The 57671-nt window shown below is 45.5% G+C and carries 42 protein-coding genes and 1 riboswitch (2 of these 43 only partly in view); of the genes, 34 read left to right on the plus strand and 8 right to left on the minus strand.

The genetic code is table 11. The annotated features are described in order from the left end of the window. Positions 1–195, minus strand: the start of a protein-coding gene (locus ACNFVB_RS01515) for an alpha/beta fold hydrolase (RefSeq protein ID WP_192993388.1). 696 nt of this gene lie to the left of the window's left edge; 195 of the gene's 891 nt are visible here — the first part of the coding sequence; its start codon is at positions 193–195; its stop codon lies off the left edge, out of view. Positions 196–239: 44 nt separating this feature from the next. After that, complete coding sequence (locus ACNFVB_RS01520; protein ID WP_430737855.1) at positions 240–2165, minus strand: ABC transporter ATP-binding protein; 1926 nt, start codon at positions 2163–2165, stop codon at positions 240–242. Between the two features lie 302 nt (positions 2166–2467). Between ACNFVB_RS01520 and ACNFVB_RS01525 the strand changes: the two genes are divergently transcribed. Continuing rightward, positions 2468–3334, plus strand: a complete 867-nt coding sequence (locus tag ACNFVB_RS01525; RefSeq protein WP_430737856.1) for an EamA/RhaT family transporter — start codon at positions 2468–2470, stop codon at positions 3332–3334. A gap of 375 nt (positions 3335–3709) precedes the next feature. Then, positions 3710–4600 carry a fructose bisphosphate aldolase gene (locus ACNFVB_RS01530; RefSeq protein ID WP_274631610.1) on the plus strand — a complete coding sequence of 297 codons (891 nt, stop codon included), beginning with the start codon at positions 3710–3712 and terminating at the stop codon, positions 4598–4600. Positions 4601–4714: 114 nt separating this feature from the next. Here the strand turns inward: ACNFVB_RS01530 and thiC are convergent, their stop codons facing one another. Continuing rightward, a complete protein-coding gene (thiC, locus tag ACNFVB_RS01535) occupies positions 4715–6700 on the minus strand; it encodes a phosphomethylpyrimidine synthase ThiC (RefSeq protein WP_430737857.1) in 1986 nt (661 codons plus the stop codon). A 289-nt stretch (positions 6701–6989) separates the two neighbouring features. Continuing rightward, positions 6990–7106: riboswitch (TPP riboswitch) on the minus strand. A gap of 271 nt (positions 7107–7377) precedes the next feature. Between thiC and pstS the strand changes: the two genes are divergently transcribed. The 5 genes from pstS (at position 7378) to phoU (ending at position 12730) form a co-directional block, all read left to right on the plus strand. Beyond that, positions 7378–8544 carry a phosphate ABC transporter substrate-binding protein PstS gene (gene pstS / locus ACNFVB_RS01540; protein WP_430737858.1) on the plus strand — a complete coding sequence of 389 codons (1167 nt, stop codon included), beginning with the start codon at positions 7378–7380 and terminating at the stop codon, positions 8542–8544. Between the two features lie 209 nt (positions 8545–8753). Next, positions 8754–9707 (plus strand): phosphate ABC transporter permease subunit PstC, encoded by a 954-nt coding sequence (gene pstC / locus ACNFVB_RS01545; protein WP_192993400.1) that lies wholly within the window; start codon positions 8754–8756, stop codon positions 9705–9707. Positions 9708–9777: 70 nt separating this feature from the next. After that, positions 9778–10680, plus strand: coding sequence for a phosphate ABC transporter permease PstA (gene pstA / locus ACNFVB_RS01550; protein WP_430737859.1), 903 nt, complete (start codon positions 9778–9780; stop codon positions 10678–10680). 251 nt (positions 10681–10931) lie between these two features. Next, positions 10932–11690, plus strand: coding sequence for a phosphate ABC transporter ATP-binding protein PstB (gene pstB / locus ACNFVB_RS01555; protein ID WP_227526468.1), 759 nt, complete (start codon positions 10932–10934; stop codon positions 11688–11690). A 242-nt stretch (positions 11691–11932) separates the two neighbouring features. Then, entirely contained in the window at positions 11933–12730 is a 798-nt protein-coding gene (gene phoU, locus ACNFVB_RS01560) for a phosphate signaling complex protein PhoU (RefSeq protein WP_430737860.1), read from the plus strand. An 84-nt stretch (positions 12731–12814) separates the two neighbouring features. On the opposite strand, the gene ACNFVB_RS01565 is transcribed toward phoU, so the two are convergent. Both ACNFVB_RS01565 and argH read right to left on the minus strand, forming a co-directional pair. Further along, positions 12815–13105, minus strand: a complete 291-nt coding sequence (locus ACNFVB_RS01565) for an oxidative damage protection protein (protein WP_075101388.1) — start codon at positions 13103–13105, stop codon at positions 12815–12817. Positions 13106–13411: 306 nt separating this feature from the next. Then, positions 13412–14785: an argininosuccinate lyase gene (argH, locus tag ACNFVB_RS01570; RefSeq protein ID WP_198336189.1), complete on the minus strand. Its 1374-nt coding sequence runs from the start codon at positions 14783–14785 to the stop codon at positions 13412–13414. Between the two features lie 113 nt (positions 14786–14898). On the opposite strand from argH, the gene ACNFVB_RS01575 reads away from it, so the two are divergent. The 6 genes from ACNFVB_RS01575 (at position 14899) to ACNFVB_RS01600 (ending at position 21194) form a co-directional block, all read left to right on the plus strand. Beyond that, entirely contained in the window at positions 14899–16050 is a 1152-nt protein-coding gene (locus ACNFVB_RS01575; RefSeq protein WP_430737861.1) for a histidine kinase, read from the plus strand. 324 nt (positions 16051–16374) lie between these two features. Beyond that, positions 16375–17112 carry a LytR/AlgR family response regulator transcription factor gene (locus ACNFVB_RS01580; protein WP_334221718.1) on the plus strand — a complete coding sequence of 246 codons (738 nt, stop codon included), beginning with the start codon at positions 16375–16377 and terminating at the stop codon, positions 17110–17112. Positions 17113–17318: 206 nt separating this feature from the next. Then, positions 17319–18353, plus strand: coding sequence for a hydroxymethylbilane synthase (gene hemC / locus ACNFVB_RS01585; protein WP_430737862.1), 1035 nt, complete (start codon positions 17319–17321; stop codon positions 18351–18353). A 90-nt stretch (positions 18354–18443) separates the two neighbouring features. Next, positions 18444–19592, plus strand: coding sequence for a uroporphyrinogen-III synthase (locus ACNFVB_RS01590; protein WP_430737863.1), 1149 nt, complete (start codon positions 18444–18446; stop codon positions 19590–19592). 99 nt (positions 19593–19691) lie between these two features. Then, positions 19692–20645, plus strand: a complete 954-nt coding sequence (locus tag ACNFVB_RS01595) for a hypothetical protein (RefSeq protein ID WP_430737864.1) — start codon at positions 19692–19694, stop codon at positions 20643–20645. 66 nt (positions 20646–20711) lie between these two features. Then, the gene (locus ACNFVB_RS01600) at positions 20712–21194 is read left to right on the plus strand and encodes an acyl-CoA thioesterase (RefSeq protein WP_288999111.1); all 483 of its coding nucleotides are present in this window, start codon (positions 20712–20714) and stop codon (positions 21192–21194) included. Positions 21195–21319: 125 nt separating this feature from the next. Here ACNFVB_RS01600 and ribBA read toward each other — a convergent pair whose 3' ends face one another. Together ribBA and ACNFVB_RS01610 are read right to left on the minus strand one after the other, a co-directional pair. Then, positions 21320–22432, minus strand: a complete 1113-nt coding sequence (gene ribBA, locus ACNFVB_RS01605) for a bifunctional 3,4-dihydroxy-2-butanone-4-phosphate synthase/GTP cyclohydrolase II (protein WP_430737865.1) — start codon at positions 22430–22432, stop codon at positions 21320–21322. A 306-nt stretch (positions 22433–22738) separates the two neighbouring features. Further along, positions 22739–24028, minus strand: a complete 1290-nt coding sequence (locus ACNFVB_RS01610; protein ID WP_430737866.1) for a replication-associated recombination protein A — start codon at positions 24026–24028, stop codon at positions 22739–22741. Between the two features lie 314 nt (positions 24029–24342). On the opposite strand from ACNFVB_RS01610, the gene ACNFVB_RS01615 reads away from it, so the two are divergent. Both ACNFVB_RS01615 and ACNFVB_RS01620 read left to right on the plus strand, forming a co-directional pair. Beyond that, complete coding sequence (locus ACNFVB_RS01615) at positions 24343–24846, plus strand: type IV secretion protein Rhs (RefSeq protein WP_274631599.1); 504 nt, start codon at positions 24343–24345, stop codon at positions 24844–24846. A gap of 254 nt (positions 24847–25100) precedes the next feature. Beyond that, complete coding sequence (locus ACNFVB_RS01620) at positions 25101–26015, plus strand: hypothetical protein (RefSeq protein WP_430737867.1); 915 nt, start codon at positions 25101–25103, stop codon at positions 26013–26015. A 125-nt stretch (positions 26016–26140) separates the two neighbouring features. On the opposite strand, the gene gltA is transcribed toward ACNFVB_RS01620, so the two are convergent. Then, entirely contained in the window at positions 26141–27421 is a 1281-nt protein-coding gene (gltA, locus tag ACNFVB_RS01625) for a citrate synthase (RefSeq protein WP_075101400.1), read from the minus strand. Between the two features lie 1087 nt (positions 27422–28508). Here gltA and sdhC point away from each other — a divergent pair. The 19 genes from sdhC to ACNFVB_RS01720 form a co-directional block, all read left to right on the plus strand. Continuing rightward, complete coding sequence (gene sdhC, locus ACNFVB_RS01630; protein ID WP_075101402.1) at positions 28509–28895, plus strand: succinate dehydrogenase, cytochrome b556 subunit; 387 nt, start codon at positions 28509–28511, stop codon at positions 28893–28895. Between the two features lie 2 nt (positions 28896–28897). Beyond that, complete coding sequence (gene sdhD / locus ACNFVB_RS01635; RefSeq protein ID WP_075101435.1) at positions 28898–29302, plus strand: succinate dehydrogenase, hydrophobic membrane anchor protein; 405 nt, start codon at positions 28898–28900, stop codon at positions 29300–29302. Positions 29303–29691: 389 nt separating this feature from the next. Beyond that, positions 29692–31542 carry a succinate dehydrogenase flavoprotein subunit gene (gene sdhA, locus ACNFVB_RS01640; RefSeq protein ID WP_075101403.1) on the plus strand — a complete coding sequence of 617 codons (1851 nt, stop codon included), beginning with the start codon at positions 29692–29694 and terminating at the stop codon, positions 31540–31542. Positions 31543–31728: 186 nt separating this feature from the next. Beyond that, positions 31729–32439: a succinate dehydrogenase iron-sulfur subunit gene (locus ACNFVB_RS01645; protein WP_105244551.1), complete on the plus strand. Its 711-nt coding sequence runs from the start codon at positions 31729–31731 to the stop codon at positions 32437–32439. 1098 nt (positions 32440–33537) lie between these two features. Beyond that, positions 33538–36420 (plus strand): 2-oxoglutarate dehydrogenase E1 component, encoded by a 2883-nt coding sequence (locus tag ACNFVB_RS01650; protein ID WP_430737868.1) that lies wholly within the window; start codon positions 33538–33540, stop codon positions 36418–36420. 163 nt (positions 36421–36583) lie between these two features. After that, positions 36584–37831 carry a 2-oxoglutarate dehydrogenase complex dihydrolipoyllysine-residue succinyltransferase gene (odhB, locus tag ACNFVB_RS01655; RefSeq protein WP_289055557.1) on the plus strand — a complete coding sequence of 416 codons (1248 nt, stop codon included), beginning with the start codon at positions 36584–36586 and terminating at the stop codon, positions 37829–37831. Between the two features lie 367 nt (positions 37832–38198). Then, on the plus strand, positions 38199–39653 hold the full coding sequence (lpdA, locus tag ACNFVB_RS01660; protein WP_430737869.1) for a dihydrolipoyl dehydrogenase: 1455 nt from the start codon (positions 38199–38201) through the stop codon (positions 39651–39653). Positions 39654–39838: 185 nt separating this feature from the next. Next, positions 39839–41005, plus strand: coding sequence for an ADP-forming succinate--CoA ligase subunit beta (sucC, locus tag ACNFVB_RS01665; protein ID WP_075101408.1), 1167 nt, complete (start codon positions 39839–39841; stop codon positions 41003–41005). 187 nt (positions 41006–41192) lie between these two features. Then, on the plus strand, positions 41193–42068 hold the full coding sequence (sucD, locus tag ACNFVB_RS01670) for a succinate--CoA ligase subunit alpha (RefSeq protein ID WP_075101409.1): 876 nt from the start codon (positions 41193–41195) through the stop codon (positions 42066–42068). 94 nt (positions 42069–42162) lie between these two features. After that, the gene (galE, locus tag ACNFVB_RS01675) at positions 42163–43200 is read left to right on the plus strand and encodes a UDP-glucose 4-epimerase GalE (protein ID WP_430737870.1); all 1038 of its coding nucleotides are present in this window, start codon (positions 42163–42165) and stop codon (positions 43198–43200) included. A 48-nt stretch (positions 43201–43248) separates the two neighbouring features. Then, positions 43249–44745, plus strand: coding sequence for a hypothetical protein (locus ACNFVB_RS01680; protein ID WP_430737871.1), 1497 nt, complete (start codon positions 43249–43251; stop codon positions 44743–44745). A gap of 97 nt (positions 44746–44842) precedes the next feature. Further along, positions 44843–48565 carry a glycosyltransferase gene (locus ACNFVB_RS01685; RefSeq protein WP_430737872.1) on the plus strand — a complete coding sequence of 1241 codons (3723 nt, stop codon included), beginning with the start codon at positions 44843–44845 and terminating at the stop codon, positions 48563–48565. Between the two features lie 93 nt (positions 48566–48658). Further along, positions 48659–50308: a hypothetical protein gene (locus ACNFVB_RS01690; RefSeq protein ID WP_430737873.1), complete on the plus strand. Its 1650-nt coding sequence runs from the start codon at positions 48659–48661 to the stop codon at positions 50306–50308. An 82-nt stretch (positions 50309–50390) separates the two neighbouring features. Beyond that, the gene (locus tag ACNFVB_RS01695; RefSeq protein ID WP_430737874.1) at positions 50391–51602 is read left to right on the plus strand and encodes an SGNH/GDSL hydrolase family protein; all 1212 of its coding nucleotides are present in this window, start codon (positions 50391–50393) and stop codon (positions 51600–51602) included. 29 nt (positions 51603–51631) lie between these two features. Beyond that, positions 51632–52801, plus strand: coding sequence for a nucleotide sugar dehydrogenase (locus ACNFVB_RS01700; RefSeq protein ID WP_430737875.1), 1170 nt, complete (start codon positions 51632–51634; stop codon positions 52799–52801). A 12-nt stretch (positions 52802–52813) separates the two neighbouring features. Further along, the gene (locus tag ACNFVB_RS01705) at positions 52814–54337 is read left to right on the plus strand and encodes a glycosyltransferase family 2 protein (protein WP_430737876.1); all 1524 of its coding nucleotides are present in this window, start codon (positions 52814–52816) and stop codon (positions 54335–54337) included. Between the two features lie 69 nt (positions 54338–54406). Continuing rightward, a complete protein-coding gene (locus ACNFVB_RS01710) occupies positions 54407–55291 on the plus strand; it encodes a UTP--glucose-1-phosphate uridylyltransferase (RefSeq protein WP_430737877.1) in 885 nt (294 codons plus the stop codon). Positions 55292–55294: 3 nt separating this feature from the next. Then, complete coding sequence (pgi, locus tag ACNFVB_RS01715; protein WP_430737878.1) at positions 55295–56959, plus strand: glucose-6-phosphate isomerase; 1665 nt, start codon at positions 55295–55297, stop codon at positions 56957–56959. A gap of 32 nt (positions 56960–56991) precedes the next feature. Further along, positions 56992–57671, plus strand: partial view of a UDP-glucose/GDP-mannose dehydrogenase family protein gene (locus tag ACNFVB_RS01720; protein WP_430737879.1) — the 5' portion only. It continues 721 nt past the right edge of the window; only the first 680 of its 1401 coding nucleotides appear in the window; its start codon is at positions 56992–56994; its stop codon lies off the right edge, out of view.

Genomic DNA, 57671 nt, shown 5'->3' on the forward strand with positions numbered 1-57671 from the left:
CGCACTGATATCAAACGTTGCTGCCAGCTCATGCAGCAGCGGCGTATAAGTACCGACCGTAAAGCTGTTGCCTCCATAAAAGTGCGCAGGCGCACGTTTGTTGTGCTCTGCTGCTACTGATGGGTTGAGACTGCCAAGGTCGTAGTAGCGTGCTTGTTTGCCGCTTAAATTGATACGATGGGTAAAGGCTTCCATAAACTGCCCACTTCCTCATGTTTTATTTTTATGATGATGGCGGTCTATGGGGTGTCTTCGCCCAAAAACCCGCCGCTTTGACGCTGCCACAAGCGCGCATAGACGCCGTCTTGTGCCAACAGCTCGTCATGGCTACCTTGCTCGATGATTCGACCTTTTTCCATCACCACCAGCCTATCGAGCGCAGCGATGGTAGAGAGGCGATGGGCAATGGCAATCACAGTTTTGCCGGTCATGATATCGTTGAGGCTCTCGGTAATGGCAAACTCAATCTCAGAGTCAAGGGCGCTGGTGGCCTCATCCAATAACAAGATCGGCGCGTTTTTTAGCATAACACGAGAGATGGCGATGCGCTGACGTTGACCGCCGGAGAGTTTGACGCCGCGTTCACCCACTTGGGTATCAAGACCTGTATTGCCTTTATCGTCATATAAGTCTTTGATAAAGTCCCATGCTTGAGCTTGTTTGGCGGCATGGATAATCTCTTCGTCAGAGGCGCCGGGACGGCCATAAGCGATGTTTTCACGTATGGTACGATGCAGCAGTGAGGTGTCTTGGGTCACCATACCGATCTGCTGACGCAGAGAGTCTTGTGTGACATCATCGATCGCTTGACCATCGATATATATCTTACCGCGATCGACATCAAAAAAGCGTAGCAGCAAGTTGACCAACGTGGATTTGCCCGCTCCTGAGCGCCCAACCAAGCCGATTTTTTCTCCTGGTTTGATATCCAAATAAAAGTCATCAAGCAGCTTGACCGAGTTGTCTTGCGCCATGTCAGTGGTCGCTACCGACGGTTTAAATGTTTTATCGGTGACGTGATAGTTATCTTGGTCTTCATTCTCATAGCTAAAGTCGACATGATCAAAGACGATATGCCCCTCGGTGACGCGTAGTTCAGCTGCGTCTGGCTTATCGACGATCGTCTGCGGCGCGGATAGCGTGCGCATGCCGTCTTGTACCGTGCCGATACTCTCAAAAAGGCTGGCGGTTTGCCACATGATCCAGCGCGTCAGACCATTGAGGCGTAGCGCCATCGCCGTCGCCGCGGCAATCGCCCCGACCCCGACCGCGCTTTGTTGCCATAGATACAGGCCAATCCCTGCGGTACTACTGACCAAAATCACACTGATAAGATGAGTGAAAATCTCTAAATAACTGACCCAGCGCATCTGCGCATGTACTGTTCCTAAAAACTGCCCCATGGCGTTTTTGGCATAACCAAGCTCACGGCGTGAGTGGCTAAACAGCTTGACAGTCATGATATTGGCATAGGCATCGGTGATGCGCCCCGTCATCAACGCGCGCGCATCTGCTTGTACGAGGGCGGTTTGTTTGAGCTTTGGAATAAAATACCATATCGCCAGCGCCACCAACCCAAACCAGAGGATAAAGGGAATCAATAACAAGCTGTCTAAATTAAATAAAATAAGGCCACTGGTCACAAAATATACGGTGACATACATAAACATATCTGTGACGGTCATCACCGTATCACGCACCGCAAGCGCAGTCTGCATGACCTTGGCCGAGACACGTCCAGAAAACTCGTCTTGATAAAACTGCATGGACTGCCCAAGCATACGCTGATGAAAACGCCAGCGCATCTGCATGGGAAACACGCCTTGCAAGGTCTGAAAATGAATAAACGAGGATAAGGCAATCCAAAACGGGCTGACAATCATCACCGCCAGCATCAGCAGCAGCATATCGCCTTTTTCTAGCCATAAGTTCTGCGGCGTATAGACGCCAAGCCAATCGACGATATCGCCAATCCATGCAAACAGCATTGCTTCATAAATGCCGATGCCTGCTGACAACACCATAAACAGCAGCAGCCAGCTGCGCAGCCCCTTTGTACAAGCCCACAAAAACTGCAGCATACCGTCACGAGGCGAGGGCAGCGGCATGGGGGTGTTGGGGAAGGCCGGTAAGCGGTTTTCAAAAAAGCGAAATAGAGCATTCATAGGCAGTGATAAAACATCAATAGCAGTACGCCAAAACAAGCGATGACGGTCGTTATTTTGAATCTTTACTTTGTGATTGGGAGTGCTGGCTATTTTAGCAAAATTTCCTGTCAGACCTGCAGGCTAATTGTAATTGCGTGCATATAGATGCCATGAGTATCAGCACAACAAAACACCAAAAAGCCATTGTTGTATTGGAAATATTTTGTTACATTCAGTGGTTTTATATTGTTTGCCATGGTTTTGTGTATTACTGACGTGCGGTGTTGCTCTGACATGAATCAAGGATAGAGGTAAGGATTATGATGTATTTGGTGATAGCAGTACTGTGCAGTGTGGCCGTCTCGGTACTGCTCAAAATCCTGCGGCAAAAAAATATCGATATTCGCCAGACCATCGTCGCAGGTTATCCCGTGGCTTTTTTGCTGACATGGTTTTTATTAACGCCAGATGTCAGCAGCATAAGCACGCTTGGCAACGCTTGGGGCATCATTCTGGCGCTTGGGATACTGCTGCCGACGGTTTTTATTATCTTGGGCCGTGCGATTGCATCGGTCGGCATGGTTGCAACCGATGCCGCCCAGCGCTTGTCGTTGATTATTCCCATTATCGCCGCTTTTTTATTATTTGGTGAGGTGCTGACGGGCACACGAGTGCTTGGTTTGGTCTTAGGGTTTTTGGCGTTGGGAGCTTTGGTTTACCGGCCCAAACATACCGGTGGAGGCGAGAACGCTAGTATGAGCCCGCCCGCCGCGCGTACCCCGCTATGGCTATTTGGCGTATGGGCAGGCTATGGCATCGTCGATATCTTATTTAAACAAGTCGCCAAACAAGGCACGGCCTTTCCACTGACGCTGTTTGTCAGCTTTGGCGTTGCAGGATTGTTATTGCTGATTTATTTGCTTGTGACACGCGTGCGTTGGCAGGGTAATGCCTTGGCAGCAGGGCTATTACTGGGCGCTCTAAACATGGGCAATATCTATGCGTATGTGCGCGCCCACCAAGTATTGTCCGACTCTCCTAGTATTGTCTTTACTGGGATGAACGTCGGGGTCATCGCCGTCGCGACGCTCATCGGTGTGGCTGTGTTTAAAGAGCGGCTCGGTCGTATCAATGTGCTAGGCTTGCTGCTGGCGATTGGCTGTGTGGCGGTACTGTTTTTGGCATAAAGTTTTGGCATAAGAGTTTGATGTAAGGCTTTGATGTACGTGGTTTGGCATAATATTCTTATACCTATAGTCGATGCACTCTAAAAGAGCATAGCGCTACTGGGATGCTATTTTTAAATGTAGGTTGCGCAGCCTCTGAGAACGCCGCACGTCAGTAAAATTTATATCAGTAGCGCGTTTAAGTTTATATAACCGTTTTATTTTCAACTGGCTATTTTTAACTGATCTATCATAAAAATTGGCGGCGCTGTCACGCATCCTATATAGGCAGATAAAGCATCCTATGGTAAGGTTGTCTACAAATAGCAAGGCTCATATAGATTGAGTCGATTGGTGATGTTTGGCTTTAATCAATAGAAATAGGATACTTTTTCAATGGAATACCAAAAACAACGACAGCGTATAAAGGATGGTTCAGGGTTTATCGCCGCGCTTGATCAAAGCGGCGGTAGCACACCAAAAGCCCTAGAAAACTACGGCATCAGCAGCGATGCTTATGACAATGATGACGCGATGTTTGATCTGGTCCACGAGATGCGCGCGCGTATCATGACTTGTGATGCCTTTGATAATGAGCGTGTCCTTGGCGCGATTTTATTTGAAGACACCATGGAGCGCGAGGTTAATGGCAAGCCAACGGCAAACTATCTGTGGGAAGATAAAAACATCGTGCCGTTTTTGAAGGTCGATAAGGGTTTGGCCGAGCAAATGAGCGGCGTACAAGTCATGCGCCCGATGCCAGACTTGGACGCGCTACTGGATAAAGCCAAAAACTATCCCGTGTTTGGTACCAAGATGCGCTCAGTCATTTATGAGCCAAGTGTCGATGGTATCGAAAAAGTAGTGCAGCAGCAGTTTGATGTGGCTAAGCAAATTCTCTCCAAAGGCTTTATGCCAATCGTTGAGCCTGAGGTTAGTATCGATAGCGCCCAAAAGCATGAGTGTGAAGTGATACTCAAAGCGGATATTTTGCGTAACCTTGAGCGTCTAAATGACGACCATCAAGTGATGCTCAAACTAACCTTGCCCACCGACGGCGGATTCTATCAAGAGCTGATTGATCATCCAAAAGTACTCAAAGTCGTGGCATTATCTGGCGGTTATAGTCGTCGTGAGGCATGCGAAAAGCTTAAGCAAAACCCCGGTATGATTGCCAGCTTCTCACGCGCGTTTACCGAAGGGTTGAGCAAACAACAAAGCGATAAAGAGTTTGCTGATACCATGAACGCCTCAATTGAAGAGATTTATCAGGCGTCAAATGTGTAAACGGCTCTTTGGCTAAGAAATACTTATCATAAAAAAAGCTCGCTTCTACAGACATAAGAAGCGAGCTTTTTGCTATATAAAGTAATTAAATATACAGCAGTCAAATCAGCGGATTTATACCTCTTTATACAGCTGTCGACCCTCGCTATGATATTTTTCAGTCATCTCTTTCATACCTTGCTCAATCTCAGCTGCACTCATCGTCTCTGTGTCTAAGCTTTCTGACGCATCCAAACCCTTGGCGTACTCGCGGACGTTTTGGGTGATTTTCATCGAGCAAAATTTCGGCCCACACATCGAGCAAAAGTGTGCCGATTTGTGCGCATCTTTTGGCAGCGTTTCATCATGGTATTCGCGGGCGGTATCAGGGTCGAGCGCCAGATTAAATTGATCATCCCAGCGGAACTCAAAGCGCGCTTTAGATAAGGCATTGTCACGAGCTTGCGCGCCTGGGTGGCCCTTAGCCAGATCAGCGGCATGCGCGGCGATTTTATAGGTGATGATACCGTCTTTCACATCCTTTTTATTCGGCAGTCCTAAGTGCTCTTTTGGTGTCACATAACAGAGCATGGCGGTGCCAAACCAGCCAATCATCGCCGCACCGATAGCACTGGTGATATGGTCATAACCGGGTGCTATATCGGTGGTCAGCGGCCCTAAAGTATAAAACGGCGCGTCGCTGCAAGTCTCTAGCTGTAAGTCCATATTTTCTTTGATGCGGTTCATCGCCACATGTCCGGGGCCTTCGATCATCACCTGTACATCGTGCTGCCATGCGATTTTCGTTAGCTCACCAAGCGTACGCAATTCGCCAAATTGCGCCTCGTCATTGGCATCTTGCAAGCAGCCAGGACGCAGACCATCACCTAAGCTAAAGGCCACATCGTACTGCTTCATAATCTCGCAAATCTCTTCAAAATGGGTGTATAAAAAGCTCTCTGTATGATGGGCAAGGCACCACTGCGCCATGATAGAGCCACCGCGAGAGACAATACCTGTGAGTCGGTTGGCCGTCAGTGGCACATAGCGCAGCAGCACGCCTGCGTGGATGGTGAAGTAATCAACGCCTTGTTCGGCTTGCTCGATAAGTGTATCGCGGAATATCTCCCACGTTAGGTCTTCGGCGATGCCGTCGACTTTTTCTAATGCTTGATAAATGGGTACCGTACCGATGGGCACAGGCGAGTTACGAATCAGCCATTCGCGGGTCTCGTGGATATGATTGCCTGTCGACAAATCCATGATGGTATCCGCGCCCCATCGTGTTGCCCATGTCATCTTCGACACTTCTTCATCGATAGACGAGCCAAGTGCTGAATTACCGATATTGGCGTTAATCTTTACCAAAAAATTACGCCCGATAATCATCGGCTCAGACTCAGGGTGATTGATATTATTTGGGATGATGGCGCGACCGGCCGCGACCTCGCTACGCACAAACTCAGGGGTGATGATTTTTGGCGTATTGGCACCAAAGCTCTCGCCGTCATGTTGGCGCATATCGGTCAGCTCATGCTGTTTTTGCGTCTCACGAATGGCGATATATTCCATCTCAGGGGTGATGATACCGCGGCGTGCATAGTGCATCTGGGTGACATTGCCTGCTTTACCATTGACTTTTTTGGCGCGGCGCGGCTTATCGATATGGGCAAACCGTAGATTGGCTGTGGTGATATCACGCGCACGCGCTTGCCCGTATGAGCTGGACAAACCGCTTAGCTGCTCTGTATCACCGCGCTCGGCTATCCAGCCCTCGCGCAGTTTGGGCAAGCCGCGGGTTAGGTCAATTTGGGCATCAGGGTCGGTATAGACGCCTGAGGTGTCGTAGACATAAAACGGCGGGTTTTGCTCCCAGTCGGACTCATCCACGCCCTGAATAGGCGTGGGATCTAGCGTGATCTTGCGCATCGGCACTTGAATATCAGGTCTTGAGCCTTGGATATAGACTTTTTGCGAGGCGGGGAGAATGCGGTGTAAGTCGCGCGCTTCTTCTTCAAAGCGCGTGTCTTTGGCGCTACGGTGCGCAGGGGTTTTTAGCGCGTCGGTTTTTTTGTCAGAAGCGTTTTTCTGGGTCTTTGGAGGTAGGGTTGAGGTTGTCATATGCTGTCCTAGCGTGTTGGTTTTTGAATAAAAGCAACACCGCCAGAAGCTGCGGGGGTAGCACTTATCATCTAGGCAGTTTTTGCTGCGTCGTCGTCACTGGCTGTCAAATCTATCATCGCAAAAATCTGCCTTCGCGGAGGATGTCATCAACCTGTAAGCGACGCTTGGTATCTCTCATCATTATTTGGCACTACTTAACCCTATAAAGCTTAGCACCACTAAGCGGGCATTTAGGCCAACAGTCATGAGGATAACAAGGCATTTCTGCCCGTCTTTGCCATACATAATAAAGTGCTGAAGACTTCCCTGCGTCGGTACTAACCGCATCAGGTTCGGCGGGTGATCTCTCAGCGAATGTACAAAGGCAGTCAGCCATTCGTACACCGCACCCCGAGTCTGTCAGTGTTGTAAATCAGTCTCATACTAACAAACTTCTGCCATGAGGGCTACTGGTGTTTGACCACCGGTATGTCAGTCAACGTGCGCACGAGGCCATGAGTCATGACACGCAGGCTAATAGCGTTAGCCTCAAGCGCCGACTGATTTGACCCTATTTGTCACGCACATAAAAGAGTTGGGCGGTTGTCATCAAACTGTCATAAAAACTTGTCAAGATGTCACACATGTCACCAATCATGCTTTGTTCAATCGTTGTTAAACTTTAGGAGTTCTACATGCGTTATTCGTTATTGGCAGTCGCCGTTAGTTGCACCTTAGTACTCACCGCTTGTAATAAATCCACCGACACCGCAGAGTCAGCAGCGCAGAGTGACACCAGCGCGGCGACAGTGGCCGAAACTACCAGCACAGCGACATCTTCTCCAGCAAGCGATTTTAAATCAGCTGAAAACATCGCCATGAACATCACTGGTGCTGGCGCGTCGTTCCCGCAGCCTATCTATGCCAAATGGTCATATGACTATAATGCCGCGACTGGCGGTCAGGTCAACTATCAGTCTATCGGCTCCTCAGGTGGCATCAAACAAATCCAAGCAAAAACCGTTGACTTTGGCGCCTCTGATGCCCCGATGACCCCTGAAGAGCTGGATGCGGCAGGACTTATTCAGTTTCCAACCGTCATCGGCGGCGTGGTACCGATTGTCAATATCGATGGTGTGGGGCCAGGTGAGCTAAAGCTGGACGGCGCAACTCTAGCCGATATCTATCTGGGTAAGATTAGTAAATGGAATGACCCTGCTATCACCGCCATGAACCCAGATTTGACTCTGCCAGATGCTGCCATTACCACCGTATTTCGCTCAGATGGCTCAGGCACGACCTTTAACTTTACCGATTATTTGGCGAAGGTTTCAACTGACTGGAAAGACAGCGTGGGTGTCGATAAAACCATCAAATGGCCAACCTCTGCCACAGGGGCAGGCGGCAAAGGCAACGAAGGCGTATCAAGCTACGTCAACCGCATGAAAAACGCTATCGGCTACGTCGAGTATGCTTACGCTAAGCAAAACAACATGGCGCACGCTGCCCTCAAAAACGCGGCGGGTAACTTCGTGCAGCCATCTGCTGAGACCTTTGCTGCGGCAGGTGATATCGATTGGTCACAGCAAGCAGGCTTTTACAAAGTCATCACTAACTCTGAGACCGATCAAGCGTGGCCCATCGCCGCTGCCACCTTTATCTTGGTACACAAGCAGCCAGAAAACCCGAAGCAAGTGGCTGGCGTGCTGAACTTCTTTGATTGGGCGTATGCTGAAGGTGATGATAGTGCCATGGCGCTTGATTATGTGCCTTTCTCTGATACCGCAGTGGCACTGTTTAAAGACAAGTGGAATGAAGTCAAAGGTAGCGATGGTCAACCCGTCTACACCCCAGCTCAGTAGTTTTTATACATATGTATAGCAGAACTTGTAAGCCCCTTTGAGACACCTATTCTCCGGTGGTTGTCTCAAAGGTTTTATCACAACAAATTTAAAAATAGCGTCATTAATGACCGTTAATAGCGCTCTTTATTAAGATTTAGTTTGTTGTGATAAGACTTGGTGAGTCTTTTAAAGATTTTGATTTAATATTATTTAATGCTGAGACACTTATGAATGATTTAAGGTCGCAACTGGCAAAACAAAAACGTTACGATGCATTATTTGTCAATGCCACCAAGGCATTTGCTATTCTCGTGCTGCTATCATTGGGCGGTATTTTGCTCTCTTTGATCATTGGCGCTTGGCCGAGTATACAAGCATTTGGTCTGGGGTTTTATACCAGTAATAACTGGGATACGGTCGCCAATGAGTACGGTGCGCTGGCGCCGATCTATGGCACGCTGGTGACGTCCTTTATCGCTATTTTAATCGCTGTGCCAGTCAGCTTCGGTATTGCGATATTTTTGACTGAGATGTGTCCGACCTTCTTAAAAAAGCCCCTCGGCATCGCCATTGAGCTGCTGGCAGGTATTCCCTCTATCATCTACGGTATGTGGGGACTGTTTGTCTTTGCGCCGTTTTTTGGCGACCACATTCAGCCGTGGTTTATCGAGCATATCGGCCCACTGCCTATCATTGGCAAGCTATTTACCGGTGCGCCAATGGGATTGGGCATGTTTACCGCCTCCTTGGTACTTGCCATTATGATTATTCCTTTTATTGCCGCTACCATGCGCGATGTTTTCTCTGTCGTGCCAGACCTGCTCAAAGAGTCAGCTTACGGCATGGGCGCGACCACTTGGGAAGTGATGTTTAAAATTATCTTGCCCTATACCAAAGCAGGCGTGGTCGGCGGGGTTATCTTGGGACTGGGTCGGGCACTGGGCGAGACCATGGCCGTGACCTTCCTTATTGGCAACGCCTTTAATATCAGTCCAAGTCTGTTTACCTCTGGCGTCACCATTACCTCAGCGCTGGCCAATGAGTTTGCCGAAGCCTCTAGTGAGCTACATCTGGCCTCGCTGCTGCACCTTGGCCTCATACTATTTATCATCACCTTTATTGTGCTGTCGCTGGCTAAGCTCATGCTGATGCGTATGGATCAAAAAGCAGGCAACCGCTAATACATAACGACATACAGACGATAGCGATATACAGGCTGACAAAAAATCTTGAAAAATGGAAATGAGTTTTATGCCTACTAATGCGATGCACTCAGCGTTACCTGCGCAGACTGGCTTTGATAGCCGCTACGACAAGCGTCTTTATAACAAACGGCGCTGGGCCAATAAGCTGGGCTTGGGTTTTGCCATGTCGGCGATGGTATTTGGCTTGATTTGGCTGTTTTGGATATTGGTGACGCTGTTTGTCGAAGGCTTTCAGGGCATGGTGCAAATGCCTATCTTTACCGCTGATACGCCGCCGCCGATGAGCGAAGGCGGCCTACGCAACGCCATTATCGGCTCGGTGATGGTGGCGTTTTCAGGATTGTTTATCGGCGCGCCCATTGGCCTGATGACAGGGATTTATTTGTCTGAGTTTGCGCAAGGCAGCCTGCTTGGCAAAGTGACGCGCTTTTTAAATGACATTTTGCTCTCTGCCCCCTCGATTGTCATTGGTCTGTTTATTTATGCTTTGATGGTTAAAGGTCAAAGCTTCTCTGGGTGGGCAGGCGCACTAGCATTGGCACTGATTGTGGTGCCAGTGGTGGTACGCACGACAGAAAACATGCTCAATTTGGTGCCCAATAGCATTCGTGAAGCGGCCTATGCACTGGGCACGCCGAAGTGGAAGATGGTCACGCAAGTGACGATTAAGGCGGCTCGAGCGGGGCTGACCACTGGTGTGCTGTTGGCCTTTGCCAGAATCACTGGTGAGACGGCGCCCTTGCTATTTACAGCATTGAATAATCAATACTTTAGTACCGATATGGGCGAGCCGATTGCCAACTTGCCGAACACTATTTATCAGTTTGCCATGAGTCCTTATGATAATTGGCATACACTTGCATGGGCCGCTGCATTGCTGATTACTGCTTCGGTATTGGTACTAAATGTATTGGCAAGGTTTATCGGTGGTCGCAGCTCCAGCAAATAGTAGCCAGAGTAGATAACGCCTACTACCAAATCACCTTATATATAGCAGTTACTTAAATTTATATTCATCAAGCTAGGTTGGATAACATTATGAATGACGTCATCAGCAAAACGCGTAGCACAGCAGATAGCAACAACTTTGATACGAGCACAGCCAGCTTATTAAACAGACCGATGGCGACGACCACGCAACTGTCGCAGCCAGATGCGGCAAACTTAACCAAGCAAACACAGCATGATATTCCCAAAGACATGCCAGCAGCGAAGATGCAAATTCGTGATTTAAGCTTTTATTACGGGGATTTTCAGGCACTTAAAAACATCAATATCGACATTCCTGATAAAAAAGTGACTGCTTTTATCGGGCCATCCGGCTGCGGCAAGTCAACCCTGCTACGTACCTTTAACCGTATGTATGATTTATATCCTGGCATGCGTGCAGAAGGCAGTATCAACCTCGATGGCAAAAATATCTTGGGCAAAGACATCGATGTCAATCTGCTACGTGCGCAGGTCGGTATGGTATTTCAAAAGCCGACGCCGTTTCCGATGTCTATCTATGACAATGTCGCCTTTGGTGTGCGTCTTTATGAAAGACTAAGCAAAGCTGAGCTGGACCATCGGGTGGAATGGGCGCTAAAAAAATCGGCACTATGGCCGGAGGTAAAAGACAAGCTCAAAGCCTCAGGTTTGTCGCTATCAGGCGGGCAGCAGCAGCGTCTGTGCATCGCTCGTAGTGTCGCTACCAAGCCTGAAGTGCTACTGCTCGATGAGCCAACTTCGGCGCTTGACCCAATCTCGACAGGCGCCATCGAGGATTTGATTGAAGACTTAAAAAAAGACTATACCATCGCCATCGTCACTCACAACATGCAGCAGGCGGCGCGAGTGTCAGACTACACGGTCTATATGTATCTGGGCGATATGGTTGAGATGGGCGAGACCGATCAGATATTTACCACGCCTACGCAAAAAGCCACGGAAGACTACATTACGGGTCGTTATGGCTAACGCTGTACAGATTAAAACTATCGTTAATTTTTAATAACAACAATATAGTGAATTCCGTATAAAAACGATACAGTGGGACTGGGATAAATTTTACGCAGCCTCTGTCGGCGCAGGCACAGCACGCAAGGAAAATTTATACCAGTTCCACGTTGATATATGATGTATCTGTTTTATTTAGAATCGACTATACAGCTATGCTAGCAGCACGCCATTAATATACAGATATTCAGGAAATACCTATTATGCAAAGTGACAAGCATATCTCCAAAAGTTTTGATCAAGATTTGGATGAAGCCATTCGTCTGTTTTTGGTGATGGGCGATCATGCAGCCAGCCAAGTGGCCAAAGCCATTCACGCACTTATTGACAAGGATGACACACTGGCGCAAGAAGTCATCGAGATGGATTTTGATATCAATCGGCAGGAAGTCGAGCTGGATGAGCATATCTTGTTATTGGTCGCCAAGCGCCAGCCTGCGGCCAGTGACTTGCGTTTGGTGATGTCCATCAGTAAAGGCGTGGTGGATCTGGAGCGCATCGGTGATGAAGCGGTCAAAATCGCCAAAATGGCCAATAAGCTCGCCGCCCAAGGCAAATCAGCGTATGGCTATGCCGAAGTGCAGCATCTGAGCAATCAAGTACGTCTGATGCTGCACAATGCGCTAGAGGCTTTTAGTCAATCCAATGCTGAGCAGGCGTTTGAGGTGATGCGCAATGATGATGTGGTCAATGAAGAGTATCAATCAGCGATGCGTGCCTTGATGACTTATATCATGGAAGATGCGCGCCACGTCTCCAAGGTCATCAATATCGTGTGGGTGTTGCGCGCGCTCGAGCGTATTGGTGATCATGCGCAAAACATCGCCGAGCTGGTCATCAACTATATCAGCGGCCAAGATGTACGCCACTCAGACTATGCACTGGTCGAAAAAGCGGTGCAAGAAGCTAATGATCGAATGGCGGCGCGCCAAAATGATGATGTGATAGCGACAGATATCTCACCGCTAGCTAGCGATAAAAAACTGAGCAACGACCTTTAAACATCCATTAAAAACGCGCTATTTAAAGATAGCGCGTTCTAATATTTAACATACTGGTATAAGTATAAAAGTGATGCCGAGTTTTTATTTTTCTGGTGTCCAGCCCTGCGCGCGCTCATAGTCTTCGTTGTCCAAAAACTTCTCACGCTGCTCAGTCAAAAACTTTTTGGCCTCAGGGTCCATCATGCTTAGATGGTTTTCGTTGATTAGCATGGTTTGCTGCTCTAGCCACTCTTTCCACGCTTTGTCAGAAACTGTTTCTTGTAGCTCTTTGCCTTTTTGATTGGGGAAGGGTGGATGCGGCATTTTTGGCAGCTCTTGCTTGTATTTGCGGCAAAACACGGTATTGGCTTGCGGGTTAAAAGTCTCAGTCATTAGAGGCTCCTTATAAACTATGAATATCACCCTATGATAACGATCTGAGTAAATTTAGCAAAGGCTATCGGGTGTATAGACGGTAACAGCCAAGCGGTTTGATGAAAGTTTTGGCGATGTGAGGACAAAAAAACACCCGCGCGAAGGCGTAAGTGCTAGGCGCGGGTGTTGTATAGTGAGTTCAGGATAAAAACGATACAGCGGGACTGGGGTGAGTTTTACGCAGCATCTGTCCGAACAGGCACAGCACATAAGGAAAGTTTATACCCGTTCTGCGTCGGAATATCATGTCTCTGTTTATGCAAATTATGCAAAAGCTTTTAAGCGCGCGCGTCCATTAACCACCGCTTGCTTGACCTGATTGGGCGCGGTACCACCCAGATGATCACGGGCGGCGAGTGAGCCCTCTAGCGTTAGGTAATCAAAGACGTCATCGCCGATCGCGTCGCTAAATTGCTGAAGCTGCGCCAATGACAAGTCACTTAAATCAACGCCTTCTTTGATGCCTAAAGCCACAGCGTTGCCTACCACTTCATGGGCATCACGGAATGCCACGCCTTGACGTACTAGGTAATCTGCCAAATCAGTCGCTGTCGCATAGCCCTTCATGGTCGCTTGACGCATACTGTCTTTATTTGGTGTGATGTTTGGTAGCATATCAGCGAATGCCAGTAGCGAACCTGTCAAGGTATCGACGCAGTCAAATAACGGCTCTTTGTCTTCTTGATTGTCTTTATTATACGCAAGCGGCTGGCTTTTCATCAGGCTTAACAATGTCATCAGCTGACCAAAGACCCGCGCCGCTTTACCGCGTACCAGCTCTGGCACGTCAGGGTTTTTCTTTTGCGGCATGATCGAAGAGCCAGTACAGAAGCGATCGGGTATCTGTACAAAGTTAAACTGTGCCGACATCCATAGGATAATCTCTTCGCTCATGCGTGACATATGCATCATAAGGATAGAGGCCGCTGAGGTAAACTCAATGGCAAAATCTCGATCTGAGACCGCATCGAGTGAGTTTTGGCAAATGCCATCAAACCCTAGCAGTCTGGCGGTGATGGTACGGTCAATCGGAAAGGTCGTACCAGCAAGCGCAGCACTACCAAGTGGCATCTGGTTGATACGGCGACGGGCGTCGACGAGGCGCTCGGTATCGCGATAGAGCATCTCAAACCATGCCATCACGTGATGGCCAAAGCTGACAGGCTGCGCGGTTTGTAGATGCGTAAAGCCTGGCATGATGGTGTCCGTATGCTGCTCGGCCAAATCCAGCAAGCCGTTTTGTAAACGCACCAATAGCGCGATGATATTGTCGGTTTCTTCGCGTAGCCACAGGCGAATATCGGTGGCCACCTGATCGTTACGGCTACGGCCAGTGTGTAACTTTTTGCCCACCGCGCCGACGATATCAGTCAGACGTGACTCGACGTTCATGTGTACGTCTTCTAGGGTAATAGACCAATTAAACTCACCTGCTTTGATCTCAGCTAATACCTGCTGTAGACCATCGATGATGGTCGCCACTTCATCAGCGGTCAAAATCCCGCATTCTTTGAGCATGGTCGCATGAGCGATAGAGCCTTGGATATCATGTCGAGCAAAGCGTTGATCAAAGCCGACCGAAGCGGTGAAAGCGGCCACAAAGCTGTCCGTCGCTTCACTAAAGCGTCCGCCCCACATCTGCTGACCTGGCGCGCTGGCAGGACCGTTTTGCGCCGCGTTATTTGTTGTAAAGTCATCTGTGTTAGAATCAGAGACTGACACGTTTTTATTTAATTCAGGATTACTAGGGTTTGAAGAGTTGGCGTTCATATCGATACAAGACAAGTCAAGAGAATAAGAACTCAAGTATAGCAAATGATGAGGTTGCCTTACTAGCGGAGCGCTTAGAGTTTTTTATTCCCAAGCTCATGGAAGTCATGAAGCCTTGGCAGTGGCTGATTTATATCTTTTTTTGGTCGCTGTTTGTCACGGTGATCGACCGCCATGATCTAGCTACTTGGTCTGACTTTATAATCAAGTTTGGCAGCCGAGTGATACAAAACACCTTAAGCATCATCCCTTCTTTATATATCATCGATTATCTGCGCCCTGTTTTTAAGAGCATGAGCATACCCAAGGTCAGTATGTATGTGCTCGCCATCCTTATGCTGGCCTCTGCTGTCTCTATGGTGTTGGTCTTGTTGGTCATGATAAACATGGGCTGGCACGCATACAGCCTACAAAACTTCGTGTTAGAAGTGGTTTTTGACTTAATCCTTGCAGGCGGTTTTACCTTGGTGTTTTTGTTGTACTTTTTGCGCCGTTATCGTGAGATGAATGCCCTTAATCAATCCTTTGAGCACAAACTAAACACCCAAAACGACTTAATCAAAGCCCGTATCACACCGCATTTTTTCTTTAATACCATCAACACACTGGTGTCGCTGATTGAGTCCAATCCAGCGCGCGCCTCTCAGTTACTACAGCACGTCTCAGCGCTGTTTCGCGCCAGCTTTAGTGGCGCGCGTGAGATCAGCTTTGAAGAAGAGGTCGCTTTGTGTGAGCACTATTTGGCCATCGAGTCTAGCCGGCTATCTGACAAGCTTGATGTCACTTGGCAGCTGCCAGATGAAGACATCATGTATGACATGGTTATCACCGCCTTGACGCTGCAAAGTGTGCTAGAAAAAATGCTCCTTAACGTGGTGGAAATGACCACAGAGACGATTTTTATTCATATCAAAGTCACTTGGTATGAGCACCGCGTCAACATCACCGTCAGCGTCCAGCTCCCCAAAAAAACCTTGATGATCAATCATGACTTGCGCCAGCACATGAATTTTTATATCCAAGCAGAGCGTCTGCGCTCGTACTTTGGCCAAAGCGCCGATATCAGAAGCAAGGTGACCAACAGCCAAATCATTACCTTGATTGATTATCCGCTACAAGACGTCGGGATATAGCGGTCTGTCATCTAGCTATCTGTAAGCTAGCGATTATCAATAAATACCTATTACTAATACAAACTTTTGTTTAATACGATGAATATAAAGTATGGCACAGTTATTGCACCGTACTGTTTATAATCGGCACGATAATCGTCAATATCTACTATATATTTGACCGATAAATAAGCGCTGTCGCTGCCCAAATTAAATGTTCAGAATACCTGCAATAATCAAACATTTTTTTATGCTAAGTCCTTGGGCGTTAGTGTTATTATTGATAATAGGTTGATGAATTATTTCACTAAATCGTATTAAGTATGTCCTAAAACAGGAGTTTGCATGCGGATCGTAGTCTGCGATGATGAGCCATTGGCGCGTGAGCGTTTAGCCAGAATTGTACAAGAGTCAGGCCATCAGGTGGTGGCACAAGCCACGACAGGGGCAGAAGCCATTGTCGCTGTCAAAACCCAGCAGCCAGATATCATATTATTAGACATTCGTATGCCTGAGATGGATGGGGTGCGCTGTGCGCAAGCGCTGAACGAGCTTGAGCATCCGCCAGCCATTATCTTTGTCACCGCCTACGATCACTATGCCATTGCTGCTCTCAAGGCCAATGCAATCGGCTACTTGCTCAAACCTGCCAATAAAGACGAGCTGCTGGAGGCGCTAAACAAAGCCAAAAATCTAAATGCCGCCCAGCTCAACGAAATCCGTAAGCTTGAGGACCCGACAGCGCGGCCAATACGTGAGCATATCGCCGCTCGTACCCATCGCGGTGTCGAATTGATTAAACTCACAGACATCTACTACTTTACTGCCGATCAAAAATACGTCAAAGTCCGTCACAAGGATGGTATCGTATTGATTGATGAGACACTAAAAGAGCTTGAGCAAGAGTTTGAAGACCGGTTGTTCCGCGTCCATCGCAATGCCATTATCAATCTGAGCTTTTTGGACTACTTAGAAACCTTGGATGCCGGCCAATATCAAGTGCGCTTTAAAGGCATCAATGAGACATTGGCGGTGAGTCGTCGCCACCTGCCAGCGTTACGTGATAAAATCCAAAGCATGTAAAGCGCTATCTGTAACTGACTGTTTTTATAGAGAAATAATCATCCCATATCATCAAACCCTTATTTATGCTTAAATAGGGGTATTTTTTTGCGTCAGCGTTTACTATCAACGAGTGATAGCGCCCATTTTTGTGGCAAATCGACCGTATCGTTTCATGCAGAGATGATTCGCACTGATATTGTATATCAAACTTATTGAGGCCTTTTATGAGCAATCTGCAGCAACCTGCTTTGACTACCTTGAACATCGCCACGCGTCAAAGCCCATTAGCCTTGTGGCAAGCTGAGCATATCCGCGATCGTCTGTTGGCGCTATATCCTGAGATGACGATTAATTTGCTAAAAATCGTCACTAAGGGTGACAAAATTTTGGACACGCCACTGGCAAAAATTGGCGGCAAGGGTTTGTTTGTCAAAGAGCTTGAGCAAGCGCTTTATAATAAAGACGCAGATATCGCCGTGCATTCGCTAAAAGATGTGCCCATGCAGCTGCCTGAAGGCTTGACGTTGGGGGTGTACTGCAAGCGTGCCGCCCCAACCGATGCGTTTGTGTCCAATACATACGATAGTATCGATGCGTTGCCGCAAGGCGCTATCGTTGGCACCTCAAGCTTGCGCCGTCAGTGTCAAATCAAGGCTTATCGCCCAGATCTACAAATCAAAACCCTGCGCGGTAACGTTGGTACCCGTTTGAGCAAATTGGACGCAGGCGAGTATGACGCGATTATTTTGGCCACCAGTGGTTTGCAGCGTATTGAGCTGGACGAGCGTATTCGCGGTGAGCTGGATATCGATGCTTGTCTGCCCGCGGTTGGGCAAGGGGCGTTGGCGATTGAGTGCCGCGAGGGCGATGATGCGGTATTGCAGTTATTGGCACCGCTAAATGATAATAAAGCGCGTATTCGCCTGATTGCTGAGCGAGCCCTCAACCGTCATTTAGAAGGCGGCTGTCAGGTACCGATCGCAGCCTATGCGGTCTTGCAAATGGCAGACGAGACCGAGGATGATTGTGCGAAAAATACCGAAAATGGCAACAATGACGACGGCAACATATTGTGGCTGCGCGGGCGCGTGGGGCAGGCCGATGGTAGCGAGCTGCTAAAAGCAGAAAAACGCATTACCTTAACTGGTAACCAAGACGAGCAAGAAACTCAGGCCAATCAGCTGGGTATCGATGTGGCTGATATGTTACTTGCAGATGGCGCAGGCGCTATTTTATCAGCGATTTATGATACCAAATAATACGCAGATACCGCTGTCTGAGTTGCAAGCCAGTAATTAAGACGGGTTTGCGACTTCTTTATTTCTTTTGATTTTTGTCATGGTACGTCTATGTCATCCACCTCATCTCATCCAACATCTACCGCTCGGCATAAGAGTGCGGCCCCATCAGCGCCTACGCGTGTGGTCATCAATACCAGACCGGTAGAGCGTGCCGCTCCGTTGACGCAGTATCTACAAGCTGCGGGTCTAAGCGTGGTAGAGATTCCGATGCTGACGCTACAGCCGCGTCCTATCACAGATGCGGACATGGCGCTGATGCGTCAGTGGTTTGCAGGCGACTATCATGCACTGGTCATCGTCAGTCCTACGGCGGCAGCAGCGGGACTAGCGGTTTGGCAAGCGCTTGCCTGCGAGCGCCATGCCCAGCACTCTGAGACGAATGGTGACAAGCAAAACAATGAAAGCCAAAACAATGAAAGCCAAAACAATGAAAGCCAAAACAATGAAAGCCAAAACAATGAAAGCCAAAACAATGAAAGCCAAAAAACCACCGAGCGGCAAAACCTCAGCGCCCCCAGTCACTTGATTGCGGTAGGAGAGGCGACAGCTGCGGTCTTAAATGAGGCAAAAATCAAGGCGGCAAGCTATCACGTGCTGCAGCCGCGCGTGGCCAATAACGAAGGCATGCTTGCGATGCCAGAGATCGACAGCTTGCAAGCAGGGGACAAGCTATTGGTATGGCGCGGTCTTGGTGGCCGCCGTTTATTGGTCAACACGTTACAAGCGCGCGGTGTCCATATCGATAGCATCGCTTGGTACGAGCGTATCATACCTTATGAGGCCTATAGGCAATACAATCAGTGGTTACAGCAGTTTTCTACGACAGCTTCTGTGCCTAGCCCCCTATCATCAGAAGCAGTACCAGCAGCGCCAAGCACCGCTCAGCATCTAAAGCCTATACCCAAACAGTCAAAACCGGTCGTTATCATTAGTAGTGCCACCGCCTTTGAGCATTGGCGGCAAGTAGTCAGTCAAGGTAAGCGACAAGTAAATGATGAGACGAGTGCTGAGGATACTGTAAAGCAGCCATTGGCAGACAGTACAGGTGCTGATGGATTGACCAAGCTCAAGCTGTCGGACTTTGCTTATGTGGTGCTGGGTGAGCGCTTGGCCAATATGGTTGCCGATGAGCAGTTGAGCTACTGGCGGGTGGAGGATTTGGCACCAGCCACCATACTGGCTGCGATCAGTGCTTGATACGCCTAGGATATGGCTGTTTTGTCATCAGGATGCGTCTCCCTGTTTTATACGGCTTGCGACAACCATGACCCAATCTACCAGTAACGGTGCTGTACTATGTCTATGAACCCTGAGACTTCACCCAAGGACCCCTCTGCTATTCAGCAGCGCCGGCAAGCAAATATGCTACTCATACGCTTGCAATGGCTGACGATTTTATTGCTTATCGCCGCCTTACTCTGGTTATATATCAGCCAGCAGCGTTTTGAGCAGAGTGTTCACGAGCGTCTGCAAAGTAACGAGCAAGTTGTCAGCCGTTTAAACGAGATGGATGATCGCTTGTTTGCCATGAGTCAGCAGACGCTACCTGAGCCGCGCGTGGCAGCCAGTAGCCAAGCGCAAAATCAGCTGGATTTACTGCGTATTCAAATAAAAGCGGTAGATAGGCTGCTGGTGGATAACAACGATAGCGCGGCGATTGATTTGCTGCGAGGGCTACACTGGCAGCTGTCGCAAAGCAGTAATGAGATTGCCCCTGCGCTGACGGTGGTGATTAAGCAAAGCTTGCTAAAAGACATTGAGCGTCTACAAGCGCAAAGCGCGCAGCCAAGCCCGTGGCAGATGCATAACTTGGCCATGCAAAATATCCAAACCTTTTTGCATCGCCATGAGCGTCACGACCATAAAGAGGGTAGCAAGGACAATAAAACCCCAGCTGAAGACACAGCTAAAAATAAAGAGGCACTGACCCGTAGGCAGCTGACCATCCATGAGACTATTATGACGCTGAATTTGGCCATGCAAGCCAGCAATATGCGCGACCGTGAGCAGCTCATCAGTTATCTGTCGCAGGCACGCAAACAGCTCATAACACTCACACCAAGCGCTGATGAGCGGCAGAAACAGACACAGGCCAACCTGCAAGCGTCAGATCAAACGGCCAATATCACGATGATGCAAGCCCCCAACGACGTGGTAGAGGTGATCAATTGGCTAGATCAATTGATTGTCGAAGCACCCAAGCCCACGGCGCTATTGACCACGCAAGTCTTAGCCAAATCGCAGCGCTAGTCGTTGGTGCTCGATGATAAGACACACCCAAATAATAAAAAACAGGATGATAAAAAAGGATACTTTATGAACCGCTCCCTACCAGCCGATTTACCGACAGTCAATGAGCCCCTAGCGACTGAGCTGGCTCACTATCCCGTCATCCATCATCAGCCGATTCACTGGGGCGAGATGGACGCCTTTAACCATCTAAATAACGTGGTGTTTTATCGTTATGCTGAGTCAGCGCGTATTGCTTATCTGCAGGCATTAGGCATGTTTGATGGCAGCATGGTGACGGTATTGGCACAGTCAAGCTGTCAGTATTTGCGTCCTGTGGTCTACCCTGATACTTTGTTATTAGGAGTGCGCTGCCAGCGTTTGGGCCGTACCAGTATCGTGATGGAGTATAGTTACTATAGTACGGCGCAAAGTCTGGTAGTGGCGACGGCTGAGGCGGTGGTGGTGCGCTTGGACAGCGCTGGCAAGGACAAATTGCCGTGGAGCAGCGCCGAGCGCGCGCGCCTATTGGCATTAGAAGCGACCGTTGGTCATACGCCTGAGGTCTGAGCCTCAACTTTTATAGATGTTACTCGCACATAAAAAAGCACGCTCAGTTTATAAGCGTGCTTTTCTTATGATTGATAAGGCCACTTAATCACTATCGAATAGTGCTTAAATAATGATCACAGCGCCTAGCCTTGTTTGGGTGCATGCACAAAATCTACTACGTTTAGATCAAAGCCTGATAGTGCATAAAACTTCATGGGCGATGACAATAAGCGCATATCACGCACGCCTAAATGACGCAAAATCTGTGCGCCAACCCCGATGCTACGATACGGTTGCTGGGTGATGGTTGATTGCGATTGATTGTCCGCCGCTTTATCCAGCGCATCGCCTAGATCAACGGGCTGATTGCTACCGATCCAAACCAGCACGCCGCGCTCTGAGGCGCTGATTTCTTCCAACGCTGACTGTACGCTCCAGCCGCTACGACCTGTCATATCGTTTTTGGCGGCAAACAAGTCACGCAGCGGATGGAAGCCATGGACACGGACAGTACTGACGCCTTCGCTGACATCGCCCTTGACCAAGGCCAAATGCGTCTCTTCAGCGCCAAACTCACGAAAGCGGTGCAAGGTAAAAGTCCCATGCTCGGTCTCAAAAGGACGCGTCTCTACTTCTTCTATCGTTTGCTCGTTGGCGATACGGTAATTGATCAGATCAGCGATTGTACCCATCTTGATGCCGTGCTCTTTGGCAAAGATTTCAAGATCGTCACGACGTGCCATCGTGCCATCAGCGTTGATGACCTCGACGATGACCGCTGCAGGCTCCAGTCCCGCTAGGCGAGCCAAGTCGCAGCCTGCTTCGGTGTGGCCGGCACGGTGCAGGACGCCGCCATTTTGTGCCATGATAGGGAAGATATGGCCAGGTTGTACGATGTCTTCGGGTTTGGCTGATGCAGAGACCGCTGCCTGAATAGTGCGCGCGCGGTCAGCCGCTGAGATACCTGTGGTGACGCCTTCAGCCGCTTCGATAGACACCGTAAAGTTGGTGCTAAACTTTGCTTCGTTGCGATCAGACATTAGCGGTAGTGCTAGCTGTTGGCAGCGCGCTTGCGATAGGGTCAGACACACTAGGCCGCGAGCATGGGTGATCATAAAGTTGATGTCTTCAGGGCGCACATGGGTGGCGGCCATGATGATATCGCCTTCGTTTTCGCGGTCTTCATCATCCATTAAGATGACCATTTTTCCAGCACGGATGTCTTCGATAATCTCAGGAATGGTATTTAAACTCATAGTAAGTCTCGGTATTTTATTATGTGTAGATAGGTGTGAGGTAACATATATAGCATGATCTGCCTATAGTAACAGCCGCTGACGCCATAGGCTGTTGCGATTAGGCAACGCGCCGCTGGCTACATTTATTCGATGATTGGCACGACTCGGCTATAGGTATGGACGCTAGGCACGAGTGCCTAATTACTTATATATCATTATGAGGACATTTTAACGCTTTTTATCCTATCGTGCTGCCCCATCTCCAAACTATATCCCGAAGTCTGTCAAAAACAGCGTTCAGTATTACTAATAAACGGGCAGGTTTTAAGAGTTGCTGGCAGATTGGGATTTTAGCCAATCCATAAACTGCTTGCTGTGCTGCTCGCGCTGATTATCAGCAAAGTGATAAAAGCGCGTACCCAGCAGCGTATCTGGCAGATAATGCTGCGGATAATAATGATTGGGGTAGTCGTGTGGATAGGCGTAGCCCTGCCCATAGCCTTGATGTCGCATCAATTTGGTCACGCCATTGCGCAGATGTAGCGGTACGGGAGAGGCGTCTTTTTCTGCTAAGGCCATCGCCGCATTTATCGCTTTATAAGTGCTGTTGCTTTTGGCACTGGTCGCCAGATACACCACCACTTGCCCTAAGATAATGCGCGCCTCTGGCATACCGATGGACTGCACGCTACGCAGGGCGGCATCAGCGAGGAGTAGGGCATTGGGGTTGGCATTGCCGATATCTTCGCTCGCCAAGATGACCAAACGCCGCGCGATAAATTCAGCTGGCTCTCCACCCACCAGCATCCGCGCCATCCAGTAGAGCGCCGCATCAGGGTCGGAGCCGCGCACGGACTTTATCATGGCTGAGACAATATCGTAATGCTGCTCGCCGTCTTTATCATAGCGTACCAGCGCCGTTTGTGCGACGCGAGCGACCAGCGCATCATCGATGATCAGCGGCGATTGTCTGGTATCCGCCGTTTGTATGGCCAGCTCTAGTAGATTAAGTGCCTTTCTGGCATCGCCGTGTGCCAGTTGGCTAATGGTGTCTTGTGCCTGCAAATCCACGACCAAGTCTTTGAAAATGCTATCTTCTGAGATAGCACGCTGCAACACAGCGGCGATTTGCTCGGGTGTCAGTGGCTCCAAGCGATAAACCTGACAACGCGATAGCAAAGCATTGTTGACGCTAAATGAGGGGTTTTCGGTGGTTGCCCCAATCAAGGTAATATCCCCAGACTCGACGGCGCCAAGTAAGGCATCTTGCTGCGCTTTGTTAAAGCGGTGTATCTCATCGATAAACACCACCGGCGACTCAAAGCTCAACGAGTCCTTAACCTCCAGCACTTCGCGTAACTGTTTGACCCCCGTATTGAGTGCCGACAACGCATGAAACGGCCGACCCACGGCATCAGCCAATAGCATAGCAATGGTGGTTTTGCCGATGCCTGCCTCACCGTGCAAGATAATGGAGGGCAGATGGCCTTGCTCGACCAAGCGTCGTAGCGGTGCCCCAGCTGCCAGCAGATGCTCTTGACCGATGATGGCATCGAGCGTCGCTGGGCGCATGCGCTGGGCAAGCGGGGTATCGGCATGAAAGTTTGGCGGCATAACACTCTCTATCGTTAATCAATGGGGCGGCAAAAGGATAGTCAATATAAAAGTACAGGTTCAGTATCAAATTAAAATGTATCGACTATCTATCATAGGATATCAATTACGCGTAGGACTATCCTAGCACTCCTTACCCTAATGTATAACTTCTGTCTTCGCGACTTTTATTTTTATATCAAAAGCCTTATTAAACAAATAAGACAGCACCAGTTATAGCAGCACTTGTACTTCCTAGGTGTTTATCTAGGCACTAATATCTTATATAACGGCACTTATATTATGCACCTACATAATAACGGCATTGATTGTTTATGATACGTGAGACCATACAGCAGTTATTGAGCCAAGCGCGGCGTTTATCAAGTCATCAGCGCCCAAAGAGGCGGTCGCGTCATCTGAGTGCAGGTGAGGTTGCGCTGGCACGTTCGGTATTTGGCGACAGTATTAGGCTGGAGGATGTGCAATTAAAAACAGCGTGGTGGGTGCTTAGACATTACGCTGTCAGCCCCAATGGTCATATTTACTTTCATCCAGCAGACTGGATCACAGACTTTAGCCAGTCCTCCTTAAGTAAGCAAAGCTGGCTAATACATGAGCTAACGCACGTTTGGCAGCTACAGCAGGGTATCAAGGTAGTACGCGGGGCGTTGGTAGATCGGCGTTATGACTATGTATTTACAGTAGGCAAGCCCTTTTTTAAATATGGTATCGAGCAGCAGGCGCGTATGGTACAAGACTATTTTGTCCGTCGCCAGCGTGGTCAGGACTGCCGTGATTTTGAGCGCTGTATACCGTTTTTGACGACCGCTTCTTGAGTCTGAGGTCACACGTTTAATCCCACAAGTCTACTGTTGTCACAAATCCACTGTCAACGTCGCCAGCTCGACACTCCGTTCACAATTGACGCTTCTTATTGACATCAATAACCACTATGCTAAATAGTGTTATGAGAGGTTTATGACCCAGACGCTAGCACAGTATCACTCAGCAACGGATGGCGGTGATACGCCTACCTTTTATTATTTTGCGTCAACTCATTATTTTGCGTCAACAAAGGATATGTACTCTGATGTATAAATTTTTACCAGATAAAGCCAAGAGTCATGATACCGCTCATGATAGTCATATGAATAAAACACCATCACCTAATAGTAAATATGCTGCCATGACTGTACTGGCTGCGACGTTGAGTGGTGCATTGCTACTCGGCGGCTGTCAGCAGCAGACTGAGACCGCACCTGTCGTCGATGATAGCCAAACGACTGAGCAAGTAGCTAGCGAAGACAGCAAGCCTGTACCGCAAAGTGAGTCGGCGGCGGCGCGTATCGAGCAGTTTGAGCCAATTTATGTGACACAAATGCAAAGGCTGCAGCGCCGGCTACAGGCCGAGTATGAGTCGCTGCAAGCGGCAGACTCGACCCAAAGTGCAGAACATTTGTTGTTAAATAGTGCGGATACAGCAGGCGATAACACGACAAATAGCGGTGACGCCGCGACGGCTCAAAATAGGGAAAGTGGCGATGAGGCAGCAGCAGACATCAATACCAGCACAGAAGTGGGCGAGCGCGATTTGACCGTCCTCAAACGTATTAGCCTCGAGCCGCGCAAGCCTGTCATGCAAACAGAAGATGAGATCATCGACAGCTACCAGCAGGCAACGGCGGCACTTTATCAGCCAGTGATCACGCCGCTGAGCGCTGACGAGGTAGATACCTTGATAAACATAGCGACTTTGGTGCCGCAGCTATTTGAGCATGCTGAGATTGCAGGTAGGCTCAGTGCCAAAAGTCCAGCGCTGGCACGTCTTATCATTCAGCATCAGGTTTGGGAGCAGATAGAGGCGCAGCAAGTCATCGATATGCAGCAAATGAAGCTCAATCAACAACAAGAGTTTGAAGCACTCATGGCCAAGTTTAACGAGACCATCAAGGGTTATGATGAGCAAATTGCCAAGTACGAACAAACGCTTAAAGCATTTGAATAAACAGCCACCGCTCAAGCTATGACGGCGACAGCCAGCATCACAGCGCTTATCTATCGACCATAAAAAATCCCGCTATATGCGGGATTTTTTATGGTTCTTTTATACACGTGCCGTATCTAAGTAGATTACTTGCGGTCTTCTACTTTGACAAAGTCACGATGCGTCTCGCCAGTGTATAACTGACGTGGGCGACCGATTTTGAACGGAGCGCTGTGCATCTCTAACCAGTGGCTGATCCAACCTGAGGTACGCGCCAATGAGAAGATGACAGTAAACATAGACGTTGGGATACCGATGGCTTTTAGGATGATGCCAGAGTAGAAGTCAACGTTTGGATACAAGTTACGCTCAACGAAGAACGGATCTTCTAAAGCGATTTTTTCTAGTGCCATGGCCAGCTCAAGCTTAGGATCGTTGATGCCTAGGGCGCCGAGTACTTCATCACAGGTCTCTTTCATGACTTGGGCGCGTGGGTCAAAGTTTTTGTAAACACGGTGACCAAAGCCCATGAGCTTCACTTCACGGCTCTTCACTTTTTCCATAAATGCTGGCACGTTTTCGACAGTACCGATTTCATCTAGCATCTCAAGCACAGCTTCGTTGGCGCCGCCATGTGATGGACCCCAAAGGGCGGCGATACCAGCGGCGATACAGGCGTAAGGGTTGGCACCCGTTGAGCCGGCTAGGCGCACAGTAGAAGTCGAGGCGTTTTGCTCGTGGTCTGCGTGCAAGGTGAAGATTTTGTCCATGGCGCGGGTGACGACGTCGTTTGGCTCATAGTCCACATCAGCAGGCGTGGCAAACATCATGTACAAGAAGTTTTCCGCGTAGCTAAAGTCGTTGCGTGGATACATAAACGGTTCGCCCTGCGAGTATTTATAACTCATCGCCGCAAGCGTTGGCATTTTTGCGATCAGACGAATAGCAGTGATTTCGCGGTGTGCTTCGTTGCTGACGTCTAGGTTGTCATGATAAAACGCTGACAAGGCACCCACAACGCCCACCATAATCGCCATTGGATGCGCGTCACGGCGGAAGCCTTCAAAGAATTTACGTAGTTGGTCATGCACGCCTGTGTGCTTACGGATTTTTTCAAAAAAGTCCGCTTTTTGCTCGGCGTTTGGCAAGTCGCCATGAATCAAGGCATAGGCCACTTCTAGGTATTCAGCATTGTTTGCCAGCTGATCGATAGGGTAGCCGCGGTGCAACAGCTCACCTTTACCACCGTCGATATAGGTAATTTTTGACTCAACAGGAGCGGTTACTTTGAAACCTGGGTCATAAGACCAAAAGCCTGAGTCTTGTAGAGCAGCAATATCGATAACTGGGCGCCCTAAAGTACCTTTGATGATAGGAAGTTCATATTCTTCACCATTGACGGTTAGTTTGGCATTAGTGTCAGCCATAAATTGCTCTCCATTGATTTAACTTGTTAGAATAAAATTACTATAGACGCATACCCTCGCGCCCAGGATTACTACAGGCGCTTACCTTCGCGCCATGCTCAGTCAAACGGTCAAAATACATTTAACGCATTTAATATGCTGGGTATATTAGCAGCAATTCCTTGCGATTTGAAAAGACTTTTACCATCAATGCCGCCAATAGGCACGGTTTGGTCGTGTTTATTCACTGTAATTTTTGTATCAAAATATGTCTGATTGGTTATTTTGCCGCAAATCTTACTGTTTATTGGCGGCAAAGACGTGCTGTGATGTCACTTGGATTTTATAAGTATCAGACTCGGTATCCATAATTGGCGAGATGATTTGTCTGTGCAAGCTGGCAGTATGGATATGGCAGATAAGGTACGTGCGGCAAATTTTTTTAGGATTGCTGGCCGTATCGCTATGTTTGATAAGACAAAACGCTGTTGTATTGTGAACTGATTGTTCCTTTTTTACCACATAATGGATAAATTTGTAATTATCGCCCAGTCATTTTATAATTGCAGCTACTTAACTGGCACGAGTTTTGTGCGAATTGATAAGTGGTCATGATATAGTGTCGCCTAGAGCTTCTCTATTCATACTGGTATTCATATTTGGTTACAGCTGGACATTGTCAATAGACCCAAACCCAACCGACGGTTTGAATGTTCTTGTTAACTGTTCTATTTTTAAACACTTAGCGTCAGGTTTGCACCCCTATAGATAACACAATCGCAAGATAACAAAACACGGTTATCTTGTGATAAGTGCGACCAGTAAAAATAGACTAGTTAATCGATCTTACTCATGTTTATTTTCTTTGTTGTATAATAGACAGGTTGTTTGACCGATCTGTTTGCCAAGCAGTTGTAAACCGAGCAGTCGTAGACAAAGTATCAATACCTTACCACATGATTCTTTCTTCACCTTTAGCACAAACTAAACGAAGTCAGCTAGCTCTTCCTTACTTTATTCGTCTCGTGTGTTGCTCTACGCTTAATTGACACAATCCCGATCTATGTCATGCGTTGATAGCAGATACAGGAGTATAACCGCAAAAAGGATGCCCGCTGTGAAAAGCAACCGACCTATTGATCTGCCTTTAAGCCAAGTGATTAGCGTTAATCGCTCACCGATTGCGATCGCTTCTATCTTGCATCGTATCTCTGGCATTATTTTATTTTTATTGATTCCTGTCATGTTGTGGTTACTACAGAACTCATTGGCGTCGCCTGAGAGTTTTGAGACCGTGTTTGACAACGTACTTGTGCGCTTTTTAGCATGGATATTTGTGGCTGCGATTGCTTATCACTTTGTGATGGGCATCAAGCACTTATTTGCTGATATGGGCATGAACGAAGAGCTAAAATCTGGCCGTGCCGCATCTAAGGTCAGTTTTGTGATTGCAGCGATTTTAATTGTCGCGTCATTTGTATGGGTGATGTTCTAATGATTAAAAATGATTCAGGAATCAAAAGCGCAACTGGTCTGACAGGTTCAGGCTCACGTGATTGGATTGTCCAGCGTATCAGCGCAGTCGTTTTGGCCGTTTATAGTGTGGTGTTGCTGGGTTTCTTTTTGACCCATGGCGATGTCACTTATCTTGAGTGGTCGTCATTTATGACCAGCTTACCGATGCGTCTGTTTAGCTTGGTCGCTGTGGTGGCACTTGCAGGCCATGCTTGGGTAGGTATGTGGACCGTATTCACTGACTATATCACCTCAGGCAAGATGGGTGAGAGCGCGCCAAGATTGCGTTTGGTATTACAGACTTTGATGATTATCTCTATTTTAGTCTTTTTATTTTGGGGCATCATGATTTTTTGGGGTAATGGCTTTGGTGTCGTTGCTGTTTAATGATGAGGTGAGCATCCAGATTGGGTGGTAACGCCAAAATATCGATAAAAATGGATGGCTGTAAACGTGATTGAGAGCTTGGTTATTACTGCCATTCATACATAGCCGAAAATAGTCATAGCATTGGGTTTGGCTACTTATTTATTTTATGTCTAATATTTTATGTTTAAAAAGACAAATGCGCTGATAGGGCGCTCGATAGATAAGTCGCCGAGCATAATACCGCTCAGCCCAGTATAACGATAGATATGCAAATTAAGTGGTTAAAGGCCAGATGTGTCATGTGCTTTAGGTAAGCTGCACTGAGAAAATAACTATTGGTGTACAGACACAGGACAGATAGCCTTTTTATTTACTTCTAAGCATTAACAGGCATTAGGAAAACCGTAATGGCAACTAGACAAGATAATACCATTAGTAATATTAAGACCCTAAACTACGATGCCGTCATCGTCGGTGGTGGTGGTTCAGGGATGCGTGCTTCACTGCATTTGGCTGAGTCAGGCATGAAGGTTGCAGTTTTGACCAAAGTATTCCCAACCCGTTCGCACACCGTCGCAGCCCAAGGTGGCATCGGTGCAAGTTTGGGTAACATGAGTAACGATAACTGGCATTTTCACTTTTATGACACCGTAAAAGGCTCAGATTGGTTGGGTGACCAAGACGCGATCGAATACATGTGCCGTGAAGCGCCAAAAGTCGTCTATGAGCTTGAGCACATGGGCATGCCGTTTGACCGTAACGAAGATGGCACGATTTATCAGCGCCCATTTGGTGGTCATACCTCAAACTATGGCGAAAAAGCGGTACAACGCGCGTGTGCGGCAGCTGACCGTACAGGTCACGCCCTGCTACATACGCTGTATCAAAAAAACCTAGAGCAAGGCACCGAATTCTTTATCGAGTGGATTGCGCTTGATTTGATCAAAGACGAAGATGGCAACATCAACGGTGTGGTAGCGATTGAGCAAGAGACTGGTACCATCGCTGTCTTCCAGTCACCAATCACCGTACTAGCGACAGGTGGTGCAGGCCGTATCTTCGCCGCGTCTACCAACGCTTATATCAACACAGGTGACGGTATTGGTATGGCCGTGCGTGCTGGTATCCCGCTACAAGATATGGAGTTTTGGCAGTTCCACCCAACCGGTGTGCATGGTGCCGGCGTACTACTGACCGAAGGGTGCCGCGGTGAAGGGGCTATCTTGCGTAACAAAGATGGCGAAGCGTTCATGGAGCGTTATGCGCCAACGGTCAAAGACCTAGCGCCTCGTGACCTTGTATCGCGCTCGATGGACCAAGAAATCAAAGAAGGCCGCGGCTGTGGTCCGAACGCTGACCATATCGTAATGGACATGACGCACCTAGGTGTCGATACCATTATGAAGCGTCTACCATCAGTGTTTGAAATCGGTAAAAACTTCGCCAACGTCGACATCACCAAAGAGCCAATTCCAGTTATCCCGACCATTCACTATATGATGGGCGGTATTCCAACCACGATTCATGGTCAGGTCATCGTACCAGATCTAGAAGCGGGTACCGATGAAAACGGTCTATACGCTAAAGGCAACGTGGTGAAAGGCCTCTATGCCATCGGTGAGTGTGCGTGCGTCAGTGTCCACGGTGCCAACCGTTTAGGTACCAACTCACTTCTTGACTTGGTGGTATTTGGCCGCGCGGCTGGTAAGCACATCGTTGATGAGTTCCACCATGCCGACCACAACTATAAGCCATTAGATCCACGTGTGCTTGACTTCACCATGCGTCGCCTAGACAAGCTGCAGCAGTCTACTGAAGGCTACAATGCGCAAGATGTCGCTGATGAAATCCGCGCTACCATGCAAAAACATGCCAGCGTATTCCGTACCCAAGCCATCATGGACGAAGGTGTCGAAAAAATCTTGGCACTGGGTGAAAAAATCGACAAGATCCACTTGGCCGATAAATCACAAGTCTTTAACACCGCTCGTATCGAAGCCTTTGAAGTGGCAAACTTATACGAAGTTGCGAAAGCCACAATGATTTCAGCGGCGCATCGTCACGAAAGCCGCGGCGCGCATAGTGTCTCTGATTACGATCGTCCAGAAGATGATGATTACGCACCAAATGGCCGTAACGATCACGAGTGGATGAAGCATACCTTGTGGTATTCTGAAGGCAACCGCATCATTTATAAGCCAGTTCGTAAAGTGCCGTTGACAGTCGACTATATCGAGCCAAAAGTTCGCGTCTACTAATATTGGACGCCGCGCCTGATATATACTCGATATATAAACTGCGCAAACGTTTTATCCCTTATTCATTTATTAAAAGGTGACCGCCAGCTACATGCACTTGCCCGCACTAATGATAAATCATTCGTTAGCGCGGTGAGATCGCAGTCTTTGTATGCCCGCCATCACCTATGTGTGGAGTTTAGCATTATGAGCCGAGGTACTCGCACCATCGAAATCTATCGCTACGATCCTGATGTGGACGCAGCGCCGCGCATGCAAACCTATACGATTGAGCTGTTAGACTCAGATCGTATGTTGCTTGACGTGTTATTACGCCTAAAGAAAGAAGATGAGACCCTCACTTTCCGCCGCTCTTGCCGCGAAGGCATTTGTGGCTCTGATGGCATGAACATCAATGGCAAAAACGGTCTTGCATGTCTTATCAACATGAACACCTTGCCAGAAAAAGTCACCGTCCGTCCTCTACCAGGTCTGCCTGTGGTTCGTGATTTGGTCGTCGATATGAACCAATTCTACGAGCAATACGAAAAAGTACACCCGTACTTAATCAATGATCAGCCAGCACCGCCGACAGAGCGTCTGCAATCACCTGAGCAGCGCGAACAACTAAACGGTCTGTACGAATGTATCTTATGTGCATGCTGTTCGACCAGCTGCCCATCATTCTGGTGGAACCCTGATAAGTTCTTAGGCCCATCAGCATTGCTACACGCCTATCGTTTTGTGGCTGATAGCCGTGACAGTGATACGCAAGCGCGTCTTGCTCGTTTGGACGATCCGTTTAGTTTGTTCCGTTGCCGCGGTATCATGAACTGTGTGTCAGTTTGTCCAAAAGGCTTGAATCCAACCAAAGCAATTGGTCATCTGCGTAATATGTTGATTGACCAAGCAGGTTAATCGTTTATAATTGCATGGTTTTTTACAGATACTGTAAAAAAAACACCACCTAGCCATTAGGTGGTGTTTTTTATTGATTAGGGGGCGGGGGCTTCTCAACGGCGCAACCTACATTTACAGACAGCAGCGCAAGCGCGATGTGTTTTTAGCGTGCATCGATGACAGTATGATGGTAAAGCTATATTGACAGTACGTTGGTCATGTGTAAGAAGGTCTGTGATAAAGATGCGCGGCCTATATAATTAGATACGCAATATCATTAACTTGATAGAAAAGTCATACGGGTAAGCGTACATTAGCTCAGGGTTTTGATGAGGTATTTGCCTTTATTTAGGTAATTTTAGTGCTTGATTGGGCCGAATGCTTAGGAAGATTTTGCTACTTTAGGTATAATGGCAAGCCAGAATCAGCCAATAATGATATCATTATATTGATAATAGATATTCATTATGTAAATACCTAGTATTGAACAAACAAACTATGTCGTAAAAAATAGACATGCTACCCTATACAGCAATGTATATTTGGCTAAGAGTGTCACCTATCTCATTGATAGGATAACAGTTCAGCCAAAATAGCCGTATGAAAGGCTAGCTGAAAGCAGGAAGACTGGCGAGTCATTGGTTGCTATTGCAACATCTATACACACCTTGCCAGCCATATGTGTCAGGTGAATAGTTGTTATGATCTTGCCACGACCGCATGGATAACCAGTGGTTAATACATGTTAGTTAATAGATTTGTTATGGCTTTTTGCATTATATATAAATTAATGTTGTGAAACGAGTTGGTTCAGAAAACTGAGCGTTCACAAATAGTTATATTTTTACCAACACTATTGTAATAACTGCGATCAGCACTACTTAGCTATTGTCGACACCATATGTTAGCGGCAATGCAAAAATAGACGAGAGACAGTCAGCGGTCAATTTTCTTGACTCTTGCTTGACGTAAGTTACGTCATAGGTTATCCAGACTTTTGACAACCAATAAGCGCTCAGCCGCTGATGTGATACAAGGTTTACATAGCAGATATACGACAGATTACACAATAATAAGCACGATTCCATTCATTTATCTATCAAATAGACGATTATTATGAATAGTATAACCAAAGACGCAGCAGAGCTAGGACATACTGAACTGGCCGCTGACAATGCCAATTATATCGAAGCGCTCTACGAGCAATACCTAACAGATCCTGATAGTGTGGATGCGGACTGGCAAACGTATTTTGAACAGTACAAGTCGCCAAATGACGCCAAACACAATGCTATTAAGGATCAGTTTTTATTGCTGGCCCGCAATCAAACCGCCAATAAAGTCAACACCGACACCAGTAGCGCGTCTGCTGGCAGTGCCGACTGTGCGGATCCTAAACAAATGGGTGTGCAGCAGCTGATCTCAGCTTACCGCCGCCGTGGTCATCGCCGTGCCAAGCTAGATCCATTAGATCTGCATCCGCGTGCCGAAGTAGAAGATCTGACGCTAGAATATCACAACCTATCAGAGGCCGATCTCGATACGGTATTCCCGACCAATGATTTAAACATCGGTAAAGACGAAGCGACACTCTGTGAGATCATCGAAATCATGGAGCGTGTGTACTGCCGTTATATCGGTGTTGAATACATGCACGTGACCACCAGCACCGAAAAACGCTGGATGGAAAAATACCTCGAGACCAACCTAGGCTATATCGAATTTGATAAAGAAAAACGTCTATCTATCTTAGAGCGTCTGACAGCGGCTGAAGGCCTAGAGAAATATCTGGCTCGTAAATATACCGGCGTCAAACGTTTCGGTCTAGAAGGCGGCGAGAGCTTTATCCCAGCCATCAATGAAATCATCCAACGTGCTGGCGGCTATGGCACCAAAGAGATGGTCATTGGTATGGCGCACCGTGGCCGTCTAAACCTATTGGTCAATATCTTAGGTAAAAACCCTGCCGATTTGTTTGATGAATTCGATGGTAAGGTACAGCCAGAAAAAGGCTCAGGCGACGTTAAGTATCATAACGGTTTTTCTTCTAACGTTATGACACCAGGTGGTGAGGCGCATTTGGCTCTAGCCTTTAACCCATCGCACCTTGAAATCGTAGCGCCCGTCTTACAAGGCTCGGTACGTGCACGTCAAGTTCGCCGTAACGATCAGCCGTTAATGGACAACAAAGGCGGTAACTCAGTGCTGCCAATCGTCATCCATGGTGATGCTGCTTTTGCCGGTCAGGGTGTGGTTCAAGAAACCTTCCAGATGTCACAGACGCGTGGTTATACCACGGGTGGTACGGTTCATATCGTGATCAACAACCAAGTCGGCTTTACGACCAGCCGTCAAGAAGACGCACGCTCAACCGAGTACTGTACTGATGTGGCCAAGATGGTGCATGCACCTATCTTACACGTCAACGGCGATGACCCTGAGTCTGTGGTGTTTGCTGCGCAATTGGCACTAGACTACCGTCATGAGTTTGGCAAAGACATCATCATTGATTTGTTCTGCTATCGCCGTAACGGTCACAACGAAGCCGACGAGCCATCAGCGACGCAGCCTTTGATGTATGCAGTTATCAAAAAACTGCCTACGACGCGTACTATCTACGCACAAAAGCTCATCGCCGATGGCGTCCTTAGCGCAGAAGAAGAAAAACAGTACGAAAATGACTACCGTGAGTCGCTAGACCGTGGTGATTATGTCGCCAACTCATTGGTCAGCAAGCCAAACGAAGCGTTATTTGTCGATTGGAAGCCCTACCTAGGTCATGATTTGGTCGATGAATGGGATACCAGCGTCGATATCGAAAAATTAAAAGAGTATGGCCGCCGTATGGCGCAAATGCCAGAAGGCTACAAGCTACAGCGCCAAGTACAAAAAGTGGTCGATCAGCGTTTAGCCATGCAAACAGGCGAAGAGCCACTGAACTGGGGCGCCGCTGAAACTTTGGCCTATGCATCATTGGTCGATCATGACAATGCCTTGGTTCGTATCACTGGTGAAGATGTCGGCCGTGGTACTTTCTCGCATCGTCATAGTGAGATCTACAACGTCAATGACGGCAGCATGTATGTGCCTTTATCACATATCAGCGAAAACCAAGCACGTTTTGCCACTTATAACTCGTTGTTGTCAGAAGAAGCGGTACTGGCCTTTGAATACGGTTATGCAACCACCGTACCCAACGCGCTCATCGTTTGGGAAGCGCAGTTTGGTGACTTCGTCAACGGCGCGCAAGTGGTGATTGATCAGTTTATCTCAAGCGGCGAGACCAAATGGCAGCGCGTTTGTGGTCTAACCATGCTGTTGCCACATGGCTATGAAGGTCAAGGCCCTGAGCATTCATCAGCACGTCTTGAGCGTTTCTTGCAGCTATGTGCCGAAGACAACATGCAAGTGATTACCCCAACGACGCCTGCACAGATTTATCATGCCTTACGTCGTCAAGCGGTACGCCCAATTCGTAAACCGCTTATCGTTATGTCACCGAAGAGCCTACTACGTCATAAGCTGGCAACCTCTCACTTAGAAGAGCTTGCCAACGGTAAGTTTGAGACGGTACTGCCAGAGATGGATGAGCACAATGCAGACAACATCACTCGTATGGTGCTCTGTGGTGGTAAGGTCTACTATGATCTACTTGAGCAGCGCCGTGCGCTTGGACTTGATCATGTGGCCATCGTCCGTATTGAGCAGCTTTATCCATTGCCAGAAAAACGCTTGATTGCTGAGATCGAAAAATACAGCAACCTAAAAGAAATCGTTTGGACGCAAGAAGAGCCATTGAACCAAGGTGCTTGGTACTATCTGGCGCCGCATATGTTCCGTATCGTCGTACCACATCCAACCAAGGCAAAAGTCATGGAGCCAGTGGCACGTCCACCGAGCGCCGCTCCTGCGACAGGGTCGCCAAAACTGCATGCTCAGCAGCAGCAAGCACTGATCGCAGGCGGTCTTGGTATCAGTGTCGATGAGCTGGCAAAGTAAGATAAGTGACAGACGTTACAAGTTATAGATTATAGAAGACACATGAAGCAGGCGATGACAGTCAGTACTGGCAATACCTATCAGTGACATTGTTGCACACAGTATTGACTGCCTATCACGACTTAATAACGCATATAAATATCCAAATCTAAGGAGTATATCGATGGCTGATATCAAAGCCCCCGTTTTTCCAGAATCGGTTGCCGATGGCACGATCGTCGAATGGCATGTCAGTGAAGGTCAGCAAGTAAACCGTGATGACCTATTGGCTGAAATCGAAACCGACAAAGTTGTTTTAGAAGTTGTGGCACCTGATGATGGTGTTGTGACCAAAATCGTCAAGCAAGTAGATGACACAGTACTATCTGACGAGCTAATCGCTGAATTTGAAGCGGGTGCAAGCGGCAGCACAGACTCAAACGATGAACCAGCAGTCAACCCAGACCAGCCAGCGGCACCAGTGCAAGCTAAGCAAGGTACAGATGGCGGTGAGCCAGTACAAGCCACTGACAAAAAAGACGAAGCCGACCATAAAGATCAAAGCCCAGCCGTGCGTAAAGCGGCCAAAGAGTCTGGCGTAGATCCGAAAAACGTCGAAGGCAGTGGCCGCGGTGGCCGTGTGACCAAGAGTGATATGGCAAACCCAACGCTAAAAGCCGACAGCTCTATCAAGTCAGATAGTGGTCGTCCTGTGGCAGAGTCCACTGGCGAGCGTACCGAAAAACGCGTCCCAATGACGCGCCTACGTAAGCGTGTCGCTGAGCGTCTACTGTCAGCTACTCAAGAAACCGCTATGTTGACGACCTTTAACGAAGTCAATATGAAGCCGTTGATGGACATGCGTACTAAGTACAAAGAGAAGTTCGAAAAACGTCATGGCGTACGTCTAGGCTTTATGTCGCTATTTGTCAAAGCGGCGACCGAAGCACTCAAACGCTTTCCAGCGGTAAACGCTTCACTAGACGGTGATGACATCGTTTATCATGGTTTTTATGACATCGGTGTGGCGGTATCATCAGATCGCGGCCTCGTCGTTCCTGTACTGCGCGATACTGACCGTATGGGTATGGCGGACATCGAAGCCAAAATCCGTGAATACGGTAGCAAGGCGCAAGAAGGCAAGCTTGGTCTAGACGAGATGACGGGTGGTACATTCACTATCTCAAACGGCGGTGTATTTGGTTCACTGATGTCAACACCTATCTTGAACCCACCGCAAACTGCTATCTTGGGTATGCATGCAATCAACGAGCGCCCAATGGCGGTCGACGGTAAAGTTGAGATCTTGCCGATGATGTATCTAGCGCTGTCTTATGACCACCGTATGATCGATGGTAAAGAAGCGGTACAATTCTTAGTGACACTAAAAGAATTGGTCGAAGATCCTACTATGCTTCTTTTAGACCTGTAAGCTTCTAAGCTTGTATTGGCAATCGCTGATACAAGTTTTTTAACTTTGGTATCGGCCATTGTCATTTGAGTAAAATCACGCTTAGCAATAATCAAGCCGTTTAGTTATGACATTTAATTGTGACGTTTAATGAAGATGCAGTCCTATAGGGCGGCGTCTGACGGCGGGTCGTTAGTACTCTTTATCGAGCTGCCTGTATTTGGGGCAGCCTATTGGCTACTACAGACGTCATCAAAACCAGACAGATGATTAACCCTGTGGTTAAAGATGAGATCGGTCGTTATTGCACAAAAGTGACACCATCGTGCCGATATATCTCACACAACATGAGCAAAATCTAAAATAATCTAAAAAATAGGAACGTACTATGAAAGACAATTATGATTTGGTCGTCATCGGCGGCGGTCCTGGCGGTTATGAAGCAGCCATTCGCGCAGGTCAGCTTGGTATGAGCGTGGCCTGTATCGAAAAACGCGTTTATAAAGGCGAGCCTGCGCTTGGCGGTACTTGTCTAAACGTCGGTTGTATCCCATCAAAAGCCTTGCTGGATAGCTCGCATCGTTATGAAGCGACCAAGCATGACTTAGCTGAGCATGGCATCAGCACAGGTGATGTCTCTATCGATATCGAGCAGATGATCGCTCGCAAAGAAGGCATCGTCAAGCAGTTGACCGGCGGCGTGGCAGCATTGCTCAAGGGCAATGGCGTTGACTGGCTACAAGGCTGGGGCACATTAGAAGATGGTAAAGGTAGCGAGAAAAAAGTTAAATTTACCGCGCTAGAAGACGACAGCGAAACGACCATCACCGCAAAAAATGTCATTCTTGCGGCAGGCTCAGTGCCTATCGAGATTCCAGTGGCCAAAACTGACGGCGACCGTATCGTCGACTCGACTGGCGCACTGGACTTTACTGAAGTACCTAAGCGCCTTGGTGTGATCGGTGCGGGCGTGATCGGTCTTGAGCTAGGCTCTGTATGGCGCCGCTTGGGTAGTGAGGTTGTGGTATATGAAGCACTACCAAGCTTCTTAGCCGCCGCTGACAAAGACATCGCCAAAGAAGCCGGCAAACTGCTGAAAAAGCAAGGCCTTGATATCCGTGTCGATACCAAAGTTACCAACGCTGAAGTCAAAGGCGATCAAGTCGTTGTGACCAGCGAAGCCAAAGGCGAAGCCTCAGATGAGAGCTTTGATAAGCTAATCGTCTGTGTCGGTCGCCGTGCCTACTCTGAAAAACTACTGGGCGAAGACAGCGGTATCACCTTAACCGAGCGCGGTCTAATCGATGTCGACGAGCAGTGCAAAACCAATCTAGACGGCGTCTATGCCATTGGTGATCTGGTACGTGGTCCTATGCTTGCACACAAAGCGATGGAAGAAGGCATGATGGCCGTCGAGCGTATCCATGGCGAAAAAGCTCAGGTCAACTACGACACCATCATCAACGTCATCTATACCCATCCAGAAATCGCATGGGTTGGCATGACTGAGCAAGAAGCCGAAGAAGCAGGTTATGAAGTTAAAACTGGCTCATTTAACCTAGCGGCCAACGGTCGTGCGCTCGCGCAAAGCGAAGGCCAAGGCTCTATCAAAGTCGTCGCCGATGCCAAAACAGATCGTTTGTTAGGTATGCATGCCATCTCTGCAGGCGCAGGTGATATCGTCCATCAAGGCATGATCGCGATGGAGTTTGTCTCTAGTATCGAAGACCTGCAGCTGATGACGTTTGCTCATCCAACGATCTCAGAAGCAGTACACGAAGCGGCGCTATCTGCAGATGGCCGTGCTATCCACGCTATCCAGCGTAAAAAGCGTAAAAAATAAGTCGTTCGCTACCGTTGCAAAACAAGCAAACAAATAAGCAAGTATCGATTTATGACTTGACTATTTAGGCGTCAATGATAGTACTGCTATCGGCGCTGCTGCTATGGTCATAAGTGCGCCAGACTCTGGTCTACGCGCACTTATTTTCACTTTTTATTAATTGTAAAAAACAAGGGATACAATCAATGAATTTACATGAGTATCAAGCAAAAGAGCTATTAAAAAGCTACGGATTGCCTATTCAAGAAGGCATCATCGCCCACAATGGCGACGAAGCTGCTGCTGCTTTTGACAAAACCCCAACCGATATCGCCGTCATCAAAGCACAGGTACACGCTGGTGGCCGTGGTAAAGCGGGCGGTGTAAAGCTGGTTAAGACTCGTGAAGAAGCCAAGCAAGTGGCAGAAGAGCTCATCGGTACTAACTTGGTCACCTTCCAGACTGATGCTGATGGCCAACCCGTCAACTTCGTCTTGGTTGCAGAAGATATGTATCCAGTACAGACTGAGCTATATCTTGGTGCCGTGGTCGACCGTGCCACCCGCCGTGTGACCTTTATGGCATCAACCGAAGGCGGCGTCGATATCGAAGAAGTCGCTAATGAGACACCAGAAAAAATCTTCAAAGTACATGTAGATCCATTAGTCGGTCTAATGCCGTTCCAAGCGCGTGATGTGGCGTTTAAACTTGGCCTAGAAGGTAAGCAAATCAACCAGTTCGTTAAACTAATGACTGGCGCCTATAAAGCCTTTGTCGAAAACGACTTTGCCCTAATGGAAATCAACCCATTAGCTGTACGCGAAAATGGTGAAATTGTCTGTGTCGATGGCAAAATCGGTATCGACTCAAACGCCCTATATCGTCTACCAAAAATTGCAGCCCTACAAGACAAAACGCAAGAAAACGAGCGTGAGCTAAAAGCTGCTGAGTTTGACCTAAACTATGTCGCCCTAGAAGGCAACATCGGCTGTATGGTCAACGGTGCGGGTCTTGCGATGGCGACCATGGACATCATCAAACTGTACGGCGGCAAGCCTGCTAACTTCCTAGACGTGGGCGGCGGTGCAACCAAAGATCGCGTTGTAGAAGCGTTCAAAATCATCCTAGAAGACAGCAGCGTAGAAGGCGTTCTTATCAACATCTTCGGTGGTATCGTACGCTGTGACATGATCGCAGAAGCCATCATCGCTGCGGTCAAAGAAGTCGACGTACAAGTACCTGTCGTCGTGCGTTTAGAAGGTAACAACGCTGAAAAAGGCGCGCAAATCCTAGAAGAGTCTGGTCTAAAACTGATCTCAGCTCAAGGCCTCGCAGACGCTGCACAAAAAATTGTCGAAGCTGTACAAGCTTAATACCGATTGCGCCAGCGCCTTAGAGTAGGGCGATGAAACCTAACTCTAAGCATATAAGCGCTATCGCATAGTCGTCAAAGCGTGATGGCACTTGCTAGGCTCGGATCGTCATTGTCAGATCATCATTGATAGTGGTCATCAGTCGTCAAGTCGCTGTCACAAGACAACCGAATACAAGGAAAAAATAATGAGTGTATTAATCGATAAAGATACCAAAGTATTGGTACAAGGTTTTACGGGTAAAAATGGTACCTTCCATTCAGAGCAAGCCATCGAATACGGCACCAAAGTCGTCGGCGGCGTAACCCCAGGTAAAGGCGGTCAAACGCACCTAGGCCTACCAGTATTTAATACAATGGCGGAAGCCATGGAAGCGACTCAAGCGGATGCTTCTGTTATCTACGTACCAGCACCATTTGTACTAGACTCTATCGTTGAAGCAATCGATGCTGGCGTGAAGCTGATCGTCGTGATCACTGAAGGCGTACCGACTCTCGATATGCTAAAAGCAAAACGCTATCTAGAAGAAGCGGGCGATGTACGTCTAGTGGGTCCAAACTGCCCAGGCGTCATCACCCCAGGCGAATGTAAAATTGGTATCATGCCAGGCCATATCCATCAGCCAGGTAAAGTGGGCATCATCTCACGCTCTGGTACTTTGACTTATGAAGCGGTCGCGCAGACCACAAAGCTAGGCTTTGGTCAGTCAACCTGTATCGGTATCGGTGGTGATCCTATCCCTGGCATGAACCAGATCGACGCGCTAAAACTGTTTGAAGAAGATCCACAGACCGAAGCGATCATCTTGATCGGTGAGATCGGTGGTACTGCGGAAGAAGAAGCCGCCGCTTATATCAAAGACCATGTAACGAAGCCTGTGGTTGGCTACATCGCTGGTGTCACTGCTCCAGAAGGCAAGCGTATGGGCCATGCTGGCGCGATCATCTCTGGTGGTCAAGGTACTGCAGAAGAGAAGTTTAGAGCCTTTGAGGATGCGGGTATCGCGTATACACGTGACCCATCGAAGCTAGGCGATAAGCTAAAAGAAGTTACTGGCTGGTAAGATAGACATTATCTATAGTGAAGCTACTAAAACTATATTGAAATGTTAAGAAGACACCCCTACAATGGGGTGTTTTTTATTGGTTTGAAAAATTATGAAACAAAAAATCCTCGTCACAGGCGGCGCAGGCTACATCGGCTCTCATACTTGTATAGCCTTGCATCAGGCAGGCTACGAGATAGTAGTTTATGACAATCTATCTAACAGTAGCCGTGAAGCAATCAATCGTGTCTCTCACCTTATCGGCAAGCCCATTGAGTTTATTAAGGATGACATCCGTGATGCCAAGGCATTAAGACAAGTGTTCGACGCTCATCAATTCTTTGGTGTCATACATTTTGCCGGATTAAAAGCCGTCGGTGAGTCCGTCGCCAAGCCCTTACTTTATTATAATAACAACGTCAGTGGCACCATCACCTTACTCGAAGTCATGACAGAATACGACGTTAAAAACCTCGTGTTTTCCTCATCAGCTACGGTTTATGGTGATCCTGAAACCCTGCCTATCGATGAGACTGCCCCGCGCTCCTGTACCAATCCCTATGGTCAGAGCAAGCTGACCGTCGAGCATATCCTAGAAGACCTAGCCGTCTCCGATACTAGCTGGAGTCTAATCTCTCTGAGATACTTCAATCCAGTGGGCGCGCATCCATCAGGGCAGATAGGCGAAGACCCAAACGACATTCCAAATAATCTCATGCCCTATATCTCGCAAGTCGCCGTTGGTAAGCTGGAGAAACTTAGCATCTTTGGCAATGACTATCCGACCGTCGATGGCACAGGGGTACGGGATTTTATCCATGTCAGTGATTTGGCATCCGGTCATGTCGCGGCACTGAATTATTTACAGCAGCAAGTTCATGTACAGCACAGCTCAGCAGGGTTTTTGCCTATTAATTTAGGGACTGGCACTGGTACGTCGGTGTTAGAGCTGGTCAATGCTTTTACCGACACCACAGGGCAGCGCGTGCCGTATCAGTTTGTCGCGCGGCGTGCCGGAGACATCGCCAGCTGCTATGCCAGCGCTGATAAAGCCAAAGTGCTACTTGGCTGGCACGCTAAGCTGTCTGTCGCGGAGATGTGTGCAGATACCTGGCGCTGGCAGAGTCAAAATCCGAATGGCTATAAGTGAATAAACTTATCTTATCTATTATTATTGTTATTTACTAAGGAAACCCACATGAGTATTATCATTCAAGCTGGACATAAAACCTCTAAATCCAAGCAGTTGATAGAAAAACTATATGAAAGAGGTTTGAGTAGACCTGCTGACAGCTATACTCATAAAATGACGCCTCAGCAAGTTTCAGAGACGCTCTATAAAGTGCTTGCGCGAGAAGATATGTCATCTGCCAATGAAAAGATGGCCGATAATGTGATGACGGATTTTCTTTTGGCTAATTTGGATGCTGAAAACTGGGGCTGGGAGTCTGATAAAAATTTAGCTAGTTTAGAATACTGGGAAGAGGTTGAGCATGATGTAGGGTTTATTCTTGTATTTGATCATCCAAGTAATATTCTTAAAGAATTCGCAGATGTAGTTTTGACTACAGATATGATTAATCAAGCTATGAATGAGTGGGTTGATTATCATCAAAAAATGTTAGATTTTTTATCATCTAATAATGAGAAATGTATACTAATTGAAGGTAAGGGTGCTCTTAGTAATATTAGTAAATACAAAGCTGAAGTTAAAAAGATCACAAATAGCTTAGTGTTGAAAAGTGGTTGGCAAGTAGCTAGTTATGAAGAGTCTTTAGTTACTGGTTTAGGTGGTGATACGAATATTATCAATGAACTGGCTACGAATGAAATATTGAGTAAGTTTCCAGAGTTGATCGATGTTTTTAATGGTTTATTATCTAAAGCCTCATTAAAGACTAGTGAGAATATATTTAAAACAAAAAGGTTGGATCTTGATAGTCTAGTGAGTGCCGTAAACTATTTCAATGAAAGTGAGCAGAGAAAAAAATATGAGTTAGAAAAGATAAGTACTAAGCTGTCAAAGGCCTACAGTGAAATAGCTAGCTTAAAAAAATCTATTGATATTCATGTAGGAAATACAAGGGTTCTAGAAGAGAAACTGAATCAAGAGAATAAAAAACTAATTGAAAGTATAAAAGACTATAACTCATTAAGTAAAGAGAGTAAAAAGACTATTGATGATCTTAAAAAACAAGCTGAAGATATTAGATCTCAATCTATTGAGAGTATTGAGAAGGAAAATATTCAGCTTATTAACCAAATTCATGTGCTCCAGGAAAATTTAGAAAAGTATTTAAAAAATGATGATAAACAAGTAGTTACCGATGTCAAGCAGTCAAAACCGAGACCAATCTACTATGGTGCAGCTGATAGGATAAAAGAAGACTTACCTTATAGAGTTGGCTCTGCAATTATCAATCATTCAAAATCACCTTCATCTATAGTTAGACTACCGTCTGCAGTCGTAAAAGAATATCGAGATTTTGATAGAAATACGAAGAAAAATGAGAATCTCCCAGCAATAGAAGAGTATGAAGATGCTGATGATGCAGTAAAAGTTAAAAGTCATTTATCTTATATTATTGGGCTTACAATTACAGATGCCTTAAAATCTCCCAGTAGTATCCCTAAAATTCCATTCAAGTTAAGTAGAGATGTAATAAACTTTAAATTAGATAAAAGAAAGAAATAATACAGCCTGTTAAGTAAGCTTTTAGTATTTTAGCTATATAAATTAAAAGTAGAGTACTCTTAGTTACTAGAAGTGTTTGAATTAAGGAAGAGATTTGATGAGTGTAAAAATTGCAAATAGTTTGTATAAACAAGGCAGGTTTCAAGAGGCTTATGAACTATATGTTGAGCTTCAAGAACGTTACGGTACTAGTCTCTTTGAAGCTAATGTTAGTTTATGTAAGAAGAGTATGGGGTATAAGCCAGCTTCTAGTGAAACAAATATTCAAGATTTAAGTTATTTAAATTCTTATTTTGATCACGTATACGTAGTAAATTTAAAGCATAAAGTTAAAGATAAACTAACAATTGCTCAGCATTTGAAGAAAAAAAATATCTATTTTGAGGTTTTTGAGGCGACCGATGGTTATAAAGGAGAGGCGTATCAAAAATGGCTAGAATATAGTAAAAGACCATTAGGAACTTTCAAGCGTTATAAACATTTCAGTGATAAAGAGATTAAGCTTCGCAGAAGCCTAATCGAATCCGCTGGAGCATTGGGGTATATCTATACATATCTAAGAATACTGGACGATGCTAAGAACAAAGGGTATGAAAGGTTTTTAATACTCGAAGACGATGTATTATTGGATAATCAGTTCGAGGAAAAATTTAAGAGTTTTACTCGTAATATAAACGATAAATGGAAGATTCTCTTATTGGGCGCATCTCAATATGGATGGAGTGGTATAGGTGAAAAAGAATCATTAGATAAAGGCTATTATTTGCCAAGAAGAATAGACGGTAACACTACATGTGGATCTTTTGCAATTGCATTTCATCAATCAGTTATTGAAGAAATGATAGATGCTGCTAGTTCTTTAGAAGCGCCTTTCGATCACCTACCTCTTGGAGAGCTTTATGAGAGACATATAAATAAATGCTTTGTAGCTTATCCTAATATAGTTATTGCTGATGTAGAAGAGAGTGCTATTAGAGGTAAACGCTCACAAGTTGAACATAGTAAAAGAGTTAAATGGAGGTTAGAAAACTTCGATTATCCTCTTTTAAAGCCTAGTGTTTCAATAGTTTTGAGCTCTAGTAACAATCTAAAATATATTGAAAGTTTTAAAAATGAAAAAGAACTTCCTTTTAATGTTAGGATTTACTATAACTCAACAGATGGTCTAAGACCTCTTCATAATCCCGTCGTATTAAATGAAGCTTATAATGAGATAGTAAGCACTGAGAGCTCTAGAATAGTAACAGAATCAGACTATACGGTGACATTGAGTAAAAATTATCATATTAGCGAGTCTGACTTAATTAGTTATATCGAATTCGAAGCTGGTGTAACAAATGTACGTAATGATAGATTAGTTAGTTTAAATAAAAATAAAAGGCCAGTTGCTGTTAGAGGTAGAGCAACTGTAATTATACCTACGTATAAACGAGCGGACAATCTCAGAAACGCAATCGAGTCAGTAGTTCTGCAAGACTATGAAGACATAGAGTTAATTGTAGTAAGTGACAATGGTAATAAACAAAAGCTAAATGCTGAAGTAGAAGCTATTGTTGATAGCTTCAGACGGGTTTCAAGTAACTGTAATATTAAACTTATAAAACATAAGTTTAATAGGAATGGCTCAGCTGCACGGAATACAGGAATAATGAACTCTACTGGTGAGTATATTAGTTTTCTTGATGATGACGATATATATATCCAAGGTAGGTTGTCAAAAGTAATTAAAAAGTTAAAAAGCTTACCAGAGAACATAGGAGCAGTATATTGTGGGTTTCTGGGATGGAATTCTAAGGTAAATAATTTGGGTCGATATACTGAGGGTGATTTAACTGAGGAGTTTTTGAGTTTAGATTACTCTCGGCATTATCTCCATACTAATACGGCTACCTATAGAAGACATGTTATACTTGAATTAAATGGATTCGATGAATCATATAAGCGACATCAAGACCTAGAGTTTAATCTAAGGTTTTTTGAACTTTATGAAATCTCAACTTATCAGGAGGCTCTAGTAAAACTAAAGCCGCAGCCTGTTACAGTTAGTAATAGGCTCTTTAATTCTGAAATGATTGAACTGAAAACTAAGTTTCTAAACCAATTTAGATATTTAATAAAATCTTTTCCTGATGATGTTCAATATAGAATCTACAATGCTCATGTTCAAGAGACTGTTAAGTATACTAGAGAGGCCGGCGAGGCAATTAAATATTATGCTAAAAAATTTGATGACTTTAATATAAGATTGTTAATTAGTCTATTAGCAGAAAAGCATCCCTCCCTAAATAATGAGTTAAACAGTCAGCTATTAAAAAACGAGTTTCATAAAAATGAAATTGGTTTTTATAGAATAATAGGAAATAATCACTCAACACTACAGTCACAAGAACAAACCTATCAGAATTTAATTAAAGTTCTGGATGAAGAAGAGGCTTTTGAGAATGTAGATAAGTACTTTGTACTTAATAGAATTACTAATTCTAAGCTACAAAAAAAACTTAAGGATGTATTAGAGTCTCGAGGCGCTAAGTACTTGGAGATAACCTACGATAAAGAAATATATAGAAAAATAGGTTACGACTTAAAGAATATCCCTAATCCAGAATCTTGGTTTAAAGATTTCGACGTCTGGAATAGGTTAGTTATGAATGTTGAAATTAGAGAGTCTAAAAACCGGTATCTAATAAATAATAATGGAGCTAGAAACTTCGTTTTAAAGAATGGGAAACGTAACCATGAATGGGTAATGCCATGGGATGGTAATTGCTTTATAACAAAGGCTGAAATTGAGAAAATTAAAGCTGATATGGAGAGTTCTGGTAATATTAAATATATTCTTACACCTATGGAGAGAGTATCTAATAACGAAGTAGTAAGCAAACAGTCAGCTATATCCAATGCTGTAGAGGAACCTCAAATTACTTTTCGTTATGATGCAGTTGAATGCTTCAATGAGGATAGAGTATATGGTAATCAACCAAAAGTAGAGCTCTTTAAAAGATTAGGTGTTGAAGGAAAATGGGATGGGTGGACTAAGCTGAGCCCTTGGGTAGACTTAAAGTATTCAAAATCTAGTGAGGCTGGCTTGTTTAAAAAGAGTGGTGCAACATTCAGACTGTCTTCTGGTAAAACAGAAGCCGTTACAAAAGCATCCCAAAGAAATATATTAAGAAAGCAGGCAATTATTAACTATATAGATGAGTCAGAAGTAGTTATATTAAAAGAGAATCTAAATATAATAGGTTTTTCTGATAGTCTCCCTAATAGTTTGAAAGGGTTTATTGCAAACTTAGATATTAGAAAAATGCACAATAAACTTACATGGTTTGTTAAACAAAAGAAAACCTTAGAAGCTAAGTCACTGATGTCTGAGTTTGTGACTCTCTTTAATAGAACTACTAATTTAGACGATAAGGTTTTTATATTTATATCTTTATACTCTAATGCATTACTTGAAGAAGGGATGAAGATATTTAATTTTTGTGATCAAACAAAATGCTTTATTGCTGGTAAGCCAGAGGAAGTTTATAAGCAATACGATTTGAATGACTTGAATGCATTTATATCTTGTCTGACAAGTGCGTTTATAGCGAACTTATACCTTTTAAGAAACGGTCAGTTACTTGAAGCAGTACGTATGAAGTCAGAAGTATCAATGTTAGTGTATCACTATGCAATTAATATTGAAAAAATCGGAAATGATAAGAAAGTTTACAGTATTATTTATTTGATTAATAATACTTACAAAAAACTGTACGATTATGATTTAATTAGAGATTTATGGATTACTGGTGTTGATAATAATAAAGTCTTTATTTAAATGTCATATATGGTGATATATAATGCAAGAGAATGTTTCATCCATATAGTTTTATATTAATTTCGATCTCAGCTATTTGAGTTAGGATAAAAAATGTTTCTAATTAAACAAAAAGATTTTTTTGTAATTTGCTCTGATGACTATTCAAATAGTGTGTCTGAAAGGTATCGTATAGATACTGATAGTGGATTTAATGAGAAGAGTTTTATGGGTTATTGTTTTCAAGACAATAGGCTTTTTCATGAGTTATATAATGAAATACCAGATATAAGTGCTCTAGAAGATACTTATTATTATAATTGCGGTGTTTTTTGTGCCATTATTATTGAAAAATCCACCCGAATATTTACTGATCCTATGGGTCAGTATCCAGTATTCTACTATCATAATGGCAACTCTTTTATTGTAAGTAACAATTTCTTCGCAATTTCAAGCATTTTAAATAACAAAAATATTAATATTGATTGTATGGTGGATTATGTTACTTATCTATCTCCATTAAAACAAGAAACTATCCTTGAGAATGTATATAGATTAAGTAGTTACCAAAGTATAAAAATAAAAAATGAGTCTTTTTTAGTAGTTAAACATAATAATTATCTTTTAGATCTAGATTATAATGAACTGCTGAATATTACAGCTAATCGTATGAAATTACGTGCTAAAGCCTTACTCGAAAAACATAAACCTGTATGTCACTTGACAGGCGGTGGAGATTCAAGGCTTGCATTAGCGTCATTACTTAGTAGCGGGTTTGAAGGGAATGTATTTTCTTACGGTGACGGTCGCTCTGAAGATAGATTAATAAGTAATCTTGTAGCAACAACTTATAACCTTACACCAGGAACAGTCAAAAAGTTTGGTCTACATGTAAACGATCTTAAAAAATACGTAAACATGGTGGTGGCATTTAATGGAATTAAGTCTGCACATTTTAGTAACTGGGGTAGTGGTAGCGATAAAGGTTACTGTGAAGTTACTGGCTACTTTGGTGAAATTATTAAAGGCTTTGGTAGTATTAACTTTAAGAAAGATAAATTCCCTAGCAGGATTAGCTATCACGATTACTATAGAAAGCATTCAAACTTTGATGGTGATATTTTTGATCAAGCTGACTTAAGAGTGACTGAAGAGCTTAGAGATAAGCAACACTTTGATAGTTCGATTCTTAATAATATACTATTTTACTTACGTAATCGTTGCTCAAGTCACTGTGGTATGCATAGTGTAGTTTCAAACAGAAGGTTTATTAGTATCGATTTAGATTATGATCCTTTGTTGTTGAGCTTAGTGAATAGCTGTAAATACTCTGAGGCACATATTAAAGCTGGAGCAATAACAGTTGATTTAATTAAGACCATACATTCAACTAAACTAGCTACTTTACCTTATCAAGGTAGAGTTATACCGAAGTTCACAAAATGGATTAAAGATTTAGATATTCCGCTCTCTTGTACAGAGAGGTATAATCCAGAACATGAAATGCTAGAAAAAATGAAGGTAGATCATATTTATAAAGAACCAGATCTTAACTTTAATAAGCTGGGAGTTGAAAACTATAGGTTTAATGGTCCAACTGCACTATACCAATCCCCTCATTTTTTAAAGTTTTATCAAGACTATCCTGTTTTTCTGTCTGCATTAAGTGCAAAAAAAGGAGATAAAAGGTTTGAGTTAACCACTTTATCTTCGTTAATTGTTTGTGAGCTAATAACGAAAAAAGAAATTTATAGCTTTCTATAAGCTTCTCATAAATTGATTAACTTCTCTTCTAGTATATATTTTATAATATTTAAGGGTTCTAATAATGAAAAGGCAGATAAGATTGAGAGAGTTTGAAGCTGACAAGGATATGTTCAAAAGCCCTTCTATAACTTATGCGGAAAAATCTAGAAATTTAAATAGTAATATAGCATATAAGTTTCAAACAGATTCCAATGGATATGTAGTTTCTGGTAGACGGTTTATTCCTGTTTCAAAGATATGTGTTGTTGGTGCCTCATTAATTGAGAATAAATTTGTCAGGGAAAGCTGTAGATGGAATACTTATCTGGAAGGTCTTTTTTTATATCAAAATATTCCAGTCAAAGTCTATAACGCTGGATATTCAGGGGCGACATCCTTAAACGTTCTAAATACTTTAACTAATAAGCTTCTTGCAGATAGTTTTGATTCAATAATATATTTTATTTCATCTAATGATTACTCTGCTATTGCCTACTCAGATAGTTACTGGAACTTAACTAAAGATCATTCTAATCTATTCCTTACTGATTATGAAAGTGCCGAGCGTAACTTTAAAAATTTAAATAAAGATCATTTTGAAAGTATTGTTAAGTCAATACATACTACAGCTTTAAATTTCAACCAAGAGTTTTATTTCGCTACTTACCCTAATCTTTCTTGCGAACGTGTTGTAAGTACTATTAATGAAATGCTGAGATCGGTTTGTATGGAGCATAGCATACCATTACTAGATATAGATAAAGAAATGAAAGCTAGAAATATTGACTATGAGAGTAATTTTTATGATAGGAGACATATGAATGAAATAGGATCTAAAACGTTATCGAAGATGCTCTATGATTTTTATATGAGTAAGTGGGATTTAGATACGAAGGATCATAAGACTGTGTTCAAGAAAAAGAAGGTTCTAAACAACAAGATAAGTCTTAGTAGCGAATCTGGTGAGCTAAACATTAAAAGTGTTTGTAGCAACGACTTTCTAAAAACTTCAAATATAAATCTCATTTTTAGTATTGATAACTCTAACTCTGAAAAAGATGTCTCACTACTAGTAAAGCTATATTTTGAAGAAATAAAAAGTGTAGAAAATATAAGTGGTTTGAGCTTTAGAGAAGATATAGGTTGGCATTTCCTTATATCAGCTCCTAAGGGTAAGTTTTTAGAAAATAGCTACCATTTTGAGGTGGTTTTTAAAGGAAATATGGGCTTAGTTGTTGAAAAAAAGGATTCTTCTACTAAGGTGTCAATAGACTCTATTGTCCTTGAGATCATAGAAAGTAAGAACAGCTAGTCATTTTACAAGAGGTCCAAAGAGTAATTATGAAAATAACCATCGTAGGCACAGGGTACGTCGGTCTCTCTAATGCCGTACTTTTTGCACAAAAATATAGCGTCACCGCATTAGATATCGATCAAGATAAAATCAGTAAAATCAATCAGCGTCAATCGCCGATTGATGATAAAGAAATAGAAAACTTTCTAGCTCGTAAAGAGCTGGATTTGTTTGCGACGACAGATAAAGTACAAGCTTATACCGATGCAAACTATGTGCTGATAGCCACCCCGACCAACTACGATACAGACACCAACTCTTTTGATACCAGTAGTGTCGAGGCCGTCATCAAGGACGTACTGGCAGTCAATCCCAATGCCTTGATTATCATCAAATCCACCATTCCTGTTGGCTTTACGCAAAAAACGAAAAGAAGACTAGGCATTGATAATCTTGTCTTTGCTCCTGAGTTTTTACGTGAAGGCAAGGCGCTATACGATAATCTATACCCTTCACGCATCATCGTCGGTGAGCAGTCAGAGCGTGCACAGAAGTTTGCGCAAATGGTGGCAGATTGCGCAGTGAAAGAAAATCCAACCATTCTATTGACCAATAGTGCTGAGGCAGAAGCCGTCAAGCTATTTGCTAATACCTATCTTGCATTACGCGTTTCTTACTTTAACGAGCTGGATACTTATGCAGCGGTTCATGGTCTGGATACTGAGCAAATCATCAAAGGTGTTTGTTTAGATCCAAGGGTCGGGGATTTTTATAATAACCCATCTTTTGGCTATGGTGGCTATTGTCTCCCTAAAGATACTCAGCAGCTACTGGCCAATTATGAAAATATACCGCAGAACTTGATAGGAGCAGTGGTTTCTTCAAACAATACTCGTAAAGAATTCATCGCCAATGATATCGTATCGAGTAATCCCAAGGTTGTGGGTATTTATCGTCTGATCATGAAAGCAGGGTCTGATAATTTCCGTGCGTCGGCCATTCAGGGTATTATTAAACACTTAAAACGACTAGGTACGACGGTGATTATCTATGAGCCGAAGTCTGATGAATATAGTTTTTTAGACTGTGAAATTGTAAATAACTTAGAAGAGTTTAAGAGTAGGTCAGATATTATTGTAGCCAACCGACTCTCAGAAGATTTATCAGGTAGTTTGGATAAGGTATATACTCGAGACTTATCTGGTTCAGATTACTAATTAGGTCCCGATTTGAAATACTTTTCTTATGTTAAAAATAAGCAGTTCGCTCAGGCTTTAGCAGTGTTAAAGCCTAGGCAGCGCTATATCACTGCTAAGCGCCGTTGGTATGCAGTGCGTTTAGGTTTATATCGTAGTACTTTAGAGCGTCAATCATGGTTATCAGTAAAGACACCGCGTCATACAGTGGTATCTACTATTGCCAATATTAAGCGTCAAAACTTAACGAATGAGAAGGCTAAAGGTCATATAGAGCAACTCTTATATGATAACCGCTATCGCCAATTTCATCATGAATTGATCAAAGAGACGATATCATTTTACCCTGAAGTGGTATTTTATTTTTTGAAAGCACAGAAAGAAAAGTCAGGCACGTTAGATAGCTCTTATTATCAAGGTCTGTATATTGCGCTTTTACAGCAGCATGATCCACTAAGTACTCATATTGATCATTATTTAAGTGATTTTTTGGCATATCCAGCAGATGCCGAGTATGCAGATAAAAGCTGTCTTTACAGTAATATCGCCCTTCATACACCACTGGCGAAGCTGGCCAATTTAAATCAAATGTTTACTCATCATCAGCTTGATCAGATAGCGCTGTCCGATGAGCAGCAGCAATTCACTGTAGCTAATCTAAGCACAGTAGAGAATCTGAATAAGCAAGAAAAGTCTCAAGGCCATCATCAGCGGTATAAAGTGACAGTTATCGTTACCACCTATAATGTCAGCGAGACAATTGAGAGCTGTATTTATAGTTTGCTGATGCAGACATGGCGCAACTTAGAAATAATAGTCGTTGATGATGCCAGCACTGATGATACACTACAGCGTTTACGGTCTTTGAACAGTCGCTATAAAGATTTAACGGTCATTGCTCTACCGAAAAATGTAGGGACATTTGCTGCCAAAAGCATTGGTGCACAGTATGCGACAGGTGAGTTTTTGACCTGTCAGGATTCTGACGATTGGGCGCATCCACAAAAAATAGCAGAGCAAGTGCAGCCATTGATAACAGACGCTAGTATCATTGCGACGACATCACATTGGTTGCGATTAGATCATGATGGTCAGTACTATGTCAGGCAAGTGTATCCCTTTATGCGCCAAAACCCCGCTTCTCCCATGTTTCGCTTGCAGACTGTCAAACAAGAGACAGGGTTGTGGCATATCGTGCGCACAGGGGCGGATAGTGAGTTTTTTGAGCGTTTAAAGCTAGTCTATGGCAATGAGCGCATCGTAGTTGTTAAAAAGCCGCTGACCATCGCCAGCCATCGCCCGAACTCACTCATGACTTCAGAGCAGTTCGGTATCTACAATCGTACAGCGGCCCTGTCTCGCTTAGACTATTGGGAGGCGTGGCGACTGTGGCACATAGAGACACTTCATCAGAAAGCTAGTTTGATTATGCCGAGTGTCGAAAAACAAGCCAATGCGACACAAGTTTTATTTGATGGAGTACCAAATAGCATTCAAGTAGATATGCTGAGCTTAAAAGAAGGCCTAAATACACATACAGTATTGAGTAAGCTTTGATGTGAGCTTTAGGTAAAGTACTTGATTAAATACTAACGATAAATATTACGCTAATAGGATTGTTGAGGTATGAAAAACATCACCCACGCCGTTATCCCTGTCGCAGGCTTTGGCACTCGTATGCTGCCACTGTCCAAATCCGTGCCAAAGGAGCTGTTGCCACTGGGCAACCGCCCTGCGATCCATTATGTGGTCGAAGAGGCAATTGCTGCTGGTATCAAGCACATCGTCCTCGTCGGCCATGCACAAAAAAGCGCGATCGAGAACTACTTCGATATCAATGCCGAGCTAGATACTCAGCTGCGTCATAAAGGCAAGGACGAGCTGGCCGATAGTCTGAACTGGCTACCAGAGGACGTGACGGTGTCGATGATCCGTCAAGGCAAGGCATTGGGGTTGGGTCATGCGGTATTGGCCGCCCGTCCCATCATCGGTGAGCATGACTTTGCCGTCTTGCTACCTGATGTGGTGCTCGATCCATACACCACCGATATGAGCGTGGACAACTTAGCCTTTATGATCGATGCCTTTGCCAACGATGGTCATTCACAGATATTGGTCGAGAGCGTGGCGGATGAGGATGTGCATAAATACGGTATCGCGCAATTGAGTCAAGCGTTTAGTGATGCGAGCGATATCGATGACAACACAAACAGCAATAGCAGTTTTAAGGTGGCAGGGTTCGTCGAAAAGCCCAGCTTAGCAGACGCGCCATCCAATCTCGCGGTGGTCGGCAGATATGTGTTTAGCAATCAAATCTTTGATTATCTGGCGCAGACTACCGCCTCGGTCGGCGGTGAGATTCAGCTGACCGATGCCATCGATGCGCTGATTAGTGAGTCGGGGGTCAATGTGACGACGATGCGCGGCGATAGCTATGATGCCGGCGATATGCGCTCTTATATGCAAGCTTTTATTTACTTTGCCGAGCAGCAATTGGCAAAAGGTCAGTAGCCTATGAAAACAGACAATTCTTGCTGCTGTGGTCCTCAGTCGCCAAATTGGCAGCGCTTGCAATCGCTTGCCAAGCAAACATGGTCCCTTGAACGTTTGTTTGTGCAAGACCCTCATCGTACCGCGCGCTTTAGTGCCCAAACAGGCGCGCTGTATATGGATTATAGCAAACAGCTTATTGACGAGACGGTTTTGACAAGCCTGCTGAGTTTGGCGGCTGGCTGTGATTTGTCAGCTCGCATTGAGGCGCTGATGCAAGGCGCTGCAGTTAATACCAGTGAGGCAAGAGCGGCATTACATACCGCACTACGATTGCCAGCCACGGCCACGCTGCAAGTCGGCGAGCAAAATGTAGTAACTGATGTGCATCGCAGTCTGGCACAAGTGGCTCATATTTCTGAACGCATACGCAATGGTACATGGCGTGGGTTTTCGGGCAAGGCCATTACTGATGTGGTCAATATCGGTGTGGGCGGCTCAGATCTTGGACCTTTAATGGCGACGGCAGCGCTTGATGAATGGGCAAACACACAGATAAAGGTGCACTTTGTTTCTAACATGGATGGTACCCAGCTAGACAATTTGCTTAAGCACCTGAACCCTGAGACCACTTTATTTATTATCTCGTCCAAATCCTTTGGTACGGTGGATACCTTGTCCAATGCCAAGACGGCCTTGTCATGGCTGCTTGCTACTGCCAAACGCCATACAGGTACAGAAAACAGCGTGCTGCGTCGGCATTTCATTGGTATCTCTGCCAACAGCGAAAAGATGTGCGCTTGGGGGATTCATCCTGAGCATCAGTTACAGCTATGGGAGTGGGTCGGCGGCCGGTTTTCGATGTGGTCAGCGATTGGACTAGCGATTGCTATTCGTATAGGAATGGTGGGCTTTAAAGAGCTACTTGCTGGTGCTCACAGTATGGATGAGCATTTTTCGCAGGCTGATTTTTCAGAGAACTTACCGGTCCTATTAGGGCTGCTTGCTGTATGGAATAGTACCTTTTTGCACGTCAATGCGCATACAGTATTGCCTTATGATGGTCGATTGGGCTATTTGCCAAGCTATCTAACGCAGCTGGAAATGGAAAGTAATGGTAAGTCCGTTACTCAGTATGGGGATCGTATTAACTATGATACCTGTCCTATTCTATGGGGAGAGATCGGCTCCAATGCGCAGCATGCATTTTATCAGCTGCTGCATCAAGGCACGCAGCAGGTATCATGTGATTTTATCGCCTGCGTGCGCCGTTATCACGATAAGCAAAAAAACGCACCGCTGCAGCAGCAGCATGAGCTGTCGCTCGCCAACTGTCTGGCTCAAAGCCGAGTGCTGGCCTTTGGGAATGCCGCCGTGGCGACAGCTGGCAGTGATGGCACGGCCGATAGCGCTGCTGATAAATACAAATACTACCGCGGTAACCAGCCGTCAACCACTATCTTGCTCGATGAGCTGACCCCGCATAGCCTAGGCGCGCTGATTGCGCTGTATGAGCACAAGGTCTATGTCATGGCCAGCATCTGGGATATCAACCCCTTTGATCAATGGGGGGTTGAGATGGGTAAGCAGATGGCGGAGTCCGTATATCATGCCATGCAAGACGAGCGTGATGGGCAGTTTGATAGCTCCACCGATCATCTGCTACGCCACATCAATCAGCTGTCTTAAAGCCTATAATCATCAGTTTACAAGGTAACATCATGAGCACGGATAATAGTGATAAGCGTTTGTCTGACCCGCGGGGCTGGCAAGCAAAGCCAGTAAAGGAACCTGATGTCTGTGTGCTGGTCGGTCATAGTATCGAGGCCATCACCAGTGCGGTGGTGCTGGCAAGCCTTGGTCAGTGCGTGCATCTGTATGCTGATAAAGTCCTATTGGCCCAGCAGTTAGAGCAGTATGGTTTTGAACATCATCTGCAAGCACTGTGGCAGATGTATGAACAGCAGCAGCTGATCAGTCACCACCCATTACCCAATAGTGCAGACCAGCTGTTGCAGCACTATGATAAAACGGGCGGTGGCACTCATAACGCCGCTGATAATCTGCCCAAACCAGCCAGCGTGGCGCTATATTGGCTATTTTTAGACAGTATTGACGCGATATGGCTAGAGGACGGCTGGATTACCGCCTTTAACCACAGTCATCAGCAGTCGCTACCGCTGATCATGAGCGGTATTCAGGCATTAGGGCAGGTGGCTGCACTGGCGCAGCGGCTGCAGCGGGCATGGGTGTATTATGTGCCCTTTGTGTTTTTAAAAGATGGCGATGCTTATAGCTCGATGTTAAACCCTTCCTTGTGGCTGCTGGGCGAAAAAACGCCAGAGAGTAGTCAACATTTGGCGGTATTAAAACCATTGATGCAGCATGCAAGCGCGTCCCA

The organism is Psychrobacter sp. VH5, from assembly GCF_050572635.1.
GTDB lineage: Bacteria > Pseudomonadota > Gammaproteobacteria > Pseudomonadales > Moraxellaceae > Psychrobacter > Psychrobacter celer.

What these genes read in the sequence shown, in the direction of transcription:
- lpdA (WP_430737869.1), top strand. Translation starts at nt 38,199, where the DNA reads ATGAAAGACAATTATGATTTGGTCGTCATCGGCGGCGGTCCTGGCGGT.
- ACNFVB_RS01710 (WP_430737877.1), top strand. Translation starts at nt 54,407, where the DNA reads ATGAAAAACATCACCCACGCCGTTATCCCTGTCGCAGGCTTTGGCACT.
- ACNFVB_RS01520 (WP_430737855.1), bottom strand. Translation starts at nt 2,165, where the DNA reads ATGAATGCTCTATTTCGCTTTTTTGAAAACCGCTTACCGGCCTTCCCC.
- ACNFVB_RS01600 (WP_288999111.1), top strand. Translation starts at nt 20,712, where the DNA reads ATGAACCGCTCCCTACCAGCCGATTTACCGACAGTCAATGAGCCCCTA.
- ACNFVB_RS01700 (WP_430737875.1), top strand. Translation starts at nt 51,632, where the DNA reads ATGAAAATAACCATCGTAGGCACAGGGTACGTCGGTCTCTCTAATGCC.
- argH (WP_198336189.1), bottom strand. Translation starts at nt 14,785, where the DNA reads ATGTGGGGCGGACGCTTTAGTGAAGCGACGGACAGCTTTGTGGCCGCT.
- phoU (WP_430737860.1), top strand. Translation starts at nt 11,933, where the DNA reads ATGCAAAGTGACAAGCATATCTCCAAAAGTTTTGATCAAGATTTGGAT.
- pstS (WP_430737858.1), top strand. Translation starts at nt 7,378, where the DNA reads ATGCGTTATTCGTTATTGGCAGTCGCCGTTAGTTGCACCTTAGTACTC.
- ACNFVB_RS01615 (WP_274631599.1), top strand. Translation starts at nt 24,343, where the DNA reads ATGATACGTGAGACCATACAGCAGTTATTGAGCCAAGCGCGGCGTTTA.
- odhB (WP_289055557.1), top strand. Translation starts at nt 36,584, where the DNA reads ATGGCTGATATCAAAGCCCCCGTTTTTCCAGAATCGGTTGCCGATGGC.
- ACNFVB_RS01620 (WP_430737867.1), top strand. Translation starts at nt 25,101, where the DNA reads ATGTATAAATTTTTACCAGATAAAGCCAAGAGTCATGATACCGCTCAT.
- pstC (WP_192993400.1), top strand. Translation starts at nt 8,754, where the DNA reads ATGAATGATTTAAGGTCGCAACTGGCAAAACAAAAACGTTACGATGCA.
- pgi (WP_430737878.1), top strand. Translation starts at nt 55,295, where the DNA reads ATGAAAACAGACAATTCTTGCTGCTGTGGTCCTCAGTCGCCAAATTGG.
- sdhC (WP_075101402.1), top strand. Translation starts at nt 28,509, where the DNA reads ATGCCCGCTGTGAAAAGCAACCGACCTATTGATCTGCCTTTAAGCCAA.
- ACNFVB_RS01595 (WP_430737864.1), top strand. Translation starts at nt 19,692, where the DNA reads ATGTCTATGAACCCTGAGACTTCACCCAAGGACCCCTCTGCTATTCAG.
- pstB (WP_227526468.1), top strand. Translation starts at nt 10,932, where the DNA reads ATGCCAGCAGCGAAGATGCAAATTCGTGATTTAAGCTTTTATTACGGG.
- ACNFVB_RS01610 (WP_430737866.1), bottom strand. Translation starts at nt 24,028, where the DNA reads ATGCCGCCAAACTTTCATGCCGATACCCCGCTTGCCCAGCGCATGCGC.
- ACNFVB_RS01590 (WP_430737863.1), top strand. Translation starts at nt 18,444, where the DNA reads ATGTCATCCACCTCATCTCATCCAACATCTACCGCTCGGCATAAGAGT.
- thiC (WP_430737857.1), bottom strand. Translation starts at nt 6,700, where the DNA reads ATGACAACCTCAACCCTACCTCCAAAGACCCAGAAAAACGCTTCTGAC.
- sdhA (WP_075101403.1), top strand. Translation starts at nt 29,692, where the DNA reads ATGGCAACTAGACAAGATAATACCATTAGTAATATTAAGACCCTAAAC.
- ACNFVB_RS01530 (WP_274631610.1), top strand. Translation starts at nt 3,710, where the DNA reads ATGGAATACCAAAAACAACGACAGCGTATAAAGGATGGTTCAGGGTTT.
- ACNFVB_RS01685 (WP_430737872.1), top strand. Translation starts at nt 44,843, where the DNA reads ATGAGTGTAAAAATTGCAAATAGTTTGTATAAACAAGGCAGGTTTCAA.
- ACNFVB_RS01525 (WP_430737856.1), top strand. Translation starts at nt 2,468, where the DNA reads ATGATGTATTTGGTGATAGCAGTACTGTGCAGTGTGGCCGTCTCGGTA.
- ACNFVB_RS01645 (WP_105244551.1), top strand. Translation starts at nt 31,729, where the DNA reads ATGAGCCGAGGTACTCGCACCATCGAAATCTATCGCTACGATCCTGAT.
- hemC (WP_430737862.1), top strand. Translation starts at nt 17,319, where the DNA reads ATGAGCAATCTGCAGCAACCTGCTTTGACTACCTTGAACATCGCCACG.
- gltA (WP_075101400.1), bottom strand. Translation starts at nt 27,421, where the DNA reads ATGGCTGACACTAATGCCAAACTAACCGTCAATGGTGAAGAATATGAA.
- ACNFVB_RS01565 (WP_075101388.1), bottom strand. Translation starts at nt 13,105, where the DNA reads ATGACTGAGACTTTTAACCCGCAAGCCAATACCGTGTTTTGCCGCAAA.
- ACNFVB_RS01690 (WP_430737873.1), top strand. Translation starts at nt 48,659, where the DNA reads ATGTTTCTAATTAAACAAAAAGATTTTTTTGTAATTTGCTCTGATGAC.
- ACNFVB_RS01680 (WP_430737871.1), top strand. Translation starts at nt 43,249, where the DNA reads ATGAGTATTATCATTCAAGCTGGACATAAAACCTCTAAATCCAAGCAG.
- sucD (WP_075101409.1), top strand. Translation starts at nt 41,193, where the DNA reads ATGAGTGTATTAATCGATAAAGATACCAAAGTATTGGTACAAGGTTTT.
- ACNFVB_RS01580 (WP_334221718.1), top strand. Translation starts at nt 16,375, where the DNA reads ATGCGGATCGTAGTCTGCGATGATGAGCCATTGGCGCGTGAGCGTTTA.
- galE (WP_430737870.1), top strand. Translation starts at nt 42,163, where the DNA reads ATGAAACAAAAAATCCTCGTCACAGGCGGCGCAGGCTACATCGGCTCT.
- sucC (WP_075101408.1), top strand. Translation starts at nt 39,839, where the DNA reads ATGAATTTACATGAGTATCAAGCAAAAGAGCTATTAAAAAGCTACGGA.
- ACNFVB_RS01650 (WP_430737868.1), top strand. Translation starts at nt 33,538, where the DNA reads ATGAATAGTATAACCAAAGACGCAGCAGAGCTAGGACATACTGAACTG.
- pstA (WP_430737859.1), top strand. Translation starts at nt 9,778, where the DNA reads ATGCCTACTAATGCGATGCACTCAGCGTTACCTGCGCAGACTGGCTTT.
- ribBA (WP_430737865.1), bottom strand. Translation starts at nt 22,432, where the DNA reads ATGAGTTTAAATACCATTCCTGAGATTATCGAAGACATCCGTGCTGGA.